Consider the following 57,671-nt stretch of genomic DNA (forward strand, 5'->3'; position numbering starts at 1 on the left):
TCGTCCAGCGGCTGGTGGACGAGCACATCGACGCCATGCTGGCCGGCCCCCGGCCCGCCGATCTCTACCGGGACTTCGCCCTGCCCATCCCGTCGCTGGTCATCTGCGAACTCCTCGGCGTACCTCCCGAGGACCGCGACCGCTTCCAGGAGCAGACCACCGTCCTCATCAGGGTGGGCAGCGCCCAGGAGGAGGTGGAGAGGGCGGCGGCCGAGATCGAGGAGTTCATCGGCCGGCTCATCACCGCCAAGCGGACCGCCCCGCGGGACGACCTGCTGAGCCGGCTCATCCAGCGCGGACAGGACTCCGGCAGGCCGTTCAGCCAGGAGGAACTCGTCACCCTCGGGGTCACCCTCCTGATCGCCGGTCACGAGACCACCGCCAACATGATCGCCCTCAGCGCCCTCGCCCTGTTCCGGCACCCCGGGCAACTCGCCGCCCTGCGCGCCGATCCCGCCCTCGTCACCCCCGCCATCGAGGAACTGCTCCGCTATCTGACGATTCTCCAGTTCGGGCTGCTCCGTTACGCCACCGAGGACATCCGGATCGCGGACGCGACCGTGCGCGCCGGGGACTGGCTGGTCGCCGCGCTGTCCTCGGGCAACCGCGACGACCGGGCCTTCCCCGGCGCCGACCGGCTCGACCTGACCAGGGAGGCGGGCGGGCATCTGGCGTTCGGCTACGGCGCGCACCAGTGCCTGGGCCAGCAACTCGCCCGCGTGGAGCTGGAGGTGGTCTTCACCACGCTCTTCCAGCGCATCCCCACACTGCGGCCGGCCGTCCCGCTGGAGGAGATCCGCTTCAAGGACGACGCTCTCGTCTACGGAGTACGGGCCCTGCCGGTCACCTGGGACCCGCGATGACCCACCCCGGACCGGACCGGCCACCGAGGGGCTGAACCCATCAGATGACGAGGGGCGCGGCGGGCATCTCCCCGCCGCGCCCTTCGTCGTCAACTCGGCAGGCGTGCGAGAACTGTTGACAAACCGATGACACGATTGCACCCTGTGACTCGCAAAAACATAGATAACTAGCTCAATTTTTTTGCGCTCCTCGTGCAACTTCGCAGCAGGGACCCGCCCCCGTCTGCTGCGACCGCACCACTCTGTTTCAGGACGACAGCTGTTCCGAAACCCGGCCCGGCGCACCGGCACCCGCGCCTCGCCTCCACGCACCCGCGCGACGCGTGACGCGGGTCCCGCGCGTCGTACGGCCGGCCCGGAACCGCGGGCTGTCCGGTACTCGTTCCGACAGGCTCTCTCGTTCCGACAGAACAGAGGACACCATGAAACGGAAACAGCCCCGCCGACGGCTGATCATCGGCGCGATCATCGCCGCCCTGATCACCGTCGGGCTCCTGCCCGTCTCCGCCTCCGGCTCAGGCGCCGCCTACGCGGCCGAACGACCCAACCTGGCCCAGGGCAGAGCGGCCACGGCCGGCGGTTCCGAGGGGAACCATCCCGCCGCCAACGCCACCGACGGCAACCAGCAGACGTACTGGGAAGGGCCGTCCAACGCGTTCCCGCAGTGGATCCGGGTCGACCTGGGCAGCGAGGTCAGGACCGACCGCGTGGTGGTCAAGCTGCCGGCCTCGTGGGAAGCCCGTACGCAGGCTCTCGCCGTGCAGGGCAGCACCGACGGGTCCACCTTCAGCACGCTCTCCGCCGCGCAGGGGCAGGCGTTCGCCCCGGGTTCCGGCAACACCGTCACCATCGACTTCACCGTCGCGACCGTCCGGTACGTACGGCTGAACATCACCGGCAACACGGGCTGGCCCGCCGCGCAGGTCTCCGAATTCGAGGTCTACGGCCCGGCGAACGACGGTGACGGAGGTGACGGAGGTGACGGTGACGGAGGTGACGGCGGCGGCGCCGACGACACCGATCTGGCCCGCGGAAAGCCGATCGAGGCGTCGTCGACGGTCTTCACGTATGTCGCGCGCAACGCCACCGACGGCAACATCGGCACCTACTGGGAGTCGGCGGGCCACCCGTCGACGCTGACGGTGAAGCTCGGCGCCAACGCCGACATCTCCTCTGTCGTGATCAAGCTCAACCCCGACGCGGCGTGGGCGACCCGTACCCAGAGCATCCAGATACTCGGCCGCGACCAGGCCGGGACCGCCTTCACGTCACTCGTGGCCCGCGCGAACCACACCTTCAACCCGGCGTCGAACCAGAACACGGTCACGATCCCGGTCAACGGACGCGCCGCCGACCTCCAGCTCCAGATCTTCAGCAACACCGGCGCGACCGGCGGGCAGGTCGCCGAGCTCCAGGTCATGGGAACACCGGCGCCCAATCCGGACCTGACCGTCAGCGCGCTGTCGTGGACCCCCGCCTCTCCCGTGGAGAGCGACACGACGAGGGTGAACGCGACGGTACGGAACGTCGGACCGGCCGCCGCCGCCGCGACCACGGTGAACGTCAGCCTGGGCGGCGTCGTCGCGGGCAGCGCCCCGGTGTCCGCGCTCGCGGCGGGAGCCTCCGCCACCGTCCCGGTCGACATCGGGAAGCGCGCGGCGGGCAGTTACCGTGTCACGGCGCTGGTGGACCCGACCGACACGATCGTCGAGCAGGACAACGCCAACAACAGCTTCACCGCGGCCACGGACCTGGTCGTCGGGCAGAGCCCCGGCCCCGACCTCCAGGTGCTCGGCATCGAATCCAGCCCGGCGAACCCGGCCGTCGGAGCACCGGTCAGCTTCACCGTGGCGGTGAAGAACCGCGGGACGACCGCCTCCGGCGCCACCACGGTCACCCGCGTCGTCGTGGGCGGCACCACGCTCAACACCAACACCCCGTCGATCGCCGCGGGCGCGACGGCCAACGTGAGCGTCAACGGCACCTGGACCGCCACCAACGGCGGAGCCACCATCGTCGCCACCGCCGACGCCACGAACGTCGTCACCGAGACCAACGAGACCAACAACGCGTTCTCGCGCTCGATCGTCGTCGGACGCGGGGCGGCCGTCCCGTACGTCGAGTACGAGGCCGAAGCCGCCCGCTACCAGGGCACCCTGCTGGAGGCCGACCCGCTGCGCACCTTCGGGCACACCAACTTCGCGTCCGAGTCCTCGGGCCGCAAGTCGGTACGGCTCAACTCCACGGGCCAGTTCGTCGAGTTCACCTCGACCAACCCCTCGAACTCGATCGTCGTACGCAACTCGATCCCCGACGCCCCGAACGGCGGCGGCGCCGAGGCCACCATCAGCCTCTACGCCAACGACACCTTCGTCCGGAAGCTGACCCTCTCGTCGAAGCACAGCTGGCTGTACGGCAACACCGACGGCCCCGAGGCACTGACCAACACGCCCCAGGCCGACGCCCGCCGGCTCTTCGACGAGTCCCACGCCCTGCTGCCGACGACCTACCCGGTCGGCACCAAGTTCCGGCTACAGCGCGACGCCGCCGACTCGGCCGCGTTCTACATCATCGACCTGATCGACCTGGAGCAGGTGGCGCCCCCGGCGAGCAAGCCGGCCGAGTGCACCTCGATCACGGAGTACGGCGCGGTGCCCGACGACGGCATCGACGACACGGATGCCATCCAGCGGGCGGTGACGGCCGACCAGGAGGGTGACATCGCGTGCGTATGGATCCCGGCGGGGCAGTGGCGCCAGGAGAAGAAGATCCTCACCGATGACCCGCTGGACCGCGGACAGTACAACCAGGTGGGCATCAGCGATGTCACGATCCGCGGCGCGGGGATGTGGCACTCCCAGCTCTACACCCTGACCGAGCCGCACCAGGCGGTCGGCAGCATCAACCATCCGCACGAGGGCAACTTCGGCTTCGACATCGACGACAACACCCAGATCTCCGACATCGCCATCTTCGGCTCCGGCACCATCCGCGGCGGACCGGGCGGCGCCGAGGGCGGGGTGGGCCTCAACGGCCGCTTCGGCAAGGACACCAAGATCTCCAACGTCTGGATCGAGCACGCCAACGTGGGTGTCTGGGTCGGCCGTGACTACGACAACATCCCGGACCTCTGGGGCCCGGCCGACGGCCTCCAGTTCAGCGGTATGCGGATCCGCAACACGTACGCCGACGGCATCAACTTCACCAACGGCACCAGCAATTCACGGGTGTACAACTCGTCGTTCCGCACCACGGGCGACGACTCCCTGGCCGTCTGGGCCAACCGCTACGTGAAGAACCCGTCGACGGACATCGCGCACGACAACCAGTTCCTCAACAACACGATCCAACTGCCCTGGCGGGCGACCGGCATCGCGGTCTACGGCGGCTACGGCAACAAGATCGAGAACAACCTGGTCTCGGACACCGCCAACTACCCGGGCATCATGCTGGCCACGGACCATGACCCGCTGCCCTTCTCCGGGCAGACCCTGATCGCCAACAACGCCCTCCACCGCACCGGCGGCGCCTTCTGGAACGAGGACCAGGAGTTCGGCGCCATCACGCTCTTCGCCCAGAGCAGAGACATCCCCGGGGTCACCATCCGTGACACCGACATCTACGACTCCACCTACGACGGCATCCAGTTCAAAACGGGCGGCGGCAACGTCCCGGACGTCGCCATCACCAACGTCAAGATCGACAAATCCAACAACGGCGCCGGCGTCCTCGCCATGAGCGGCGCCCGCGGCTCCGCCAAGCTGACCAACGTGACCATCACGAACTCGGCCGACGGCAACATCGTCACCCAGCCGGGCTCACAATTCGTGATCACGGGCGGCTGAGCACTCGTCATCCCCACACAAAAGGTGCTGGACCGCGTTCGCGGTCCAGCACCTTTCTGGTTCCGTCAGATAGTCCCCGACTGCGACATGAACTCCACGACCCTGACGACGTACGGCATACAGACCATCGTTAGCAAGAGCAACCCAAACGTACGGCGAGCTACGGAGCGGATACGGGTACCGGAACCAGTCGTTCCGTTACGTGACACTAAAGCAACCCCTTAATTTTTCTTGAGCCTTGAAGCACATGGGGAGATGAGGCGAATTTCCGCAGAGTCGCGATGCCGTCGCCATCGACTGACGATCACTCTATACCGGTCCGGCAGCCACTCGCGTCCGCCGCCCCTCCCCCGCCGCACCTGCGGGGACAGCCGGAAACCCGCTACCGGAGCGCATATGCCAAAGGCATAAATTACCCTTCGGGCGCCGGCCCGCTAGTTCCCGTAGCCCCTCAGCCGCCGCAGCCCGGCCAGCGCCCGCGCGGCCCGCTCCTCGTCGCTCCGGGCGCCGAGCCTGCGACTGATGGCGAGGCTCTCCTCCAGATGCGCCGCGGCCTGGTCCAGCCGCCCCGTGTCCTGCTCCGCCTGCGCCAGGTCGTACAACACCCCGGCTTCCTCACCTGCGGCTTGGATGCGCCGCATGACCGCGAGGGCGGCGATGTGCTTCGCCAGGGCCTGTTCGCCGCGACCGGCCGCACGATGGGCCCTGCCGGTCCCGTTGAGCGCGATCCCCTCGCCCCGCGCGTCCTCGACGGCACGCAGGGCCACCAGCGCACCCCCATAGAGAGTGAGGGCTTCGTCGATCTTCCCGAGCGCCGTCAGCACGCTCGCGAGATTCATCTGAAGGGTGGCCCGATCACCCTTTCCGCCCATATCGCTGGAGACGTCGATCGCTTCTCGATAAGCGCGCTCGGCGGATTCCAGATTACCGATCTTCTGGTACAGCTCCGCTATGTTGTTCAGCGTGCGATATCTTCCTCTGTCATCTCCGGCATCGGCGAATCCGGAAAGGGCGAGCAAAAAGCAATCAATCGCTTCCTGATGCCGCCCCAGCTGAAGATGGGTGATTCCGAGCAAGTTGTGGCTACGCGCTATCTGGAACCCGTCATTGAATTGCATACGCAAAGCAAGAGATCGCTCTTGAAGGGTCTGGGCCAGCACGTACTGGCCGGTGTGCCACAACGGAAGCGACAGCTGGTGAATCGACTCGCTCTCCAGCTCCGAATCATTCAGGGACCGTGCGATCCCCAGGGCTTCGTTCGCGGTCGAGTGCGCCTCCTCGTACTGACCGCTCTGCGAGCACAGCGCGCTCAGGTCGAGCAGGGCTCGCCCCCGCGCCGCGTCATCACCGACGGCACGCCAGTGGGCGACCGCTCGGCGCAACAGCGGTTCGGCCGTGACCAGATGCCCCTCCACGTTCCAATAGCCCGCCAACACATGGACGAACAGCGCCAGTTGACTTTCCGACCCATGTCGGCGCGTCCAGTCGAGCGCGGCCATCAGGTTGGCGCCTTCGGCGATCAGCCACCGCTCCGCCGCCCGCGCGTCGGCGATCTCGGGCCATGCGGTGGGGGGACGATCTCCGACGGGGATGCGTGAGCGGACGCGGTAGGCCAGCCGGTCGGCCCGGTCCGCGACACTCATGTAATGATCCACCAGACGGCGAAGTGCCTGATCGGAGTCGCTTTCGGTGTCCCGGTCGGCTTCTGTGCCCCGGTCGAATTCCGCCCCGCCCGAATCGGAACCTTCATCGATCAGCGTACGGGCGTACACGCGCAGAAGATCATGCATGGTAAATCGGTGCGGTGACCGCTCGAAAATAAGGTGGTGAGCCAGGAGCTCTTCCAAAGCGTCCTCGGTCGCCTCGAAGGACAGTCCCGCAAGTGCCGCCACCGCGTGGGGACCGAACTCCAATCCGAAATGGAGTCCGATACGGCGGAAGACGAGCCGCTGCAAGGGCGTCAGCCATCGATAGGAAGCCGCGAAGACATGTGAAACATTCCGCTCACCGTCGCGCAATTGGGAAAGCTTTCCGCCACCATCGGTCAGTTGCTTGAGCAGGTCGGACGGGGTCCACGAAGGCCGGGCCAGCAGACGGCTTGCCAGGACATCCACAGCGAGCGGGAGATATCCGCAGATGCGGACTATTTCCGCGGTGTCGGCCTCCCGGGCGGCGCGCCGCGCGCCGAGCCGCTGGTTGAAGAGCGCGATGGCGTCCTCGCGGGGCAGCACGTCGAGGGAGACGGGCCGCACACCGGGCAGACCGGGCAGCCGCTGCCGGCTCGTCACGATGACCGCGGTCGGGGACGCGCCGGGAAGCAAGGGGCGGACCTGCGCGGGGCCGGCGGCATCGTCCAGGATGACGAGCATGCGGCGGTCTCTCACCGTGGTGCGCCAGAGAGCGACCAACTCGGCCAGGCCCTGCGGGAGTTCCTTCGGAGGCGTACCGAGCAGGCGCAGCAGTTCGCCGAGCGCGTGGGCCGCGCTCAGCGGCGGGCGGTCGTCGGCGTGCCCGTGCAGATGCAGATAGATCCGGCCTGCCGGGAACAGGTCGCGCAGCTGATGCGCGAGGTGCACGGCCATCGACGTCTTGCCGACGCCGCCCATGCCGTCGATCGCCTCGATGGTGACGACCGGCGCGGAGCCGCCGGAGGAGGGTCCACTCGTCTCGGAGAGCGCCGCTGTCAGCCGCCGCAGCTCGTCACGCCGGCCGACCCACGGAATATCCCGCGGTACGTTGTCCGGAATCGTCCCCGTCGGTCGCGAGACCGTGCGCCGGCCGATGCCCGCCTGCTCCAGCAACGCCGCCACGGGCGTCTCCGAGATGATCCCCTGATGGACCTGGCGCAGCCGCCGGCTCGCGTCGAGGCCGACGTCACGGACCACGCGCTGGCGCGTCCTCTGCAACAGCTTGGTCGCCTCGGCCGCGCGCCTGCTGCCGTACAGGGCGAGAGCGAGTTGTTCGACGAGTGCTTCGTCGACGGGGTGCTCCTCTGCCAGGGGCAGCAGCACGGGTACGGCGTCGGCGAACTTCCCCGCCGCCATGAGGATTTCGGCGCGCACCATGGCGGCGATGAGGCTTCTCTCGCCGATGGTGAGGCGGAGTTGACCGGCCCAGTAGGCCGTGATCCCGGCCAGCGGTTCCCCGCGCCAGAGGCTCTCCGCGTGGTCGAGCAGACGGAGGGCCTCTCCCTCGTCGTCGCTGTCCTTCAAGGAGCGGGCCTGGTCGACACAGCTGGTATAGCGGCGCAGGTCCACTCGGTCCGGATCGACGTTCATCACATAGGAGTTCGTACGGCTGTCGACAGCCGGTGCGTCGCTCCCGGCGACACTCTCCAAGGCTTTACGGATACGCGATATGTGCACGTACAGCGCGTCCCTGGCCTTACCCGGCGGATCGTCGTCCCAGATCCGGTGAATCAGCGTATCCACGCTCACGGTGCGACTGGCGTCCCAGGCGAGCGCGGCGAACGCCAGCCGGGTTTTGATGGAACCGAGCTCTTTGCGTCGGCCGGCGGCCCGTACTTCGACCGATCCTGAAAGTCGAATCTCGAACTCCACCAGCGTCCTCCCGCCGGTCCGGCCCGCTACAGGCCGGGTATCCGAGCGTGCCACGGAGGCCCCCCACCTGGCTATATGGGCCTCTTTGAAGTCCGAAACTGACTTACGGCTGAACGAATCTGTTCATCCCCGGTGTCAGATGGGGAAGGACTCCCTAGCTGGCTGATGACGAGGCATTCCCGCTGCATATGCTGCTGGCATGATCGTTACCGTGCCGAAGGGGGGCTACAGAGGTGCCATTACCGGAATCCGACCGAAGCGGAGCGCTGTTGTCGGCCATGGTCGCGTGCGATACCGACCGGGAATCCGCCGCATGGCGGGAATTGGCCGCCGTCGCGGAAGCGGTGGCCGAGACAGATCTGACGGTGGCGCGTTTATGGCTCCGCGTCACACGGGAAAGAGATTCCCCCGCGGTCCCCACAGAACCGGAAGAAGCGGCAGACAATGCCGGAGCCGCTTCGTTGTGGAGACAACTCGCCCTGGCACTCATCACGTTGGCCGCGCGCGACCACGGCACCGACGCCGCCGTGAGTGACTGGTTACGACGTCACTCCCCGCCCACGGACCAACGGACGACGCACACGAACACGATCGCCGGCGCCGCCGTTCTCCATGGTCCGGTCGTACAGGCCCGCGACGTCCAGGGCGGCATCCACTTTCACCAGCCGGCCCGCGAGGACGTGCCCCGGCCGCCCGTTCCCCGCCAGCTTCCCCCGCTGCGGAGGGCGTTGGTGGACCGTGAAGAAGATGTGCGAGCCCTCGACGCCCTGCGCGCCCAGCGTCCGGCGCAGGCACCCCAGCTCCTGGTCGTCAGCGGGTTCCCCGGCATCGGAAAGACCACACTCGTCTCACGCTGGCTGCACGAGAACGCGAGCAGCTTTCCCGACGGACAGTTGTACGCCGACCTGGGCGGTCATGCCGACGAAGGAACCGGCGGTCCGGTCCCCGCCGCCACCGTCCTGGAAGGCTTCCTGTACGCGCTCGGAGCGCCCTCCGTACCCGCGGACACCGCGCAACGGATAGCGCTGTGGCGCTCGCTGACCTCGGGACTGCGACTGGCCGTTCTCCTGGACAACGCGTTCACCGCGGCGCAGGTGCGGCCCCTGCTGCTCGGCACGCCCACCGGGCTCACGGTGGTGACCAGCAGAAACCACCTCACCGGGCTGCTCGCCGACGGTGCGGCCATACACCGGCTCGGCGCCCTCACGCCGGAATCGGCCGTCGAACTGCTGGCCGTCGGCGGTGGCGGCGGGCGCGTCGCACAGGATCCGGCTGCGGCACGCGAGGTGGTCACCCTGTGCGCCTGTCTGCCCCTCGCGGTCTGCCTGGCCGCCGCCCAGCTCGTGCTCCGCCCCCACCGTTCCGTATCCGCCCTCGCCGAGAGCCTGTCCCAGGATCAGGGACCGCTCGACGCCCTGCGTGTCGATGGAGAAGCCGTGGTGCGCTCCGCACTGGACATGTCGTACGGTCTGCTGCCCCGTGAGAGCGCGACGCTCTACCGGCGGATGGGGCTCCTGCCCACGGAGCGCTACGACCTCTTCATGCTCACCGCGATCGGCGGTGACGAAGCGACCGACGGCACCACCCGTACGGCCGGGACGGACGCCGTGGACATGGCCGTCGGCGCCCTGCTGGAGGCCAACCTCCTGGAGGAGACGAGCCCGGGGGTCTACCGCTTCCACGATCTCGTTCGCCCCCACGCCCGCCGGCGCGGCGATGCGGAGGAGAGCGATTCCCAGCGTGAGCACGTACTGCACCGCTTCGTCGACTGGTGTCTGATCACCGCGACGAGGGCGGAGGAGATCCTCACCCCCAGCCACCGTATGCCGACGCGCGAACTCCCCCCTTCGCCCGTCCTGCCCACTCCGCTCGCGAACCCGGCCGAGGCGCTGGCCTGGTTGGATACACACCGCAACGGGCTCATGGCCGCGGTACGGCACTGTGCCGACGCGGGATGGCACAGCACCTGCTGGTGGCTGGTGGACGCCATGTGGCCCCTTTTCCTGCGATTGCGCCCCTCCGAGATGTGGGTCGAGGCGCACCACACGGGCCTCTTGGCGGCACGCGCGAGCGGCTCCAGGGACGGCGAGGGCCGCATGCTGACCTCGGGCGCCATCGGCCTGCGCAACGCCGGGCGGTACGAGGAGGCCGCCGACTGGTACGTCCAGGCGCTGGAGCACGCCACCTCCGACGGTGACCTCCGGCAACAGGCACAGGCCGTGCACGGACTGGGGCACATCGAACTGCTCACCTCGCGCTTCGACGAGGCGCGTGCGCACTTCGAACAGGCCCTGCGCCTCCGCGAGTCGATCGGCTACCGGCGCGGTGCCGCGCTCTCCAGAAGACGTCTCGGCGAGACCGCCTCGGCGACCGGTGATCACCGTACGGCCGCCCGGCATCTGACCCGGGCCCATGCCGAACTGGAGTCCCAGGGGGAAGCCTACGAAGCGGCCCGCGCCCTGGCCCTCCTCGGCCATGTCCTGGACCGCGACGGGGACCACGAAGCGGGAATCCGACGGCTGCGCGAGGCCCTGGAGATGTTCCGGGGACCCGACGCCCAGTCCGGGCACTGGCAGGGGCGTTCCCTGGAATGGCTCGGACAGGCCGCCGAGCGGCAGGGCGACGTGGCGGAGGCGCGCCGGTGCTACGAGGCCGCCCAGGACCTCTTCCAGCGGCTGGACCCGGCTGAAGCGCAGCGCCTCGACGACCGGCTGCGGCAGCTGTGAGCGCTGCCGCAGCCGGGTTCTCCGTGCCCCCCGCCGTCGTCGGTCAGAAACGACCGTCCCGCTCACACAGGCGGACGGACCGGAGCGATTCCAACGGCTCTCCGGCCACCAGCCAGGCGTGCACCACCGCGGCCACGGCATGCGGCGGAGCCGGACACCACGCCCCGTCCTCTGCCGGCCACGCCGGGATGACGACGCCCCCGCCGCGCCGTGTTCCGAGGACGCACCCGTTCTCGGAGTCGGGCACGGCGGCGACGAGGCAGCCCGGATGGCGCGCGATCAGTTCGTTCGCGCGATGGCGTGCCGCCCGCGGTGGCAACGGCGTCCGGGACACGAGCACATCGGCGTGCTCCACCCGGTCCGCTTCCCCCGGAGCGTCCGGGTTCACCCAGAGATGCAGGTCGCACGGACCATGACCCGACGGGTACGGACGGCTCCCCGCCGCTTCCGGCGCCGCGTCGAGCCGGACGGCGACCAGACCGTGCGCGGTCGCCGACCTCCAGCTGATGGACGCCGAGACGGTGACCAGGCCGGTACGGCGACGATCCGAACAGGCGTCGGTGGACGTATGCCGGACACCGAACCGCACCGCGCACCACGCGGCGTCCGGTACCGCACGCCGGCTCATCGCCGCACCGCCCACGGGTCGACGGCCTCCCACTGTTCCAGCGGCGGTGGCAGGGGCAAGGGCGGAACGAGCGGCGCCCAGGCCGGTTCCCCCAGCTTCAGCAGACGGTAGATGACCGTGCGCATCCGCCGGTGGAACTGGCCGGGCGCCGAGGACAGCAGGGAGGCCACCTGCTCGTACTGCCCCGGACGATGCCGCTCCGCGGCGTAGCGCACCTGCTCGTCCAGCGGATACGCGGGAGAGATCACCGGAGCCTGAGCGGCCAGGAGCGCCGCGGGCGAGGAGGCCGAGATCTCGCGCCTCGGTCCGGGCGTGAGCAGCATGGCGGCGTCCGTGAGGGTTCCGTACGCCGTGAGCGACCCGTGGTCACCGATGATGCAGTCGGCGGCGATCAGCGGCGCCAGCCAGTCCGCTTCCGGGGGCACGACCGCGATCCCCCGGCCGCGGCAGCCGGCCAGCCAGCTCTGCACCTGCCAGCCCCCGTGGCCGGCGAACACATTCGGATGGAGCAGCAGGGCGACCCGGTAGTCACGCCCGGGAAGCTGGCTCAGCAGCTGCGGCAGCAGGGTGTCGAGCCGTCCGAAGGTGGAGGTGGGCCCCCACGTCGAGGGGACGATCACAAGCCGCTGCCCCGCTTCCAGCCCCAGTGCCTCGCGGTACTGCTCGCGCCGGGACCTCCCGGCGAGGATGCGGTCGACACAGGGATCCCCCACCACATGGGCGACCGGAAGCGCCTCGGGGCAGGATCGCGCCAGTTCCTCCACATCGCGTTCGTGCGCGTAGACGATCGCTGCCGGGCCCACCCGTCCCTCGTGCAGAAGATGCTGACGGCTCAGCATCCCGGGCGACCGCGTCTCCCCCGGTTTCAGGGAGGAGGTGTCGGTGAGCAGTTTGATGTGACCGGCCCCGTGCGAGATGCGTACGACCGGAGCCCTCAACTCGTGCACCCCCCGGGACCCGGCGGCCAGCGCCAGGTCGAACTCGGCCCGCCGGGCCTCCTCCCAGGGCACGGTGGCGATGCCCAGGCTCTCCAGATACCGCGAGACACCCTCCCCGAAGGCGTGCGGCGGGGCGGTGAAGACCACCTGGATACGGAAGTCGGCCTCCAGCAGGCAGAAGACCTCGCGCAGACGCTGTGCGAACGTCACGGTGTGAGCGACGACCAGGAACCGCTTGCAGTCCTGTACGGTCAGCCACCGACCTTGTTCGATCAGCGCCGGTTTCGTGGTTTCGACAGACACAACACTCCCCCATGCTTGTCGCTGCGTTCAGCAGTCGACAGAGGGGTGCCCGGGGCACACGACGCTTTCCTTGCAGCCCCCTTGCAGCCACCTTGTCCGGCCGCGCCCCACCACGATCGAGGACCTTTTCACCCGGTTCATCCAACGTCGGCGGCCGGGGACAGGGGCGTCGCGCCGGGGGCCGGGGCATCGCGCCCGGGGGCCGGGGGGCCGGCGCCGGGGCATCGACCGTTCGGCCGATCCGGGGGGGTGAGTGGGCCCCCGCACTCTCCCTGGAGTGGTGCGTGCGCCGCGGGACGTGGTGGAACGCGGTCCCACCGCACCGGTGAGGCGCCGCCGGACACCCGCTTCATTCCGGAGCGGCAGGTGTCCCGAAACTGAGCGACCCCACATTGCCGGCCTGAACCACCGGACCGTGCTGCGTACCCCCGCTGACCACATTGTGGACATCCGCGACCCGCTGACCGCCCCCACCGGGCGCCAGTTCATCGAGGATGGCCCGCAACTCGGAAGCGGCACCCGGATCGGCCACCAGAGCGCGCCTCAATCGCGCCCGCCACTCCGCCTCGACATCCAAGGCCACCTGCTCATCGACGGCCCCCGCGACCAGCGTCAATTCCCCGCGCGAGGTCTCCAGTTCCCCCTCGATCACGTCTTCCTCACCGCCACGGTGCGAAAAGAACGAAACGATACGATCCCGAGCCTGCGCCCACGAATCCGTCGCCATCTGCTGAACGACCGCCGTAGCGCCCGCGGCGGCGAGCGCCATCAACTCCGCTTCCACCGAACCCCCTTCGCCTCGGCCGGGCCAGTAACCCTACCCCCTGACACCGAACAACCACAGCGCGCCAACACACCCCGCCACCTCGATCCGGAGCCCAACGAATCAGAAGGAGCAACCACCCGCGCCGCCGACCCGGCCCTCGCACCGAGCCATTCCCATTCGCTCACGCAGAAGGCCCCCGCGATCTTCGCAGGGGCCTTCTTTCACACCATTTTCCCTGGTCAGGGACTGAGCCGCCTTCGGGATTCGAACCCGAGACCTACGCATTACGAGTGCGTTGCTCTGGCCAACTGAGCTAAGGCGGCGTGCCTTCCGCACCATGGTGCGATCAGCAGCGCGGCCAAGTCTACACAGTTTTGGAGGGTGCTCCGCACACCCCTCCTGTGGGGCTCTTCCCGCAGGTCAGGAGCACTTCTTGCCGTCCGCCGGGGGCGTGCCCTCCAGGAGGTAGGTGTTGATCGCCGTGTCGATGCAGTCGCTGCCGCGGCCGTAGGCCGTGTGGCCGTCGCCGTTGTAGGTGAGGAGAGTGCCGGAGGAGAGCTGGGCGGCCAGGGACCGGGCCCACTTGTACGGGGTCGCCGGGTCGCGGGTGGTGCCGACCACGACGATCGGGGCCGCGCCCCGCGCCTCGATGCGGTGGGGGGTGCCGGTGGCCTTGGTGGGCCAGTAGGTGCAGTTCAGGGAGGCCCAGGCCAGGCCCCTGCCGAAGACCGGGGAGGCCTGTTCGAACGAGGGGAGCGCTTGCGTGACCGCTTCGGGGCCGTCGAAGGCCGGCGGGAGATCCAGGCAGTTCACCGCGGAGTTGGCGTACATCAGGTTGGCGTACGAGCCCCCGCTGTCGCGCTCGTAGTACGAGTCGGCGAGGGAGAGCAGGGCCGCGCCGTCACCCTTCATCGCGTCGCCGAGGGCCTGGCGGAGCTGGGGCCAGGCGGACTCGTCGTACATCGCGGCGATCACGCCGGTCGTGGCGAGGGACTCGCCCAGCGGGCGGCTCTCGCCGGTCGGGACGGGCTTGGCGTCCAGTGTGGTGAAGAAGGTCTTCATACGGTTCGAGACGTCGGCCGCGGACTTCATGCCGAGGGGACAGTCGGGCTGTTTGACGCAGTCCTCGGCGAAGGACCGGAAGGCCGTCTCGAAGCCCGCGGTCTGGTCACGGTTCAGCTCACGGGCCGGGAGGGACGGGTCCATCGCGCCGTCGAGGACGAGGCGGCCGGTGCGCTTCGGGAACAGTTCCGCGTACGTCGCGCCCAGGAACGTGCCGTACGACGCCCCGACGTACGAGAGCTTCTGGTCACCCAGCGCGGTACGGAAGATGTCCATGTCACGGGCCGCCTCGACCGTGGACACATGCGGGAGGATCGCGCCGGAGCGCTTCGCGCAGCCCTGGGCGAACTTCTTGAAGGACGCGGCCAGCTTCGCGGTCTCGGCCTGGTCGTCGGGCGTCGTGTCGACCTGCGTGTACGCGTCCATCTCCTTGCCCGTGAGGCACTCGACGGGCTCGCTGCGCGCCACGCCGCGCGGGTCGATGGCCACCACGTCGTACCGGGCGCGGACCGGGGCCGGGTAGCCGATGCCCGCGTACGCCTGGAGATAGCCGATGGCCGAGCCGCCGGGACCGCCCGGGTTGACCATGAGGGAACCGAGGCGTTTGCCCGGTCCCGTGGCCTTCTTGCGCGAGACGGCCAGATCGATCTGGGTGCCGTCCGGTTTCGTGTAGTCGAGCGGTGCCTTCATCGTGGCGCACTCGAAACCGGGGACTCCGCACGCGCGCCACTTGAGCTTCTGGTCGTAGTACTTCTTCAGCGTGGCGGGGTCGATGGACACCGCGCCCGAGCCCGAATTCGTATCCGTATCCGAAGTCGACGCCTCCGACGAGGAACTGCCGGAACTACAGCCGGAGATCAGCAGACCGGCCGCCACGAACGCGGTGGCGGTAATACGGAACAGGCGCCTGGTGTCCATTCAGGGAGCCTAGCCGCCGAATCGCGTACGCGGCCTGTCGGTGCTCGTACGGGTGATTTCCCGGATCTCCTGGAACTCCCGCATTCCCCGGATCCCGGAGATTCCCCCGGATCCCCGGGTTTCCTGTGCGATCGACCGCCCGTACGACATCGCCGCCCGTACGACATCGCCGCCGCCCGTACGACCAGGCTGTCCGCGGTCGCGTACCGTCAGCCCGCCCGCAGCGAGACCGCCATCGCCTCCACCGCCAGCAGCGGCGCCACATTGCGGTCCAGCGCCTGGCGGCAGGCGACGATGGCCTCTATCCGGCGCAGCGTCCGCTCGGGCGTCGAGGCGCGGGCGATCCGGTCCAGCGCGTCCCGTACGTCCCCATTGGCGAGCGCCACGCGCGAGCCCAGCTGGATGGCCAGCACATCGCGGTAGAAGCCGGTCAGATCGGTGAGGGCCAGATCCAGGCTGTCCCGCTGCGTACGGGTGGAACGGCGCTTCTGGCGGTCGGCCAGCTCCTTCATCACGCCCGCTGTGCCCCTCGGCATCCGCCCGCCCGCCGAGGCACCGAGCGCGGCCTTCATGTCCTCGGTCTCCTTGACGTCGACTTCCTCGGCGACCTGCTTGGCGTCCTCCGTGGCGGCGTCGATCAGCTCCTGCGCCGCCCTGAGGCAGCCTCCGATGTCGTCCACACGCAGCGGCATCTTGAGAACGGTGGCGCGACGGGCCCGAGCCCGTTCGTCGGTGGCGAGCCGGCGCGCCCGGCCGATATGTCCCTGGGTCGCGTGGGCGGCGGCATGCGCGGCCTCGGGTTCGATGCCGTCGCGCCGGATCAGCACATCGGCGACAGCCTCGACCGGCGGAGTACGCAGCACGAGATGGCGGCAGCGCGAACGGATCGTGGGCAGGACGTCCTCCAGGGAGGGCGCGCAGAGCAGCCAGACCGTACGGGGCGCCGGCTCCTCCACCCCCTTGAGGAGGACGTTCCCCGCGCCCTCGGTGAGGCGGTCGGCGTCCTCCAGCACATTGACCTGCCAGCGCCCGCCGGCCGGCGAGAGCTGGGCGCGGCGGACCAGCTCGCGGGTCTCCTTCACCCCGATGGACAGCAGATCGGTGCGGATGATGTCCACATCGGCGTGCGTACCGATCAGGCTCGTGTGGCAGCCGTCGCAGAACCCGCAGCCCGGCTCACCACCGAGCGCCCGGTCAGGGCTCGTGCACTGAAGGGCGGCGGCGAACGCACGCGCCGCGGTGGACCGGCCCGAACCGGGCGGCCCGGTGAACAGCCAGGCGTGCGTCATCTTCGACGCCTCCGGCGGCTCGGTGCCCGCCGCCTCGGCGGTCACGCGCGCGTCCGCGTCCCGGGCGGCGGCGGCGAGCGTCGCCCGAACGCGGTCCTGTCCGACCAGGTCGTCCCATACGGTCATGCGCCGTCACCACCTCCATGCCATGTGCGGTCCCACCCACGTGAGCCCCGGATCCCATTGTGGGGCCGGGGTCTGACAGCCCGGCCCCACTCCAGCGCCCCGCCCGAGTCCGACGCCTTGCCCGAGTCCGACAGCCCGCCGCCGGGCCCGAGCCGCCCACCCCGGGCCCGGCAGCCCGCCCCAGGTCCTGGACAGCCCAGGCCCGAACCAGCCTCGCGCCCGGACCCGACCTTCCCGCCCCGCCCTCCGGCAGTCGCGGGACAGTCCCTCTAGCGGCGGCGCCTGCCGTCCCCGTCGTCGCCGTCGTCATGCGGACCGAGCAGCTCGTCCGCCAGGGTCGGAAGGTCGTCCAGCGGAGTCTCCTCCGCCCAGTCGGAGCGGCGGCGCGGGCGCTCGGGCGTACGTTCCTGACCACCCTCCCGATGCGCCTCCGGGTTGACCTGCGGCAGCTCCCGCGTGCGCTCGTTGCCGCCCTCGGCGGGCGACGGCCGCGCGTCGTCCCGGAAGAAGCCCTGCGGCACCCGGTCGGCCGGATCAGAGTTCCGTACGGGCGGGAGCACGGCGGTCTCGTCGGCCGCGCGAGCGTCCCGGCCGCCCCCTGCCCCGTCCGCGCCCCGCTCGTCACCGTGTCCGCCGTCCCGTACCGGCGGGAGCACCGTCGTCTCGTCAGCCGCCCGGTCCGTACGCTCAGCCCGGTCACCCCGGTCCGTACGCTCGCCCCGGTCGCCCCGGTCACCACGCCCGTCCCGGTCGCCTCGGTCGCCCCGGTCGCCCGTGGTACCCCGGTCAGCGGACCGATCCGGGTCCGGCACCTGCGGAATGACGGTCGTCTCGTCCGGATCCGCCGGACGTACCGCCGGTACCTCCTGCGTCACCTCGTCCGGCGCGATCTCCGGCTTCTTCGTGATCTCCGGCTTCTTGAGGAACGGCGTGGGGACCGTGATCTCGTTCGGAGAGACCCCCGGGGCCCCGGCCGAAGCCGCCGCGGCAGCCGCGGCCGCCTCCTCCGCGAGCCGCCGCGCCTCCTCGGCCCGGAGCAGCGCCTCCTCCGCCTTGCGCTGCTTCTCACGGCGGCGCTCCTCGGCCTCCGCCCTGAGCCTGGCCTCTTCCTGGGCCTGCCGCCTGAGGCGCGCCTGCTCCGCCTCGTACGCGCGCTCCTCGGCCTCGCGCCGCTGCCGCTCCTCCTCGGCCTTCTTGCGCGCCTCCTCGGCGCGCTTCCTGGCCTCCTCCGCCTGCCGCTCGGCCTCGCGCTGCCGCGCCTCCTCCAGCTCGCGGCGCTTGCGCTCCTCCTCCTCGGCACGGAGCTTGGCGAGCTGCGCCTGCCGCTCGCGCTCCAGACGCTCCTCCTCCGCCCTGCGCGCGGCCTCTTCCTCCGCCCTGCGGCGGGCTTCCTCGATGGCCGCCTTCCGCGCCTCCTCCTGGGCCTTCACCTCGGCCTCGGAGAGCGGCAGCATCTGGTCGAGCCGGTGCCGTACGACCGTGGTGACCGACTCCGGCTCCTGGCCGGCGTCCACCACCAGATAGCGGGTGGGATCGGCGGCGGCGAGGGTGAGGAAGCCGGACCGTACCCGCTGGTGGAACTCCGCGGGCTCGGACTCCAGCCGGTCCGGCGCCTCCGTGAACCGCTCGCGCGCCGTCTCCGGTGAGACGTCGAGCAGCACCGTCAGATGCGGTACGAGTCCGTCCGTCGCCCAGCGCGAGATACGGGCGATCTCGGTCGGCGAAAGATCACGGCCCGCGCCCTGGTAGGCCACGGACGAGTCGATGTAGCGGTCGGAGATGACGATCGCGCCGCGCTCCAGCGCCGGACGGACGACCGAATCGACATGCTCGGCCCGGTCGGCGGCGTACAGCAGGGCCTCGGCGCGGTTCGACAGACCGGCACTCGACACATCCAGCAGGATCGAGCGCAGCCGCTTGCCCACCGGGGTGGCGCCCGGCTCGCGCGTGACCACCACTTCATGGCCCTTGGCCCTGATCCAGTCGGCGAGCGCCTCGACCTGGGTCGACTTTCCGGCGCCGTCGCCGCCTTCTATCGCGAGGAAGAAGCCGGTCGCCGCCGGAGCCGTCGCCGGGTCGGCGCCGCCGCGCAGCGCGTCACGCAGATCGCGGCGCAGCGGCACACCGGACCGGTCGTCCGTCTTGGCGAGGACGACGGCCGCCACGGGCAGCAGCAGTGCGCCGACCAGTATCAGCGTGAAGGCCGCTCCGTCATGCGCGAAGACGAAGTCGCCACCGGCGAGGCGATGCGGGCCGATGGCCGCCGCGACGAGGGGAGCGACGACCACACCGAGCCCGACAAAGACCCTGGCCACAGCCTGTAGGTGTTCGGTGACCCGGCTACGGCGGTACTCCTCCGTCTCCAGGTCGATCAGGGTGTGTCCGGTATTCGCCGCGACACCGGCCGTGAAGCCCGCGAACAGCGCCAGGAACAGCACGGTCGCCATGTCCGGCACAAGGCCCATGACGAGCAGCGCTATGCCGGTGACCGCGATCGCCAGCGCGAACAACCGACGGCGGGACAGCGCGGGCAGCACCTTCGCGGCGCCGCGGATGCCCAGCCCCGTACCGCCGGCCAGGGCGAGGACGAGGAGCGCGAAGGCGACGGGACCGCCGCCGAGGTCCTTGGCCTGGAGTACGGCGACGCCCACAGCGGCGGCGACGGCGCCGGCGATCGCGCCGCACGCGAGGACGAGCAGCGGCACCGCGCCCGTACGTCCCTTGTCCCGGCCGCCGGCGACACTGCTCCCGGCGCCGTCCTGGTCGCCGCTGTCGGCTGATGTCTTACCGCCGGACGCCTTGCCACCGGATGTCCTGCCGCTCGCACCGCCCACGGACCGGCGCAGCCCTTCGAGCGGGGAACGCGGGCGGGGCGTATGACCGTCGGGCAGTTCGAGGAAGTAGAGGGTCGACACCGACGCGGCGAACAGCCCGGCCGCGACATACGACCCGAGGGCCGCCTGATGCAGCGAGAACCACTCGATGCCCGTGCCCAGCAGATTGCCGATCAGCGTGGCGACGAGCAGGGCCGCGGCGGCGACGGGGACGGCGGCGAAGGAGGTACGGAGGGAGAGCCGGCGCAGCGCGTCGAGATGGTCGGGCAGCGGGCGTACCGCCGCGCCCTCCAGTGGCGGAGCCGGCAGCAGGGCGGGAGCCGCGCTCTCCTTGGCGACCGTCCAGAAGCGCTCGGCGACGCCGGCGACGAAGACCGTGCTGAGGAGGATCGGCAGGGCGCGGTCGGGGGTCCAGTCCAGCCACAGCGGCGCGACGATCAGAAGCGCGAGACGCAGTACGTCCGCGACGATCATCGTCCAGCGACGGTCCAATGGGCCACCGTCCCGCGCGGGCTTGGCCGCCTTGCCCTTGACCGCCGTGGCCCCGGACGCCTCAGGCGTCTCGGAGCGTCCAGCCGCATCCACCACGCCGGCCGCACCGGCGGCCCCAGTCGTCTTCTTCGTCTTGGTCCTGGCCCCGGCCCCGCCGCTGGGCGCGATCAGCGCCGTCAGCGGTCCCAGGAGCACCGCCCCGAACAGCAGCGTCGCCAGAACCCGGGCCCCGAACACGGCGGCGACGGCGAACGCCACACCCCGGTATCCAGCACCGAACGAGCCCTCGGCGATCGCCGCCTGCAACGACAGCAGCAGAAGCACGAGTACGGCGAGTACGTCGCCGATCCCGCCGACGAACTGGGCACCCCAAAGCCGCCGCAGCGGTGGAAGGCGCAACAGAGATCGTACGGCGCGCTCTCGTGAGTCTGCGGCAAGTGCGTCGGAGTCGGAGGTGGGGCTCACGACCGTTGGCTGCTCGGCTCGCGTCATCCGCCCAGCCTATCCGCAGCCGGTGACAACCCTGGAGCCCCGTCCGAACAGAGAGCGGCGACAGGGAGAAGTCCCCGCCCCGCTCCCCCGTCCCCGCGGCTCAGCCGACTCGGCCGGCCGAACCCGACTCCCGAATCCGGCTCCCGAACTAGGCTGCCTATTCGCCCGACTTGGCCGAAGTTGAAGCCGAGGCCGAGGCCGAGGACGCCGCCGACTTCGCGGCCGTCTTCTTCGCCGTCGTCTTCTTCGCCGCCGTCTTGGCGGTCGTCGTCTTCGCGGCGGCCTTCTTCGCCGTCGTCGCCTTCTTGGCGGGGGCCTTCTTCGCCGGAGCCTTCTTCGCCGCCTTCTTCGCGGTCTTCTTGGCCGGCCCCTTCGCGCGCTTCTCCGCGAGCAGCTCGTAACCCCGCTCCGGGGTGATCGTCTCGACGCTGTCGTCGGTCCGCAGCGTCGCGTTCGTCTCGCCGTCCGTGACGTACGGGCCGAACCGCCCGTCCTTCACCACGACCGGCCGCTCGCTCACCGGGTCCGTACCCAGCTCCTTCAGCGGCGGCTTGGCCGCGGCCCGGCCCCGCTGCTTGGGCTGGGCGTAGATCGCCAGCGCCTCGTCCAGCGTGATGTTGAAGAGCTGGTCCTCGGTCTCCAGCGACCGCGAGTCCGTGCCCTTCTTCAGGTACGGGCCGTACCGGCCGTTCTGCGCGGTGATCTCGACGCCCTCGGCGTCCGTGCCGACCACCCGCGGCAGCGACATCAGCTTGAGGGCGTCGGCGAGCGTGACCGTGTCCAGGGACATGGACTTGAAGAGCGAGGCGGTACGCGGCTTGACCGCGTTCTTGCCGGTCTTCGGGGTGCCGTCCGGCAGGATCTCGGTGACGTACGGCCCGTAACGGCCGTCCTTCGCCACGATCTGGTGACCGCTCTCCGGGTCCGCGCCCAGCTCGAAGTCACCGCTCGGCTTGGCCAGCAGTTCCTCGGCGTACTCGACCGTCAGCTCGTCGGGCGCCAGGTCCTCCGGCACATCGGCGCGCTGGTGGCCCTCCTCGTCCTTCTCGCCCCGCTCGACATACGGGCCGTACCGCCCGACGCGCAGCATGATCCCGTCGCCGACGGGGAACGAGGAGATCTCCCGGGCGTCGATCGCGCCGAGGTCCGTGACCAGTTCCTTGAGGCCGCCGAGGTGGTCGCCGTCGCCGTTCCCGGCGCCCGAGGCGACCCCCGCGTTGTGGTCGTCGCCCTCGCCGAAGTAGAAGCGCCGCAGCCACGGCACGGCCTGGGCCTCACCCTGCGCGATGCGGTCGAGATCGTCCTCCATCTTGGCCGTGAAGTCGTAGTCGACCAGTCGGCCGAAGTGCGTCTCCAGCAGGTTGACCACGGCGAAGGAGAGGAAGGACGGGACGAGCGCCGTGCCCTTCTTGAACACATAGCCGCGGTCGAGGATGGTGCCGATGATCGAGGCATAGGTCGACGGGCGGCCGATCTCGCGCTCTTCCAACTCCTTGACCAGCGAGGCCTCGGTGTACCTGGCCGGCGGCTTCGTCGCGTGGCCGTCCACCGAGAGCTCCTCGGCGGAGAGGGCGTCGCCCTCCGCGACCTGCGGCAGCCGGCGCTCGCGGTCGTCCAGCTCCGCGTTCGGGTCGTCCGCGCCCTCGACGTACGCCTTCATGAAGCCGTGGAACGTGATCGTCTTGCCGGAGGCGGAGAATTCCGCGTCCCGGCCGTCGCTCGACCTGCCACCGATCTTGACGGTGACGCTGTTGCCGACCGCGTCCTTCATCTGCGAGGCGACGGTCCGCTTCCAGATCAGCTCGTAGAGCTTGAACTGATCGCCGGTCAGTCCGGTCTCGGCGGGGGTACGGAACCGGTCGCCCGAGGGACGGATCGCCTCGTGCGCCTCCTGCGCGTTCTTGACCTTGCCCGCGTACGTCCGCGGCCTGTCCGGCAGGTAGCTCGCCCCGTACAACTGCGTGACCTGCGCGCGGGCCGCCGAGATGGCGGTGTCCGAGAGCGTCGTCGAGTCCGTACGCATATAGGTGATGAAGCCGTTCTCGTACAGCTTCTGCGCGACCTGCATCGTGGACTTCGCCCCGAAGCCCAGCTTGCGCGAGGCCTCCTGCTGGAGCGTCGTCGTACGGAAGGGGGCGTACGGCGAGCGGCGGTACGGCTTGGACTCGACCGAGCGTACGGAGAAGGAGGCGTTCTCCAGGGCGGCGGCGAGCGCCCGCGCGTTGGCCTCGTCCAGATGCAGCACCTGGTCGGACTTGAGCCGGCCGTCCGGACCGAAGTCACGGCCCTGGGCGACGCGCCGGCCGTCGACCGCGTTCAGCCGTGCGACCAGCGAGGACGGGTCGGAGGCGTCTCCGGCACGGCCGGTGGAGAACGTGCCGGTCAGGTCCCAGTACTCGGCGGAGCGGAAGGCGATGCGCTCGCGTTCGCGCTCGACGACGAGGCGGGTGGCGACGGACTGGACGCGGCCCGCCGAGAGGCCGCGCATGACCTTCTTCCACAGGACCGGCGAGACCTCGTAGCCGTAGAGCCGGTCGAGGATGCGGCGGGTCTCCTGGGCGTCGACCATGCGCTTGTTCAGCTCGCGCGGATTGGCGACGGCGGCCCGGATCGCGTCCTTGGTGATCTCGTGGAAGACCATCCGGTGGACCGGGACCTTGGGCCTCAGGACTTCCTGGAGGTGCCACGCGATGGCCTCGCCCTCGCGGTCCTCATCGGTGGCGAGGTAGAGCTCGTCGGATTCGGCCAGCAGCTCCTTGAGCTTTCTGACCTGGGCCTTCTTATCGGCGTTGACGACGTAGATCGGCTGGAAGTCGTGCTCGACGTCCACGCCGAGGCGGCGCACCTCGCCGGTGTACTTCTCGGGCACCTCGGCGGCGCCGTTCGGGAGGTCGCGGATGTGCCCGACGCTCGCCTCGACGACATAGCCAGGGCCGAGGTAGCCCTTGATCGTCTTCGCCTTGGCAGGCGACTCGACGATGACGAGTCGGCGGCCGCCGTGTGCGGTCTCGCTGGTCGGGGACAACTTCGCTCTTCTCTCCGGTCGACGCTCGGTGGGCTCGTACGGCAGTACGGCAGTATGTCGTGGCGGGGCCCGGTACGGCCCAGCGGTGACGCTGCTTCGCTGCGGAGTGTGACGGTACAACCCGCCCCCGTGTCAAACGGCGAAAGCCCGCAACGGCCACTCGAACGGTAACCCGACTCCAGTCATTCCTGCCGCCCGGACCCCCGGGCTCGTCGCGCCGGAACGCGGAGGCGGTGATTCCGCCGGGGCACGCGGTGATGGTGCCGGATCAAGGGCCCTCGGCGTGTCCGGTGCAGGTCCGGCGGCCTGCCGGAGCCGCGTACGGACGTGCCGATCATGCCGGAGGTCCCCCGCTCCGGCGTCCGGAAACCGGGTCCGGATACGTCGGAAATCCTCAGATACGACCGAAGCACCACACGCCGAGAGCGAGAAAGACCACGCCCGAGAGTGTCGCGAGCGTGATGGACGCCGCAGGCCGTACGCCGTGGGCCACCGGCGCGCGGTGCAGAACGCGCGCCCCCGTCCACAGCAGCAGCGCGGCGCCGAACAGCGTGAACGCCGTCCCCGCGAAGATCGCCGGCCCACTCTCCATGCCCGTACCCCGCTCGTTCCGTGGCACCCGCTGCGGGGCGCCGAGGTGTCAGTGGGCCGAGGCTGGCACCCCGGGGCGTCACCGGCGCGAATTCCGGGTGAACGCCGCGCGCGCGCTTTCACCCGCACGCCGAGGCCCGCCCTCACCGCGGCACCGTCAGCGGGGCGCGGGCGCCGGCGCCGGCGCCAGGAATCCCTCCTCCACCAGCAGCCGGATCGCCTGCGGGGTACGGTCCCTGAGCAGCACCGGGTCCTCCCCCATCAGCCGGCCGATCGCGTCCAGGATCCGTCCCGCGCTCAGGGTCCCGTCACAGACCCCCGCGAAACCGGCCCCGACCGCGTCGACCTTCGTGGCCCGGCGCATACCGCGGTGCTGACGGAGCACCACATGCTCGGGGTCCTCCGCGCCCGGCAGCCCCACCTGCTCCTGGACCACCTCCGGCGCCAGTACGAAATGGCCGGCGAGGAGCGCCGCGTCGTCATGCGTCCGCAGATAGTCCTGGCGCTCGAAGTGGGCCCGTACGGTCTCGCCGAGCGGCTGCTCCACCGGATGCGGCCACTCCTCCACGACGATCGACTGCTCTCCGGCTCCCGTCTTCCTGAGCGTGATCCAGCCGAAGCCGACGGCCTTGGTCTTACGGGCCTCGAACTCGTCCAGCCACGCCTCGTACCGCGCGGTGTACTCCTCCGGGTCGGTCCTGTGGTCACCGCTGTCGCGCAGCCACAGCTCGGCGTACTGCGTCACGTCCTGGACCTCGCGCTGCACGATCCAGGCGTCGCAGCCGCGCGGCACCCACGAGCGCAGCCGCTGCTGCCACTCCTCCCCCTCCACGTGCTGCCAGTTGGCAAGAAAGTGCGCGAATCCGCCGTCGTTCAGCCGCTCCCCCGCCTGCTGGACGAGCGTGCGGCACAGATCGTCCCCGCCCATCCCGCCGTCGCGGTAGGTGAGCCGGGCGCCGGGCGAGATGACGAAGGGCGGGTTCGAGACGATCAGGTCGTACGTCTCGTCCGCGACCGGCTCGAAGAGGGAGCCCTCGCGCAGCTCGGCGGCGGGGGCGCCGGAGAGGGCCAGCGTCAGCCGTGTGAAGCCGAGCGCCCGGGGGTTGAGGTCGGTGGCCGTGACGCGGGTGGCGTGCTGGGCGGCGTGCAGCGCCTGGATACCGGAGCCGGTGCCGAGATCGAGCGCGCTCCCGACCGGGGTACGCACGGTGATCCCGGCCAGGGTCGTCGAGGCGCCGCCGACGCCGAGCACCACCCCCTCGTCGTGGCCGCCCGCGCCCGAGGCGCCGCCGACCGCGCAGCCCAGGTCGGAGACGATGAACCAGTCCTGCCCCTCGGGCCCGCTGTACGGCCGTACGTCCACCGTCGCGTGGATGTCGTCCCCGTCCTGGGCGACCCAGCCGTCGGCGAGCGCCTCGTCCAGCGGCAGCGCGGCCGCCGCGCGCTCCCCCGGGACCGGCCGCTGGAGCAGGAAGAGCCGTACGAGCGTTTCGAGCGGGGTATCGCCGGGGGTGGCGCGGAGCGCGGGCACGGTCTCGCTGCGCGCCAGCGCGGCATAGGCGGGTGCGCCGAGCAGGTCGAGCAGGCCGTCGGCGGTGAAGTCGGCGGCGAGCAGGGCCGCACGGAGTCGGGGCGAGTGGTCGGGCGCGGGAAGGCTGGTCGTACTCACCCCCACATTGTGGCGGCTGCCACTGACAACGGCCCGCGGCCCGGTCCCTCCGTTCGGGGGACCGGGCCGCGGGCCGCGTGCGACCGCGTTCCGGAGCGGTCCGAAGCGCCTGCGGGCGCCCGGGAGCGGACCGCGTGCCCGCGGTGGGGTGCCGTGGCGTGCCGCGGGGTTACGCCGCCGGGGAAGCGGCCCCCCCGGCCGTCGACGGGGGCTTCTGGCAGCCGGCCTGCTTCGCCATCGCCTGGCCGACGTCGCCGGACTGGAGCTTCTGGAGCGCCTGGTCACCGCTCTTGCCGAGCTTGTCCAGCTCGTCCGCGACGCCCTTGAGGCCGTCGGCGAAGTCCGCCTGGTCCTTGGTGTCGAGCGCGTCGACCTTCGTCTTGAGGCCCGCGTACGCCGTCGCGGTGGCGTTGAGCTCCTTGACGGCCTCCTTCTGGGTCTTCTCGCCGTCCGCGACGGGCGGGGCGCCCGCGCCGTCCACGGCGGAGCCCAGCGCCTTGTAGGCGTCGGAGATGGCCTGGAAGGCAGCCGAGTCGGCCTTCTGGACATCAGCGGGCTTGCTGCTGTCGGAGGTCGCCTGCTGGATGGAGGTGTTGGCGTCCGCGATCTTCGTCAGTTGAGGCTGAACCTGGTCACAGACCTTCTTGGCCCAGTCGTTCACTTTTTGTTCGCTGTCATCACCACTGCAGCCGGACAGCGCCATGAGCAGCACCGCACCGCCGGACAGCGCGGCCACAAGCTTCTTGTTCACCGGATGGGTCCCTTCCAAGGCTCTCGGCCCCGGAACATACACGCCAAGTGGGCGACAACCGCGCGCCAAACGTCCGTTCAATACCCTATTGCAGCCATTTGCACCAAGAGAGAGACACCTCACGCCGGGCGTACGCCGCCCCTGGCCGGCGCGAGCGGGCGGGCGGCGCGTCACTCCGCGCCACCCGCCCGCTCCTGTGCGTTCGGCAGCCGTCAGGGGCGTCAGCTGTCAGCCGTCAGGGGGCCGTCAGCCGTCAGGGAGCCGTCACCGGGGCGGGCGACTTCTCGCTCCCGCCGCCGGAACCGCCCCCGCCGCCCTCACCCCCGCCGTCCACCGTGACCGAACGCCGTTTGGAGACGTAGACCGCGCCGATGATGACGACGAGGGCGAGCACCGCCACCAGCGCCCGGACCCCGGCGCTGGCGTCGGCTCCGTAACTGAACTGCACCACCGCCGGGGCGATGAGCAGCGCCACCAGGTTCATCACCTTCAGCAGCGGGTTGATGGCGGGACCCGCCGTGTCCTTGAACGGGTCTCCCACGGTGTCCCCGATGACCGTCGCGGCGTGGGCCTCACTGCCCTTGCCGCCGTGATGGCCGTCCTCGACGAGCTTCTTGGCGTTGTCCCAGGCACCGCCCGAATTGGCGAGGAAGACCGCCATCAGCGTGCCCGTACCGATCGCGCCGGCCAGGAACGAGCCGAGCGCGCCCACACCGAGCGAGAAGCCGACGGCGATGGGGGTCAGGACGGCGAGCAGTCCCGGGGTGGCCAGCTCGCGCAGCGCGTCCTTGGTGCAGATGTCGACGACCCGGCCGTACTCCGGTTTCTCGGTGTAATCCATGATCCCGGGGTGCTCGCGGAACTGCCTGCGCACCTCGTACACCACCGAGCCGGCCGACCGCGAGACCGCGTTGATCGCCAGCCCCGAGAAGAGGAAGACGACCGCGGCGCCCAGGATCAGCCCGACCAGGTTGTTGGGCTGCGAGATGTCCAGACTGAGCGTCAGCTCGCCCGCCTTGGCCCCCACCTCCGCGACGGCCGTGGCGATGGCGTCCCGGTACGAGCCGAAGAGCGCCGACGCGGCGAGCACGGCCGTGGCGATGGCGATGCCCTTCGTGATGGCCTTGGTGGTGTTCCCCACGGCGTCGAGGTCGGTGAGCACCTGCGCGCCCGCGCCCTCGACGTCGCCGGACATCTCGGCGATGCCCTGGGCGTTGTCGGAGACGGGCCCGAAGGTGTCCATGGCCACGATGACGCCGACGGTGGTGAGCAGCCCGGTGCCCGCCAGGGCCACCGCGAAGAGGGCGAGCATGATCGACGTACCGCCGAGCAGGAACGCCCCGTAGACCGCGAGACCGATCAGCAGCGCCGTGTAGACCGCGGACTCCAGACCGATGGCCACGCCCGCGAGCACGACGGTGGCGGGGCCGGTCAGGGCGGATTTTCCGATGTCCCTGACCGGGCGCCGGCCGGTCTCGGTGAAGTAGCCGGTGAGCTGCTGGATCAGGGCCGCCAGCACGATCCCGATGGCCACCGCGAGCAGGGCGAGCACCCTCGGGTCACCGCTGTGCGTCAGGATCGCCTGGTCCGTGACCCCGTCCAGCTCGGCGTACGTGGAGGGCAGGTAGACGAAGGACGCCACGGCCACCAGCGCGAGCGAGATCACCGCGGAGATGAAGAAGCCGCGGTTGATGGCGCTCATCCCGCTGCGGTCGGAGCGGCGCGGGGCGACCGCGAAAATGCCGATCATCGCGGTGATCACCCCGATCGCGGGGACGATCAGCGGGAAGGCCAGCCCGAAGTCCCCGAACGCCGCCTTGCCGAGGATCAGCGCGGCGACGAGCGTCACCGCGTACGACTCGAACAGGTCTGCGGCCATGCCCGCGCAGTCGCCGACGTTGTCGCCCACGTTGTCGGCGATCGTCGCCGCGTTGCGCGGATCGTCCTCGGGGATCCCCTGCTCGACCTTGCCGACCAGGTCGGCGCCGACGTCGGCCGCCTTGGTGAAGATGCCGCCGCCGACTCGCATGAACATGGCGATCAGTGCGGCGCCGAGGCCGAAGCCCTCCAGCACCTTGGGGGCGTCGGCGGCGTAGACGAGCACCACGCAGGAGGCACCGAGCAGACCGAGGCCCACCGTGAACATGCCGACCACGCCACCCGTACGGAATGCGATCTTCATGGCTTTGTGTGAAACGGCCGTGAGATCTTTCTCCGGCTCACCCTCCGCCGGTGTCGCCTCACGCGCGGCCGCCGCCACCCGCACATTACTGCGCACGGCGAGTCGCATGCCGATGTAACCGGTGGCCGCCGAGAAAAGCGCACCCACCAGGAAGAACAACGAACGTCCCGCGCGTTGTGACCAGTTGTCGGCCGGCAACAACATCAACAGGAAGAACACCACGGCGGCGAATACGCCGAGAGTGCGCAACTGCCGTGCCAGATAGGCATTCGCGCCTTCCTGCACCGCGGCCGCGATCTCCTTCATCGAGTCGGTGCCCTCGCCGGCCGCCAGCACTTGGCGCACCAGCAGCTGGGCAACGAACAGCGCCGCCAGCGCGACGACCGCGATGACGATCACGATGACGCGGTTGTCATCCGTGAGTATCGCCGCGGCGAGAGAAGTGGGGTGCTCGGACAGTTGTGGTTGGAAGTGCCCCGCCATTCGTCCTCCTTGACGCTCAGCGTTCAAGATGGACGGATTGTAGGGAGCGGAACCTGATCAAAACAGAGCACGCCACATGCAATTGACCTTGACTTATCGAATGGCCTTGGAAAGGGTAATGGGATAAGCGCGTTAATTAGTGATCGATAATCCGATGGAAAAGAGAAAGGCCCTGCTCAGCAGGGCCTTCCTGGAATGGATCACCGGCTCGCCGTTCGGCCGCCCGAAAGGGCCGGTGGCGGCGCCGTCAGGGCAGCGCGACGGCCGAGGCCGTCGGCCAGCTCATCCGGATGACGCCACCGTCGTCGCCCGAGGTGACTTCCACATCGTCGACGAGCCCGCTGATGACCGCGAGACCCATCTCGTCCTCGCCCTCGGCGTCGCTCTCGTGGGAATCGGCCGGCGCCGCGCCGTCGCGGGGTTCCCCGGCGGCACCACCCGCCGTGACGCCGTCGCCGACCTCGATGGAGAAGGATTTCTCCTCCTCGTTCAGCACGACTCTCACCGGAGCGGTGATGCCATGGCTGCGGTGCAGCCCGACCGCCCGGCTGCACGCTTCACCGACCGCGAGTCTGACCTCGTCCAACACAGCTTCATCGACGCCTGCCCGACGAGCCACGGCGGCCGCCACCAGACGGGCCGTTCTGACGTGTTCGGGCTGGGCGCTGAAGCGGAGTTCAACGGTGGCCATGCGATCCCCCTCGAACGTACGAGCGTGGAAACTCACGGGCGCGGGCGCCGGGCATCACGCCCGGTGCCTCTGCCCTCTCTCCTCCGGAAGACGCGGCCGACCTCAGTCGGTGGCCGCTACGGCCTCGTCGACCGTGGTGTGGATCGGGAACACCTTGGTCAGGCCGGTGATCCGGAAGATCTTGAGAATGCGCTCCTGGTTGCAGACCAGGCGCAGCGAGCCCTCATGGGCGCGCACACGCTTCAGGCCACCCACGAGCACGCCGAGACCGGTCGAGTCCAGGAAGTCCACGCCCTCCATGTCGACAACCAGGTGGTAGCTGCCGTCGTTCACCAACTCGACCAACTGCTCGCGCAGCTTGGGCGCGGTATACACATCAATCTCGCCACCGACCTCGACGACCGTACGGTCGCCACCAGGGCCGGACACATTGCGAGTCGACAGGGACAGGTCCACGGATCCTCCAGCACCTTGCTATCGAGCGGTCGCCCCTCGGGTCTCCCCGACGGAGCCAGGGGACGTATCGCCAGCCGCGATGGCATTCAATCACTTACCAGCAGTCATGCACGACGCCTTGAGACCATTGTCCGTCACGCCAGTGACACACTCGATGCCGATGGCCAGGAATCACCGCCCCAGTGGACCCCCCGAGAGCGGGGGCAACCGCCCCTCCCCCCGTACGGTCCTGGACCGGCTCGCCACGGGGGCGGGCCGTGCTGCGCGCATCACCCATACGGAGCACCTGCCCCCACGTGCGGGGCGTCATGCAGTCTGGCCCGACCGCATCCGCCCGGAAGTGATCAACGCCATTCAGCGGGCCGGTATCGACCATCCGTGGGCCCACCAGGCGGCCGCCGCCGAGCACGCCCTGGACGGCGAGTCCGTCGTGATCGCCACCGGCACCGCCTCCGGCAAGTCCCTCGCGTACCTCGCCCCCGTACTGACCACCCTCCTCGACGGTTCCGAGGCGCCCAACGGCCGGGGAACGACCGCGCTCTATCTCGCCCCGACGAAGGCGCTCGCCGCCGACCAGCGGCGCGCCGTCAAGGCACTCGCCGCCCCGCTCGGCAATCACGTGCGCCCCGCCGTCTACGACGGTGACACCCCCGTCGAGGAGCGGGAGTGGGTCAGGCAGTACGCCAACTACGTGCTGACCAATCCGGACATGCTGCACCGGGGGATACTCCCGTCCCACCCCCGCTGGGCCTCCTTCCTGCGCGCGCTGCGCTATGTCGTCATCGACGAGTGCCACACCTACCGCGGCGTCTTCGGCTCCCATGTGGCGCAGGTACTGCGGCGACTCCGCCGCGTATGCGCCCGTTACGGAGCGAATCCGGTCTTCCTGCTCGCCTCGGCGACGGCCGCGGAGCCGGCCCAGGCCGCCGGCCGGCTCACCGGTCTGCCCGTCCACGAGGTCGCCGACGACGCCTCACCGCGCGGCGAGCTGGTCTTCGCTCTCTGGGAGCCGCCGCTCACCGAGCTGCACGGCGAGAAGGGCGCCCCCGTCCGCCGTACCGCCACCGCCGAGACCGCCGACCTCCTCACCGACCTGACCGTCCAGGGCGTCCGCACGGTCGCCTTCGTACGCTCCCGGCGCGGCGCCGAACTCATCTCCGTCATCGCCCAGGAACGGCTGGCCGAGGTGGACCGCTCGCTGGCCCGCCGGGTCGCCGCCTACCGAGGCGGCTACCTCCCCGAGGAACGCCGCGCCCTGGAGAACGCCCTGCACTCCGGCGAACTGCTCGGCCTCGCCGCCACCACCGCCCTGGAGCTGGGCATCGACGTCTCGGGCCTGGACGCCGTCGTCATCGCCGGATATCCGGGCACGCGCGCCTCCTTGTGGCAGCAGGCGGGCCGGGCCGGACGCTCCGGGCAGGGAGCGCTGGCCATCCTGGTCGCGCGGGACGATCCGCTGGACACCTTCCTCGTCCACCACCCCGAGGCGCTGTTCCGGCAGCCCGTCGAGTCCACCGTCCTCGACCCCGACAACCCGTATGTCCTCGCCCCCCATCTGTGCGCGGCGGCTGCGGAACTCCCGCTCACCGAAGCCGATCTGACGCTCTTCGGCCCCGCCGTACCCGACCTGCTCCCGCAGCTGGAGACCGCGGGGCTGCTGCGGCGCCGCAACTCCGGCTGGTACTGGACTCGCCGCGAGCGGGCCGCCGACCTCGCCGACATCCGGGGCGAGGGCGGCAGTCCCGTCCAGATCGTCGAGGCGGGGACAGGACGGCTGCTGGGCACGGTCGACGAAGCCGCCTCCCACACCGCCGTCCACGACGGTGCCGTCCACCTCCACCAGGGCCGTACGTACCTGGTGAAGCGGCTCGATCTGGCGGACTCGGTCGCCCTGGTCGAGGAGGCGAACCCGCCGTACTCCACCACCGCCCGCGACACCACCGCCATCTCCGTGCTCGAAACCGACACGGAGATCCCGTGGGGCGAGGGACGCCTCTGCTACGGCTCCGTCGAAGTCACCAACCAGGTGGTCTCCTTTCTGCGCCGCCGGCTCATCACCGGCGAGGTACTGGGCGAGAGCAAACTCGACCTGCCACCACGGACGCTCCGCACCCGGGCCGTGTGGTGGACGGTCACCGAGGACCAGCTCGACCGGGCCCGGGTCAATCCGGAGCAGCTGGGCGGCGCGCTGCACGCCGCCGAGCACGCCTCGATCGGGATGCTGCCGCTCTTCGCGACCTGCGACCGCTGGGACATCGGCGGGGTGTCCGTGCCCCTCCACCCGGACACACTGCTGCCGACGGTCTTCGTGTACGACGGCCATCCCGGCGGCGCGGGCTTCGCGGAGCGGGCCTTCCGGACAGCCCGTGAGTGGCTCACGGCCACGCGCGAGGCGATCGCCTCCTGCGAGTGCGACGCCGGCTGTCCGTCCTGCATCCAGTCCCCGAAGTGCGGCAACGGCAACGACCCCCTGCACAAACGAGGTGCCGTACGACTGCTGACCGAGCTGCTCGGCAACGCCCCCGACGCGGACGTGGTCGCGGACGCGTCCACCGTGGCCTACTAGCCCGCGAGACCTGGCACAGTGCCCGGCGGAGGCACGGGGAGCGGTGGTCCCGCGCGCGCCCTGACCGTCGGGGTGTACGGCCCGAAGGCCGCCCGCGCCGTCACGTCCGCGATCTCACCACTCACCACGCACCGCACCACCTCCGATCCCTGTGCCGCCGCCACCTCGACCGCTCTGCGGCAGGCGTCCGCCGACCCGAGGAGCGCGTGGTCCGCCGCGGCGAGGGCCGCCAGATCGGCCGCCGCGCCCGCCCGGTGCCGGGTGACGACCGCCTGCCCCATGGCGAGCACCAGGGCGAAGACCGCGCACAGCGCCGTCGCCGCCACCGCCGCCCACACCGTCGCCGAACCACGGTCCCGGCTCGTTGCCCTGGCCCTGGCGGCCCCGCCCCTGGCCCGGTCTCCGGCCCGGTCCCCGGTCATGGCGCCGCTCCGGCCGTGTGCGGGCCCCCAGAGCCGTCTCTCGCGGCCTGTACGGGGTCCAGGGCGTCCACCGCGTCCTCCGCCGACGCGACGGCCTCAGCGGTGAGCGTGAGGGCCAGGGCGCCCGGTCCAGGCGTCCTGGCCTCCACCCGCACCCGCCACAGATCGCCTGTACGGCCCAGAGCGACCCTGGCGCCCGCCGGGGCGGCCGAACGGGCGGCGGCCACCGCCGCGGGCCGTGGCTCGGCTCTGGCGGCCGCTCTCGCCCCCGCCCTCGCCGCGTCCACGCACCGGATCTGCGCGGAGGCCGCCATCAGGGCCCAGACGAGGGCCAGGGCGAACACGGCCAGCGCAGGTACCGCCACCGCCGCCTCCGCCGTCACGAACCCCCGGTCGCCGTCACGGACCGGGCGGCGGCCCCGGGCCGGGTGCGTACGGGCCGTCTCAGAACTGCGCATTGAGCGCCCTCCCGATCAACGACTGCAAGGCGCCCACCACGGGCCCGCTCGTGACCACCTTGTAGAGCATCGCCGCGAGCGCGCAGGCGGCGATCGTCCCCACCGCGTACTCGGACGTGGTCATCCCGGCGTCGCCCCGGGCCCCGCGCGGCCGTACCCGCCGCATTCGTCGGATCCTCATCCACATGTCATCTCCCCGTAGAAGCCGTAGCGGCCGTAGAGGCCGTAGAAAGTTGGTCAGTTGCCGTTCAGCAGTCCGCTCGCCAGGCCGATGACCACCGGCGCCACCCCCACCGCCAGGAAGGCGGGGAGGAAGCACAACCCCACCGGGGCCGTGATCAGCACCTGGGCCCGCTGGGCTCTGGCCACCGCTGTCCGGGCTCGTTCCGCCCTGAAGCCCGCGGCCAGCCGCGACACCGGCTCGGCGGCCGGCGCTCCCGTCGATCCCGCCCGTTCGAGACAGCGGGCCAGTCCCGCCGCGCCCGGTATCTCTCCGAACCGCCCCCACGCCTCGGCCGGTTCGCCGCCGAGCCGCAACTCCGCGGCCGTCCGTGCCAGCCGGTCGCCGACGGGGCCGCCCAGCGACTCCCCGACCGCCTCCGCCGCCTCGCGCGGCCCCGCCCCGGCCGCGATGCAGGCGGCCAGCAGATCCGCGGTGAGCGGGAGCTGACGGGCCGCCTCATCGGTACCGGTACGGTCGTCCCGCTTTCTCGTACGCGACCACCTGCGGACCCCGTACGCCCCGGCGAGCCCGACCAGCCAGCCGGCCACCCCGCCGACCATGACCCAGCCGAAGATCACCGCGACGCCCGGCGGACCCCAGCGCCGCGCCCACACCGCAGCCGCCCGGGGCCGTGGCCGCCGCCGTCCGTACGCCACCGCCAACAGGGCCACGAACCGTGCCCGCGCCCGCCGTTCACGCCGCCCGGCCTCCACGGCAAAGGCGAGAGACATCGAGGCCAGACACACCAGGGCCACAGATCCGGTCGCGGTGAGCGCCGTGACGACCGCCCACAGCCTGTGGGTGAACTCCCCCGTCACGGCGCCTCCCCGGTCCGTACGATCCGGGCGGCCCACCACAGGCCCACGCCCTCCAGCAGCCCGCCCACCAGCAGACAGCCGAGCCCGGCCGGGGTGTGCAGCAGGACACGCAGCGGATCCGCGCCCAGGGCCCATCCCAGCGCCAGGCCCACCACGGGAAGCAGCGCCAGCACCACGACTGTCGCCCAGGCGCCCGCCAGCTGGGCTCGTAACCCTTCCCGTTGTTCCCTCTCCGCCCGCAGCGCCGCGTCCAGGCGATCCAGCCCGGCGGCGAGCCCCGCCCCGCCGTCCACAGCGACCCGCCAGCAGGCCGCGAGCCCCATGAGGCCGTCCGCTCCCGGCTCACGCGCCGCCTTCCGCAGGGCGTCGGGGACGTCACCGCCGAACCGCGCGGCCGCCAGCACGGCGCCCTCCGCGCTTCCCAGGCCACCGGTCGATCCCGCGGCGGCCAGCAAGGCCTGGGTGGGTTGCAGACCGGCTCGCAGTTCGCCCGCGGCCGTGCCGCACAGCGCGACGATCCTGTCGGCCCGCAGTTCGCGCGCCTTCCTCCGCTCCCTGCCGCGCAGCCACCGTCCCACCAGCGGCACCGCGAGCGCGCCGCCGAGCAGCGGCAGCACCGACTCGCCCACCAGCGCGAGCAGCACCGCGGGTGCCAGGCAGAGCCACTTCCCGCGCATCCGCCGCGCCCGCTCGCGGGCCCTCGGCAGCCATCGCTCCCACGGCGGCGCCCCCGGCACCGCGGCGACGGACGAGCCCGAGGCCGCGAGCAGCCGTCTGGCCCGGCGCAAGCCCCGCTCCTGGCCGACGGCCAGCCGGACCGCTCCCCCGGCGAACAGCACCGCCGCGAAAGCGGTGACATACATCGTCAGAGCCGTCACGGCGCGCCTCCGACCAGCGCCAGCAGCCGCGGCCAGCCACGGTCGTCCGCGAATCCTCCGGCGCCCCAGCGCAGCGCGGGCACCGGCACCACCAGCCCTGCCGGATCCCGTTCCAGCACATGCACCTCGGCGATCCTCCGGCGCCCGTCACGGTCCCGTACGAGATGGATCACGACCGACAGCGCGGCCGCCAGCTGGCTGTGCAGCGCCGCCCGGTCGAGGCCGGCCGCCGTTCCCAGCGCCTCCAGACGCGCGGGCACGTCCGCCGCCGTATTCGCGTGTACGGTGCCGCAGCCGCCTTCGTGTCCCGTGTTCAGGGCGGCGAGCAGTTCCGTGACCTCGTGCCCCCGGACCTCGCCGACGACCAGCCGGTCCGGCCGCATCCGCAGCGCCTGTCTGACCAGATCCCGCAGCGTTACCAGCCCCGCGCCCTCCTGGTTCGCCGGCCGGCCCTCCAGCCGCACCACATGCGGATGATCGGGCCTCAACTCGGCGGAGTCCTCGGCCAGTACGATCCGCTCGCGCTCGCCGACCAGACCGAGCAGCGTGGACAGGAGCGTGGTCTTTCCCGTGCCCGTACCGCCACTGATCAGGAACGACAGCCGGGACTCGATCAGCGCCCGCAACACCCGCTCCCCGCCCGGCGGTACCGTCCCCGCCGCGGTCAGCTCGGGCAGCGAGAATGCCTTGGGCCGCACCACCCGCAGCGAGAGGCAGGTCGAGCCGACCGCCACCGGCGGCAGCACCGCGTGCATCCGTGTCCCGTCGGGCAGTCGCGCGTCCACCCAGGGTCTGGCGTCATCCAGCCGCCGCCCGGCCACGGCCGCGAGCCGTTGTGCCAGTCGCCGTACGGAGGCGGCGTCGGTGAACGTCACGGCTGTCAGCTCAAGACCGCCGCCCCGGTCCACCCACACCCGGTCGGGCGCGGAGACAAGCACGTCCGTCACCGAGGGGTCGTCGAGAAGCGGCTCCAGAGGGCCCGTCCCCACCAGCTCGCACCGCAACTCCGCCGCGGCGCCGAGCACTTCCGTATCGCCCAGCAGCCGCCCCTGAGCCCGCAGTGCCGCCGCCACCCTGGCCGGTGTCGGGTCCGCCCCGCTCTCCGCGAGCCGCTGCCGTACGGCGTCCAGCAGCCCGTACGCCACCGCGCCGCCGGTCATTCCGGCCGTCGCGCCGCCGCTCATGTCGTCACGCTCCCGTCCCCGGCCCCGGCCAGCGCCCGCTCCCAGAAGGCCGTACAGAACGCGGCGAGCGGTCCTCGCGCCCGGGATCCCGGCGGCGCCCCGCCGTCCTGGGACTCCGACAGACCCGGCTCCAGGGGCAGTTCACCCACCAGGGGCAGCCGGAGCGCGTCGGCGATCCACCGCTCGTCCAGCCCGGCGGCGTACGGACCACGGACCACCACCCGCAGATCCCTGAGGACCATGCCCGCCAGCGAGGCCACCCGGCCGGCCGCGGCGACGGCCCGCAGTTCGGCGGGCACCACCAGCAGTCCCAGATCCAGCTGCGCCAGGGCCTCCGCCACGGCTTCGTCGACGCGCCGGGGAAGATCCACGACCACGACTCCGCCGCGCCTGCGGGCCGCCCCGAGCACCGACCGCATGGCCTCCGGCTGGAGCGTCACCGAATCGCCGCGGTCCCAGCTGAGCACCCGCAGTTGGTGGAGCCGGGGCAGCGACTCCTCCAGCGCGCCGCCCGCGACACGTCCCTTGGAAGCGGCGAAATCCGGCCACCTTCTGCCCTCCGCCTGCTCGCCGCCGAGCACCACATCAAGGCCACCGCCGAGCGGATCGGCGTCGATGAGCATCGTGCGCCGCCCTGCGCGCGCCGCGGTGACGGCCAGGGCGCACGCGAGCGTCGAAGCCCCCGCGCCACCCCGCCCGCCGATCACACCGACGGTGAGCGCGGGCCGACCCACCCCTTCGGCGGCGTCCGCGATCCGGTCGACAAGCCAGCTTTCGGCGTCGGGCAGCCTCAGCACGCAGTCCGCGCCGATCTCCACCGCTCGCCGCCACACACCCGGGTCGTCCTGGTCCCGCCCGACGAGCATCACGTCCCGTCTGCGGGTGGCGCCACGGCACCGCGCCGCCGCGTCATCGCCGACGAGAACCATCGGCGCGTCCTCCCAGCACCCCTTCCGCTCCGGCACCGAATGGTGGACTTGAGGCTCGGCGCCGGCCGCGGCACAGAGCCTCAGCAGATCGTCGAGCAACTCCAGATCCTCGGTCAGAATCAGCGGTCCCGCCCCGCCTCCGCCGCCGATCCGCGAACGATCGGATGTCATGGATCCAGCCACGATCTCCGCCCCCTATCTCTTCTTCGATCCGGCTATCCGCGAGCGCTTCTCTCCGCGATCTCGCAGTGATCCGGTATCCGTGATTCCGGCTTCCGCGAACTTCGCGGCAGGAATCACCGTGCAACGCAACAAGAAATCGTGTGGATCTTGCTTGAAAACTGTGGACAACTCACCAGTTGTGAATATCCCGGTAGCTCATACCAGTGACTTCCGGAGAGCAGTGCATTGGCTACACACGGTGACGGGCATGCTCGCGGAGGCGCCATCGCGCAGAGAGCTTCAGAAAGGGGGACGAGTGGCTTCGACGAGCCAAAAACGCGTCCGGACATGCGACGACCCCCGCCGGGGGGGAGAGCGGGGGTCGTCCCCACGGCCGACTCGGGGGGGGGAGGAGCCGGACCGGGTTAGCACGGTCGCGAACGATCCGTGACTTCCATGGTGTACCCGAGAGCCTTCTCAGGCAAACCCACGCGCCCCAGCTTACGCCGAATGGTGGGCGCATATGCTCGGCCTCGTGGAAAACCACTCCTTGCCGCGTACAGCAGCCTTCTTTGACCTGGACAAGACGGTCATTGCGAAGTCATCGACGTTGACCTTCAGCAAGTCCTTCTACCAAGGCGGCCTGATCAACCGCCGCGCCGTACTGCGCACCGCATACGCGCAGTTCGTCTTCCTCGCCGGAGGAGCAGATCACGATCAGATGGAGCGGATGCGCGAGTATCTCTCCGCGCTCTGCAAGGGCTGGAACGTCCAGCAGGTCAAAGAGATCGTCGCCGAGACACTGCACGATCTCATCGACCCGATCATCTACGACGAGGCGGCGTCCCTCATCGAGGACCATCACACCGCCGGCCGCGATGTGGTGATCGTGTCCACCTCCGGCGCGGAGGTCGTCGAGCCCATCGGCGATCTGCTCGGCGCCGACCGGGTGGTGGCCACCCGGATGGTCGTCGGCGCCGACGGCTGCTTCACGGGCGAGGTGGAGTACTACGCGTACGGGCCGACCAAGGCCGAGGCGATCAAGGCGCTCGCCGCGTCGGAGGGGTACGACCTCTCCCGCTGCTACGCGTACAGCGACTCCTTCACCGACGTACCGATGCTCCAGTCGGTGGGCCACCCGTACGCGGTCAACCCGGACCGCGCGCTGCGCCGGGAGGCGATGGCGCGCGACTGGCCGATTCTCGTCTTCAACCGGCCCGTCCGTCTCAAGCAGCGCCTGCCCGCGTTCTCCATGCCACCCCGGCCGGCCCTGGTCGCGGCGGCAGCGGTGGGCGCGGCCGCCGCGACGGCAGGTCTGGTCTGGTACGCCACCAGGCGACGGCAGTCGACTCTCGCCTGACGCCATCCGGCCCCACGGTCAGCCGGTCGGCCAGGGCACGCAACCCATGACCGTTTTGACATTATTTGAACCCAAAAGTAAAGAAGTCCAACCAGGGGTTTCGTATCCCCGCGGACAGGAGTAGAAAGGAGTCAACGGCCCGCGAGACCAAGGACATCCGAGAGGATCACCTGTTGTACGCACCAGGCCACACGGACCGAGCATGAAAACTGAGCACCCACGCGACGTCGACCCGTCGATTACGGGCCAGCCGCACCAGGTGACGGGCGAAGTACCCGACCTGATGGGCAACATAACGAGGACGCTTGGTAACTCGGTGGACGTGCCAGCGGCGGTGCCAATGAGGCGCCGCCGCAACCCTGTTCAGGCCACTTTCGCCGAGGCCACCGTGCTCTTCGGCGACCAGGCTCAGGCAGCTCCCCGCTGAAGCGCTTCGCACACGGCGGTGGACTCCCGGACTCCCAGCTCCATCGCCCGCCCGCAGTGGGTGATCCACGCGGCCATCCCCTCCTGGGTGCCTGACAGATAGCCATCGAAGGCGGCGGCGTACGCCGAGCGCCCCAGTTCCGCGTGCCCCACCTCCGCCGGACACACCGACTTGGGGTCAAGGCCGCTGCCGATCAGCACTACGCGCTCGGCCGCCCGCGCCACCAGGCCGTTGTACGAGCCGAAGGGGCGCAGCGCCAGCAGCTCGCCGTGCACCACCGCCGAAGTCACCAGGGCGGGCGCCCTGCTCGGCGCGATCACCAGCCGCGACAGCCCCTCCAGTCGTCCGGCCACCTCGTCCGCCGTCGGCAGCGGAGCCTTGTCCAACGGTTCCGGAACATCACACTCGGGCGCCTCCACGACCGGTTCGCCCGCCAGCCGGGGCCGCCCCACGGTCCCGTCCGTGACACCCGCGCCCCCCGCGGCCACCAGATGCAGCCTGGCGAGCACGCGCAGCGGTGACTGCCCCCAGATGGAGAGGAGTTGACCGGCCTCGGCGTTCAGCCGGAGTGCCGCGCCGACCGTACGGGCCTCGGCCTCCGAACCGAAGTCGCTGCGCCGGCGCACTTCTTCGAGCGCCCACTCGGCACCGGACAGTGCCGCGGAACCGCGCGCCGCGCGCAGGGCCGCCTCGGAGGTGACCTCGTTGCTGCGGCGCCGCATCACACGGTGGCCGTAGACGCGGTCGACCGCCTTGCGTACGGAATCCACCGCGTCGGGAACCCCGGGCAAAGAGGCCAGCGCGAGCAGGGGATCCTCCGGCCGGGGCGCGAAGGAGGCGTCAGAGGAAGTCGTACTCATAAGTAGCGAGGCTACGCGTCCGGGCCGCGCACCCCACCTTGGAGTGGTCTTCCTCACTCAACACGCTCACCTTGAGCGAGATTGCCACTACCCTAGGTGAACATGAAGATCGCTTTCGTGGGCAAGGGCGGCAGCGGCAAGACCACGCTGTCCTCGCTCTTCATCCGTCATCTGACCGCCAACGAAGCCACCGTCGTCGCGGTGGACGCCGACATCAATCAGCATCTCGGGGCCGCGCTCGGCCTCGACGAGTCGGAAGCCGCCGCGCTGCCCGCGATGGGTGCGCATCTTCCGCTGATCAAGGACTACCTGCGGGGCAACAACCCGCGGATCCCGTCGGCAGAAGCGATGATCAAGACGACCCCGCCGGGTGAGGGGTCGCGGCTGCTCCGGGTCGGCGAGAACAATCCGGTGTACGACGCGTGCGCCCGGACCGTCCAGTTGGACGACGGCGAGATCCGGCTGATGGCCACCGGTCCCTTCACCGAGTCCGATCTCGGGGTGAGCTGCTACCACTCCAAGGTCGGCGCGGTCGAGTTGTGCCTCAACCATCTGGTCGACGGCCCGGACGAGTATGTGGTGGTCGACATGACGGCGGGCTCGGACTCGTTCGCGTCCGGGATGTTCACCCGGTTCGACATGACGTTCCTGGTGGCGGAGCCGACGCGCAAGGGCGTGTCCGTATACCGCCAGTACAAGGAGTACGCGCGGGACTTCGGCGTCTCGCTGAAGGTCATCGGCAACAAGGTCCAGGGGCAGGACGATCTGGACTTCCTGCGCGAGGAGGTCGGCGACGACCTGCTCATCACGGTGGGCCACTCCGACTGGGTCCGGGCGATGGAGAAGGGCCGGCCGATCCGCTTCGAACTCCTGGAGGCGGACAACCGCTGCGCGCTCCAGACGCTCCAGGACGCGGCGGAGGATTCGTACGAGCACCGCGACTGGGAGCGGTACACGCGGCAGATGGTCCACTTCCACCTCAGGAACGCGGAGAGCTGGGGCAACGCGAAGACGGGCGTCGACCTCGCTACGCAGGTCGACCCCGCCTTCGTCCTCGGCGAAGCACTGGCCGTGCCCCAGCCCTCCTGAAGGGGAACACCGAGGCCGCCCGTCCCCCGTCCCACCGTCGGCGCCGTCAGTGCTCTTCGGAGTGGCCTGCCGGGCGGGCGCCCGGGGACGGGCTCTTGGACGCGGGGGCGGCCGCGAGTGCCGTCCAGCCTCCCTTGGGTGCCTTGCCGACGCCCAGGCCGCGGAATTTGTCCAGGGTCTGCGGGTCCTGTGCGTCCAGCCAGTCGGCGAGCTGGCGGAACGTCACACACCGCACCTCTTTCTTGACGCAGACCGTTTTGATCGTGTCCTCGACGGCGGTCATGTACGTGCCACCGTTCCAGGACTCGAAGTGGTTGCCGATGATCAGCGGCGCGCGGTTCCCGTCATAGGCGCGGTCGAAGGCCTCCAGCAGGCCGTCCCGCATCTGGTTACCCCAGTACGCGTGCTGGGAGGGGTCGCCGTTGACCGTTCCTGACTGGTTGAACATGAAGTTGTAGTCCATCGAGAGCGTCTCGAAATCACGCCCCGGCACCGGGACCAGCTGGAGCGGAATGTCCCAGAGACCGTCCGCCTTCTTCGGCCAGACCTGGTTGCCGATGCCGCTGGAGTCATAGCGGAACCCCATCGTCTTCGCCGCCCGCATCATGTTCTTCTGCCCTTCCAGGCAGGGCGTCCGAGCGCCGATCACTTCCTTGTCGTAGTCGAAGGGGAGCGGGGCCTCTTCCTTCAGGCCCGCGTTGGTCTTCCAGGTCTTCACAAAGGACTTGGCCTGGTTGATCTCGCTCTTCCACTCATCGACGGACCAGGTGCCCACGCCGCCCTCGTTGCCGCAGAAGTGGCCGTTGAAGTGGGTACCGATCTCATTGCCGTCGCGCCAGGCGCCGCGCAGCTCCCGCAAGGTGTCCTTGATGCCCTGTTCGTCATTGAAACCGATGTCCGAGGTGCCGCGACCGTGCTGCGGCGGGTCGTACAGGTCCGCCTTCTCCTCCGGGAGCAGATAGACGCCGCTCAGGAAGTACGTCATCTTCGCGTTGTACTTCTTGGCCACCCCGCGGAAGTGGGAGAAGAGCTTCTGGCTGTCCTCGCCCGCGCCGTCCCAGGAGAACACCACGAACTGGGGTGGCTTCTGGCCCGGCTTCAGCCGCTCCGGCTTCGGCAGATGCGGCTGGGCGCCGGTGAACGCGGTTGAGCCGTCGCCGATGAGATGTGGGGCGTTCTGGGCTCCGGGTGCGCCCTTGGCGCCGTGGGCGCCCTTCGGGGCCTCCTTGTCGCCTCCCGGCGATCCGGAACACCCCCCGAGCCCGACGGCAAGCGCCATGACGGCGGCGCCGAAGCCGATTCTCTTTGTGGCGGCCAGCATCCGCCCACCCTCTTCCCTCAGGTTTCAGTACCGAAGTGCCGAGCGGCGACTGCCGGCACGGCGCCGAGCGCCGACAACGTCGCACCCGGACCGATGAGAAGAAGAAACGACAAGCCGTACAAGATCACTAATCACTCCTCCGGGTGAAGCATTGCCCCATTTGCCCGGAAAGTAATGCCGGAGTCTTTACTCTCCATTACGATCTATTTACCGAGTGTTGAGGAAACACGTCCCGCCACTGCACGCCGTGACCCACGGCCGCGCCCCCACGTACCGCGACCGCGCCGCCCCGGAGGAGACGGGAAATATGACTGCCGCCATCCCCACCCGCACCGCCCCCACCGAGCCCGCGTCCCCGTTGGCGCGCATCTCACGCCTGCGCCGACCGCGCAGACCTCCGCACGACGACCGCGACGACCGTGGCGGCCAAGGAGGGCGCGGAGGACGCCGGTTCCGGATCGCCGGAGCCGACGTATCCGCGTCGATCTCCGTCTTCCTGATCGCGCTGCCGCTCTCCCTCGGCATCGCGCTCGCCACCGGCGCACCGCTCCAGGCGGGCCTGGTGGCCGCCGCGGTCGGCGGTCTGGTCGTCGGCCGGCTGGGCGGGGCCCCGCTTCAGGTCAGCGGCCCCGCCGCCGGGCTCACCGTCGTCACCGCCGATCTGATCCAGCAGTTCGGCTGGCGTGTCACCTGTTTCATCACCATCTGCGCCGGGCTCGCCCAACTCGGCCTCGCGGCGCTCCGGGTGGCCCGCTCGGCGCTCGCCGTCAGCCCGGCGATCGTGCACGGCATGCTCGCCGGCATCGGCGTCACGATCGCGCTCGCCCAGCTCCATATCGTGCTCGGCGGTACGCCGCAGAGCTCCGCCGTCGACAATGTGCGCGGTCTGCCCGCCCAGTTGGCCAATCTGCATCCGGGCGCGCTCTCCGTAAGCCTGCTGACCATCGCCGTACTGCTCGCCTGGCCTCGGATTCCGGGGCGTACGGGCCGGATCGTACGCAAGATCCCGGGCACGCTCGCCGCGGTGGCGATCGCCACGACGCTGGCCGCGCTCGCCGGGATCAGCCTGGAGCGCGTCGATCTGCCCTCCTGGAGCAGTCATGCCCTGCCCGCGCTGCCCGAGGGACCGGTGCTCGGACTGCTCGCGGCCGTTCTCACCGTCACCCTGGTCGGCAGCGTCGAATCACTGCTGTCCGCTGTCGCCGTGGACAAGCTGGCGGCGGCGCGCAAGAAGCCGGGCGTCCATATCCCGCGCGCCCGGCTGGACCGGGAGCTGGCAGGACAGGGGGCGGGGAATGTCGTCTCGGGCGCGCTCGGCGGCCTGCCCATCACGGGCGTCGCCGTCCGCAGCGCCGCCAATGTGGCGTCCGGCGCGGTGAGCCGGCACTCCACCATGCTGCACGGGCTGTGGGTCGCGATCGCGGCCCTGCTGCTGGTGCCCGTGCTGGATCTGATCCCGCTGGCGGCCCTGGCCGCGCTGGTGATGGTCGTCGGGGTCCAGATGGTGAACCTCGTCCATCTGCGCAGTGTGCAGCGGAACCGCGAAATGCTGGTGTACGCGGTGACGCTGGCCGCCGTGGTGTTCACCGGCGTACTGGAAGGCGTGGTGATCGGGATCGCGGTGGCGGTCGCGGTGGCGCTGCACCGGCTCACCAGGACCCGGATCACCGTCGAGGTGCAGGACGGGATCCACCGCGTACGCGCGCGGGGCCAGTTGACGTTCCTCGCCGTGCCGCGGCTCAGCCGGGTGTTGCACCAGGTGCCCTGGGACACGGACTGCGTGGTCGAGCTGGACGGCTCCTTCATGGACCACGCGGCGTTCGAGGCCCTGCACGACTGGCAGATGGCTCATATCGCCCACGGCCGGATGGCCGAGTTCACCGGACGGGCGGGCGGCCGGATCGCCGCGCCGGCCACGGAGTCGCCCACCTGCTGCCCGCCCTGGACACCCTGGCGCAACCACCAATGCGGGGAACACTCCCCCGCGCAGCTCAACGCCTCACAGCGTGGAGAGCAGACGCGCGTCACCCCATCCACAGACGCCGCGTCTTCAGGTGCCCCGCCCACACTCGCCCCGGCCTCAGGTGCCCCGTCCTCAGGTGCCCCGCCCACACACACCTCGTCCCCACACACCTCGTCCACAGCCGACCCGTCCGTACCCGGCCAGCCCGCGTCCGATCCGTCCGCCTCCGACCTCTCCGCGTCCGACCCGTCCGCCTCCGGCCTCTCCGGAACCGCGTGGCCAGGAGCGAAGAAGACCCCTATGTGCCACACACTGTCCACGGGCGCGGCGCGTTCGCCCGGTGTCCGTCAACTGGCCAGCGGGATCAGCTCCTTCCAGCGCAATACGGCCCCACTGGTACGCGGTGAGCTGGCCCGGCTGGCGCGCGAGGGACAGCGGCCCTCGCAGCTCTTCCTCACCTGCGCCGACTCCCGGCTGATCACGAGCATGATCACGTCCAGTGGTCCGGGCGACCTGTTCACCGTGCGGAACGTGGGGAATCTGGTCCCGCTGCCCGGGGCGGACGGCGCGGACGACTCGGTGGCCGCGGCCATCGAGTACGCGGTGGACGTGCTGCGCGTCGAATCCATCACGGTGTGCGGGCATTCGGGATGCGGGGCGATGCAGGCCCTGCTGAACACCCCCGCCGAGGCGGACGGGGAAGGGCCCGGGGCCGGTACCCCGCTTCGGCGCTGGCTGCGCCACGGGCTGCCCAGCCTGGAGCGGATGCAAAGCAGTCAGCACTCCTGGGCCAGGCTCTCCGGGAGGCTGCCCGCCGACGCGGTCGAGCAGCTCTGTCTGACCAATGTCGTCCAGCAGTTGGAGCATCTGCGGGCCCATGAGTCGGTGGCCCGCCGACTGGCCGAGGGCACGCTGGAGTTGCACGGCATGTACTTCCATGTCGGCGAGGCCCAGGCGTATCTGCTGGCGGACGGGGTCGGGACCCGCGATGACTTCAGCGGCGAAGAGGTGTTCAACCGGGTGGCCCCGACCACACTGGAGGAGTCGCGCGCCTGAACCGACCTCGTACCGCATCCGTGAGAGTGTGTGGCCCCCTTCCCCACCACCCCGGGGAGGAGGGCCACTTCTCAGTCGGACGCGGGATGGCGGATCCGGGACCGTGTCCCGGCGGATCCGATCCCCATCACACAGGTCTAAACCAATTTCCGGAAGCCCCTTGTCACCCGGGCATTCGCCTGATGAGCTAGGCCCGGGACACATAGGACGCCCTGGGAAAGGGAGATGTCGTGAGCAACGAAAGCCTGGCCAACCTGCTGAAGGAGGAGACGGGAGTATGAGCGAGCAGTCTTCCCTCTCCAACCTGCTCAAGGAGGACCGGCGGTTCGCACCCCCGGCCGAGCTGGCCGCGCACGCCAATGTGACGGCGACGGCGTACGAGCAGGCCGAGGCGGACAGGCTTGGCTTCTGGGCCGAGCAGGCGAGGCGGCTCACCTGGGTCACCGAGCCGACCGAGACGCTGGACTGGTCGAACCCGCCGTTCGCGAAGTGGTTCGCGGACGGCGAGCTGAATGTCGCCTACAACTGCGTCGATCGCCATGTGGCAGCCGGTAACGGCGACCGCGTGGCCATCCACTTCGAGGGCGAGCCGGGCGACAGCCGCGCGATCACCTACGCGGAGCTGAAGGACGAGGTGTCGCGGGCCGCCAACGCGCTCACCGAGCTGGGGGTGCGCGCGGGCGACCGGGTCGCCGTATACCTGCCGATGATCCCCGAGGCCGCGGTCGCCATGCTGGCCTGCGCCCGGATCGGGGCCGCGCACTCCGTGGTCTTCGGCGGCTTCTCGGCCGACGCCGTCGCCTCCCGTATCCAGGACGCCGACGCCAAGCTGGTGATCACCTCCGACGGTGGCTACCGCCGCGGCAAGCCGAGCGCCCTCAAGCCGGCCATCGACGAGGCCGTGGCCAAGTGCCCGCAGGTCGAGCATGTGCTGGTGGTCCGTCGTACCGGCCAGGACACCGCCTTCGACGACTCCCGTGATGTGTGGTGGCACGACATCGTCGGGCGCCAGTCCCCCGAGCACACCCCCGAGGCGTTCGCCGCGGAGCACCCGCTCTTCATCCTCTACACCTCGGGGACGACGGGTAAGCCCAAGGGCATCCTGCACACCTCGGGCGGCTATCTCACCCAGGCGGCCTACACCCACCACGCCGTCTTCGACCTCAAGCCCGAGACGGACGTGTACTGGTGCACGGCCGACATCGGGTGGGTGACCGGCCACTCGTACATCGTGTACGGGCCGCTCGCCAACGGCGCGACGCAGGTGATGTACGAGGGCACCCCCGACACCCCGCACCAGGGGCGGTTCTGGGAGATCGTGCAGAAGTACGGGGTGACGATCCTCTACACCGCGCCGACCGCGATCCGTACGTTCATGAAGTGGGGCGACGACATCCCCGCGAAGTTCGATCTGACCTCTCTCAGGGTGCTGGGCTCGGTCGGCGAGCCGATCAACCCCGAGGCGTGGATGTGGTACCGCGAGCACATCGGCGCGGGCAAGACCCCGATCGTGGACACCTGGTGGCAGACCGAGACCGGCGCCATGATGATCTCCCCGCTTCCCGGCGTGACGGAGACCAAGCCGGGCTCCGCGCAGCGCGCCCTGCCCGGCATCTCGGCGACCGTCGTGGACGACGAGGCCCGCGAGGTGCCCAACGGGGGCGGCGGCTATCTCGTCCTCACCGAGCCCTGGCCGTCGATGCTGCGGACCATCTGGGGCGACGACCAGCGGTTCATCGACACCTACTGGTCCCGTTTCGAGGGCAAGTACTTCGCCGGGGACGGCGCGAAGAAGGATGACGACGGCGATATCTGGCTGCTGGGGCGGGTGGACGACGTCATGCTCGTCTCCGGCCACAACATCTCGACGACGGAGGTGGAGTCGGCGCTCGTCTCCCACCCCAAGGTCGCCGAGGCCGCCGTGGTCGGTGCCGCGGACGAGACGACCGGCCAGGCCATCGTCGCCTTCGTGATCCTGCGGGGCACGGCCGTCGTCGACGACGGGCTCGTGGCCGAGCTGCGCAACCATGTCGGCACCACGCTCGGGCCGATCGCGAAGCCCAAGCGGATCCTGCCCGTCGCGGAACTGCCCAAGACCCGCTCCGGCAAGATCATGCGGCGCCTGCTGCGGGATATCGCGGAGAACCGCCAGCTCGGTGATGTCACGACGCTCACCGACTCGTCGGTCATGGACCTCATCCAGAGCCAGCTGCCCAGCGCGACCAGCGAGGACTGAGCGCGCGGGCCGGTACGGCGTACAGAACGCGAGCGGGCGGGGCGCCCGGCATCCGATGCCGGGCGCCCCGCTTTGCGCTGCCGTCGCCGCTCGCCCTTGCCCGCTCCTCCTTGCCCACTCCTCCTTGCCCGCTGTCCCTGGCCTCGCTGTCCCTCGCCGCTGTCCCTGGCCCGCCGTCCCTCGCCCGCCGTCTCGCGCCCGCCGTCTCCCGCCCGGCTCCGCTGCGCCCCGGTCGTCGCGTCCAGGTAAAGTAGGCCGCACGTAAATAACACAACAAGATTTTCAAGGTGCGCCGGGAAGTCTGGTCGGCATGTGATGTGTCATACCCGCAGATCGACCGGAGGCCCTTCCCGTGCCTGTGTCCGCGCCCACCCCCACCGGCCGTAAGTTCCTCGGACGCCTCCCGCTGCCCGAACGGAACTATCTCGCGGAGGCGCTGCGCACGGAGACCGTCGGCGGTGTCCTTCTGCTCGTCGCCGCCATCGCCGCCCTCCTCTGGGCGAACACCCCGCTGAGCCACGGCTACGAGGCCGTGCGCGACTTCCACATCGGGCCCTCGGCGCTCGGCCTCGATCTCTCCCTACAGCACTGGGCGGCCGACGGTCTGCTCGCCCTCTTCTTCTTCGTCGCCGGAATCGAGCTGAAGCGCGAACTGGTGGCCGGGGAACTGCGCGATCCCAGGACAGCCGCGCTCCCCGTGATCGCCGCGCTCTGCGGGATGATCGCGCCCGCCCTGGTCTATGTGCTGGTCAACAAGGCCGGCGGCGGGTCTCTGGGCGGCTGGGCCGTGCCCGTCGCCACCGATATCGCCTTCGCGCTCGCCGTGCTCGCGGTGATCGGCACCTCGCTGCCCTCGGCGCTGCGCGCCTTCCTCCTCACCCTCGCGGTCGTCGACGATCTCTTCGCCATCCTGATCATCGCCGTCTTCTTCACCAGCGATCTGAACTTCGCGGCGCTCGGCGGCGCGGTCGCCGGACTCGTCGTCTTCTGGCTGCTGCTGCGCAAGGGCGTACACGGCTGGTACGTGTATGTCCCGCTGGCGCTGGTCGTCTGGGGCCTGATGTACAACAGCGGCGTCCACGCCACCATCGCCGGTGTCGCGATGGGGCTGATGCTGCGCTGCACCAGGCGCGAGGGCGAGGAGCGCTCCCCCGGCGAGCACATCGAGCATCTGGTGCGCCCCCTCTCGGCCGGTCTGGCCGTACCGCTGTTCGCGCTCTTCTCCGCGGGCGTCTCCATATCCGGCGGTGCGCTCGGCAAGGTCTTCACCCAGCCGGAGACCCTCGGCGTCGTGCTGGGTCTGGTCGTCGGCAAGGCGATCGGCATCTTCGGCGGCACCTGGCTGGCAGCGCGCTTCACCAGGGCCGAGCTGAACGAGGACCTGGCCTGGCCCGATGTCTTCGCGCTCGCGTCGCTCGCCGGCATCGGCTTCACCGTCTCGCTGCTCATCGGCGAGCTGGCCTTCTCGACGGACCCCGCGCTCACCGACGAGGTGAAGGCCGCGGTGCTGACCGGCTCGGTCATAGCCGCCATCCTCTCCGGGGTACTGCTGAAGCTGCGGGTCCGCACGTACCGTGCGCTGTACGAGGAAGAGGAGCGGGACGAGGACCGGGACGGCATCCCCGATATTTACGAACAGGACGATCCGGCGTACCACTTGCGCATGGCCGAGCTGTACGAGTCGAAGGCCGCCGAGCACCGTCGGCTGGCGGAACACGCGGGGGCAGCGCGCGGCGACGGCGACAGTCCGGCATGATCGGACAACGGATTCGTAGCCCAGCGGTCCGTAGCCGAGAAGAGCGAGAAGAGGGAGTCACCGATGAGCGACCCCGGCAAGCACGTCGCCGACGCCGTCCGGACCGGCACCGTGATCGAAGCCGCCGCGGGCGACCGCAGTATTGGCCAGCTGGTCGCCTCGGCGACCGCCGAGGTCTCCGCGCTGGTGCACGATGAGATCGCCCTGGCCAAGGCCGAGATCCGACAGGACGTCAAGCGCGGTGTGACGGGCGGAGCCGCCATCACGATCGCGACGGTGTTCGCTCTGTTCTCCCTGCCGGTGCTGAGCTTCGCCGCCGCGTACGGGATCCACAATCTGGGGCTCGGGCTCGCCTGGTCGTTCCTGATCGTGGGCGGAGCGTTTCTGATCCTCGCGGGGCTGCTCGCCGGACTCGCCGTACTGAAATTCAAGAAGGTCAAGCCGCCGGAGAAGTCCATCGCCTCGGCCAAGGAGACGGCGGCGGTACTGCAGAACGTGAAGCCGCATCCCCGCCCGGTCCGGGTGGGCACCAAGTCTGTGGCACGCTCGTCTGCATGACCGCCCCTGAATCCGGCCCCGGCAAGACCTCCGGCACCGCGCCTGACACGGCGCCCGGCACGCCCTCCGGCGGGACCTCAGGAGCGACGCCGGCCTCCGCCGTCCGTCTCGATGGTCCCTGGACCCATCGCGATGTGGCTGCCAATGGTGCGCGCTTCCATATCGCCGAGATGGGCGAGGGGCCGCTGGTATTGCTGCTCCATGGCTTCCCGCAGTTCTGGTGGACCTGGCGCCATCAGCTGTCCGCGCTGGCGGACGCCGGGTACCGCGCGGTGGCCATGGATCTGCGGGGGGTGGGCGGCAGTGACCGTACGCCGCGGGGTTACGACCCCGCCAATCTGGCGCTCGACATCACCGGCGTGGTGCGCTCCCTCGGTGAGCCCGACGCGGCGCTCGTCGGCCATGATCTGGGCGGCTATCTCGCCTGGACGGCGGCCGTGATGCGCCCCAAGCTGGTGCGACGGCTCGCGGTGTCCTCGATGCCGCACCCGCGCCGCTGGCGCTCGGCGATGCTCTCCGACTTCTCACAGAGCCGCGCCGGATCGTATATCTGGGGTTTCCAGCGACCGTGGCTGCCGGAACGTCAGCTCGTGGCCGAGGACGCGGCGCTGGTGGGGCAGCTGATCCGGGACTGGTCCGGTCCCCGGCCGCCCGAGGACGAGTCGATCGAGATCTACCGGCGTGCGATGACCATCCCGTCGACGGCGCACTGCTCGATCGAGCCGTACCGCTGGATGGTGCGGTCGATGGCACGGCCCGACGGCATCCAGTTCAACCGGCGGATGAAGCGCCCGGTGCGGGTGCCCACGCTCCAGTTGCACGGGTCGCTCGACCCGGCGATGCGGACGCGCAGCACCGCGGGGTCGGCGGAGTATGTGGAAGCGCCCTATCGCTGGCGGCTGTTCGATGGTCTGGGACACTTCCCGCACGAGGAGGACCCCGCCGCGTTCTCCGCGGAACTCATCAACTGGCTCAAGGACCCCGAGCCGGACCGCTGAGCCGGACTGAGCCGGACCGCTGAGCCGGACCGCTGAACCGGACCGCGGCCGGCCTGCGGGCGGACTGCGGCGGGCTGCGGGCGGACCGCAGGGCGGCGGCTCACACGGGACGGTGAAGAGCGCCGCGCCGCTCGTCCCGGTTGTCGCCCTTTGAACGCTTGTCCTACGAACAGCCAAATGCCCCGCGCATAGGCCAATTGGCCCACTCCCGCGCGGTTACCGACCATGGGCCAGGGGCACAGGTCGAAGTATGGGCTGGACGCACGACTACGGTGACGCAGCACGCAACCGCCGCTCGGCCTCTGCGCCGATCACCCACAGAAGGGGCGGCCCCGACGAACAGGGCCATGATCCCCGGCTCGGTATTTCCCTGATCCTCCGCCGCAGAGCGCGCTGGGTCTCGGCCCGGCTGCGTCATCAACGTTCCTGAGGCCGAGGGCGCGTCGCGGAGTCCCGCACGGCAGATCCTGCTCCGCCCGGCCCGGCACGCGTGGGCACGGGACGCCTTGGCCCGGCACACGTTCGCCCGGCGCGCATGGGTGGTCCGGCACACGTTGGCCCGTCTCACCGGCCGGACAGGGGTCTGGGCTCCTGTCCGGCCGGACAGGAGCTAGAGGGCGCATCCCTGGGTGTCGACCTGCTGGTTGGCGTTCCGGCCGAGGGCGATGTCGTCGCGGATCTCGTCCGCCGTCAGCGCGTAGCCGGTCTGGGGGTCGTCGAGCGACCTGGCGAAGATCACTCCGTACACCTTGCCCTCGGTGGTGAGGAGCGGGCCTCCGGAGTTGCCCTGGCGCACGGTCGCGAAGAGCGAGTAGACATCGCGCCGGACCTCGCCGCGGCGGTAGATGTCGGGGCCGTTGGCGTCGATGCGGCCACGGACGCGCGCGGAGCGTACGTCGTACGAGCCGTTCTCCGGGAAGCCCGCGACGATCGCGCCGTCGCCGCTGTCCGCGTCCTTGTCGGTGAACTGGAGCGGTTCGGCGGGGAGGTTCGGCACGTCGAGTACGGCGATGTCGCGCTGCCAGTCGTAGAGGACGACCTTGGCGTCGTACAGCCGTCCCTCACCGCCTATCTGGACAGTGGGCTCCTCCACGCCGCCGACCACATGCGCGTTGGTCATCACACGGCGCTCGGCGAAGACGAAGCCGGAGCCTTCGAGGACCTTGCCGCAGCTGGGCGCCGTACCGACGACCTTCACGATCGACTGCCGGGCGCGCGCCGCCACCGGGCTGCCCGCGAGCGCCGGGTCCGGGGCCTGGACCTCGGTGATGGGCTCATTGGCGAACGGGCTGAAGACCTGCGGGAAGCCGTTCTGGGCGAGGACCGACGAGAAGTCCGTGAACCAGCTGGACGCCTGGGGGGGCATCACACGGGAGACCCCGAGCAGCACCTTCGAACCGCGGACCTCCTTGCCGAGCGTCGGCAGCGAGGTCCCGGCGAGGGCGGAGCCGATCAGCCAGGCCACCAGCAGCATGGCGACGACATTGACCAGCGCGCCGCCCGTGGCGTCCAGGGCGCGGGCGGGCGACCACGTGATGTAGCGGCGCAGCTTGTTACCGAGGTGGGTGGTGAAGGCCTGGCCGACAGAGGCACAGACGATCACTATGACGATCGCGACGACGGCGGCCGTGGTGGAGACCTCGGAGTCCGCGGTCATCTCGGCCCAGACCACGGGCAGCAGATAGACCGCCACAAGACCGCCGCCGAGGAAGCCGATCACGGACAGGATGCCCACCACGAAACCCTGGCGGTAGCCGACGACCGCGAACCATACGGCGGCGAGCAGCAGCAGGATGTCCAGCACGTTCACCGTCAATAGCCTCGCTTGCCTCGCGGATACGTCTCCGGTCGCCCCGCCCGGTCGGCGGGTGACCCCGCCCGACGGTCGCCACGAGGGCTCCGGCGGCCCTCGCGGCCGGTGGCGGAGCCGCCGCGGTCAGGGACCTCCAAAGGGCGGAGCATGGGGGTCAGCCTGTCATGCACGCCAGTCCAGCGGGACCTGCTTCGAGCGGTCCCAGGGCTGCTCCCAGCCCGCGAAATACAGGATCCGGTCGATCACTCCGGCCGTAAAGCCCCAGACCAGGGCAGATGCGACCAGAAAGGCGGGCCCCCGGTAACCGCTGGGGTGGCGGGCGGTCGCGCGGTTGGCAGGGTCCGTGAGATCCGCCACGGGGACGGTGAAGACCCGGGCGGTCTCGCCGGGGTCGACGACACCGACGGGGGTGGGGGTGCGCCACCAGCCGAGCACGGGGGTCACGACGAACTCGCTCACCGGGATGTACAGCTTGGGCAGCACGCCGAAGAGCTGGACCCCGGACGGATCGAGACCGGTCTCCTCCTCGGCCTCGCGCAGCGCCGCCCGCAGCGGTCCCGTGGTGGCCGGGTCGCCGTCCTCGGGGTCGAGGGAACCTCCGGGGAAGGCGGGCTGTCCGGGATGCGAGCGCAGGCTGCTGGCGCGTTCCATGAGCAGCAGCTCGGGGCCCCGGGGACCTTCGCCGAAGAGGATCAGGACGGCGGACTGCCGGCCGCCGCCGCTCTCGGGCGGCAGAAAGCGGCTGAGCTCCTCCGGCGCGACGGTCCGTGAGGCGCGCATGACGGGCGTCAGCCAGTCGGGCAGCCCTTCGGTGGTGACGGCGACCCCGGTCGTGGCCGGGTCGCCGTAGGTCTCTCCGGCTCGGTGCGCCTCTCCTGCTTGATACGACTCTTTGCCTTGGTACGTCTCTGTGCCTCGGTACGTCTCCTTGCCTCGGTACGTCTCTTTGCCTCGGTAGGTCTCTTCAGACCGGCAGGTCTCGTCAGACCGGTAGGTCTCTTCAGCTCGCGTCATAGGCACCCCTGTCGGACAACGCCTGCCGTCGGCCGGATCGTTCCGCCCTCATCCGGCTCCACTCGTTCGTGCCTGCTGGTCCGGCACTTCATACGGCGCGGGCCGCTCGGCTATTCAACGCGCGCCGGGGCCGCTTTCCCCGGGTAGTCGGCGGGCGGGCTCAGACGCTGGCCCGGGTAGCCGCCCATCTCGTACTTCAGCAGCTTGCGCGCCTTCTCCGGGTCGGTCTCGCCCTCTCCGTACGAGGGGCAGAGATGCGCGATCGGACAGGCGCCGCAGGCCGGCTTCCGGGAGTGGCAGATTCGGCGGCCGTGGAAGATCACCCGGTGCGAGAGCATCGTCCACTCGCTCTTGGGGAAGATCGCGGCGATCTCCGCCTCGACCTTCTCCGGGTCCTCCTGCTCCGTCCACTTCCAGCGGCGGACCAGCCGGCCGAAGTGGGTGTCGACCGTGAGGCCGGGGACGCCGAAGGCATTGCCGAGGACGACGTTCGCCGTCTTGCGGCCCACGCCGGGCAGCGATACCAGGTCCTCCAGCCGGCCCGGGACCTCGCCGCCGAACTGGTCACGCAGGGCGGTGGACAGGCCGATGAGCGATTTCGCCTTGGCACGGAAGAAGCCCGTCGGACGGATGGCCTCTTCCAGCTCCTCCGGCACGGCCGCGGCCATGTCCTCGGGGGTCGGGTACTTCGCGAAGACCGCGGGCGTCGTCTGGTTGACCCGCAGGTCGGTCGTCTGGGCGGACAGGACCGTCGCCACCAGCAGCTCGAACGGGTTCCGGAAATCCAGCTCGGGATGGGCGTACGGATAGACCTCGGCCAGCTCGCGGTTTATCCGGCGGGCCCGGCGGACCATCGCCAGATGCGATTCCGGCTTGGCGGCGGGCTTGCCGACGGACTCGGTCGTCGGCTTGGCGGCGGACTTGGCCGTGGGCTTGGCTGCGGACTTGGCAGGCTTGGCCGTCCGCTTGGTGGCGGACTTGGCCGTCGGCTTGGCGGCGGACTTGGCTGTCCGCTTGGCGGGCTTGGCGGTCGGCTCGGCGGACGTACCGGTCGGCTCGGCGACCACCGCATCGTCCGCCGGGGCCTTGACCGGCTTGACCGTTGACCCTTTTGCGGCTTTTTTCCGTTTCACTGAAGGCTGTTCGCCCACAGCGGAATTCTGTTCCGCGGACACTCTTACAGCCCCCTTGGCCTGCGCTGTCACCGGCGAGTTGGACACCCGGCCAGCGTAAAGCCCCGCACCGACATCCGCCCCGGCGACGGCCGATCGCCACCCGAATCGGCACCCGGGGCACAGTTGGGCACGCACGTACGTCAAACTTGTGACTGATCGCACGGTTTCGAACAACCGGAATTCGGTAGCGGGCCAATCAGCCCGGGGATGCCAAGCCACCCGAGAACAAGCGGTACGTACGGCATCATGGGGACCACGGTCCCTGAGCAGGTGGGGACCACAGTTCCCTGAGCAGGTCCGACAAGGAGAGAACACGTGGACGACGTTCTGCGGCGTGCCCCGCTCTTCGCGGCGCTCGATGACGAGCAGGCGGCGGAGCTCCGCGCCTCGATGAGTGAAGCGACGCTCGCGCGCGGTGACGCGCTCTTCCACGAGGGCGACCCGGGCGACCGCCTCTATGTGGTCACCGAGGGCAAGGTCAAACTCCACCGCACCTCCCCCGACGGCCGGGAGAACATGCTGGCCGTACTCGGCCCCGGCGAACTGATCGGCGAGCTGTCCCTCTTCGACCCCGGCCCGCGCACCGCCACCGCGAGCGCGCTCACCGAGGTCAAGCTCCTCGGGCTCGGCCACGGCGACCTCCAGCCCTGGCTGAACGCCCGCCCGGAAGTGGCCACGGCCCTGCTGCGCGCGGTCGCGCGCCGACTGCGCAAGACGAACGACCAGATGTCCGACCTGGTCTTCTCCGATGTCCCGGGCCGCGTGGCCCGTGCGCTCCTCGACCTGTCGCGCCGTTTCGGCGTCCAGTCGGAGGAAGGCATCCATGTCGTCCACGACCTGACGCAGGAAGAGCTGGCCCAGTTGGTCGGCGCCTCCCGTGAGACGGTCAACAAGGCGCTCGCCGACTTCGCGCAGCGCGGCTGGCTGCGCCTCGAGGCGCGCGCGGTGATCCTGCTGGACGTGGAGCGTCTCGCGAAGCGCTCGCGCTGAGACCCCGCGCACACCGCACTCTCCGAAGGGCTCCGCCTCCTCCTGGCGGGGCCCTTCGCCGCTCCTGCCCGCAGATCAGGCCCCTCGGATCAGGTCCTGCGGATCAGGTCCCTCAGGCCAGGTCCCTCGGATCAGCCCCCTCAGATCAGACCGTGCTCGCGCAGATACTCCAGCTGCGCCCTCACGGACAGTTCGGCCGCCGGCCACAGGGACCTGTCCACCCCCGCGTACACATGCGCCACCACCTCGGCGGGCGTACGGTGCCCGTTCTCCACGGCCGTCTCGACCTGGGCGAGCCGGTTGGCGCGATGGGCGAGATAGAACTCCACCGCGCCCTGGGCGTCGTCCAGGACAGGCCCATGGCCCGGCAGGACCGTATGGACCCCGTCGTCGACCGTGAGCGAGCGCAGCCGGCGGAGCGAGTCGAGGTAGTCGCCGAGCCTGCCGTCCGGGTGGGCGACGAGTGTCGTACCCCGGCCGAGGACGGTGTCGCCGGTGAGCACCGCGCGATCGGCGGGCAGATGGAAGGAGAGCGAGTCGGCGGTGTGACCCGGGGTGGGCACCACGCGCAGCTCAAGACCGCCGGTGGTGATGACGTCCCCGGCCGCGAGCCCCTCGTCCCCCAGCCGCAGCGCCGGGTCCAGGGCACAGACAGCGGTACGGGTGAGCGCGGCGAAGCGTGCCGCGCCGGCCGCGTGGTCCGGGTGGCCATGGGTGAGCAGGGT

Annotated in this window: 40 protein-coding genes and 1 tRNA gene (2 of these 41 cut by a window edge); 13 read left to right on the top strand and 28 right to left on the bottom strand. The window is 70.4% G+C overall.

Annotation, left to right across the window (positions count from 1 at the left end):
- Both ACIOGX_RS11355 and ACIOGX_RS11360 read left to right on the top strand, forming a co-directional pair.
- Positions 1 to 863 carry the 3' portion of a cytochrome P450 gene (locus ACIOGX_RS11355; RefSeq protein WP_401912208.1) on the top strand. It extends 490 nt beyond the left edge of the window, so only the last 863 of its 1,353 coding nucleotides appear in the window; its start codon lies beyond the left edge, outside the window; its stop codon occupies positions 861 to 863.
- A gap of 422 nt (positions 864 to 1,285) precedes the next feature.
- Positions 1,286 to 4,708, top strand: coding sequence for a CARDB domain-containing protein (locus tag ACIOGX_RS11360; protein ID WP_401912210.1), 3,423 nt, complete (start codon positions 1,286 to 1,288; stop codon positions 4,706 to 4,708).
- A 434-nt stretch (positions 4,709 to 5,142) separates the two neighbouring features.
- Here the strand turns inward: ACIOGX_RS11360 and ACIOGX_RS11365 are convergent, their stop codons facing one another.
- Positions 5,143 to 8,268 (bottom strand): AfsR/SARP family transcriptional regulator, encoded by a 3,126-nt coding sequence (locus ACIOGX_RS11365; RefSeq protein ID WP_401912213.1) that lies wholly within the window; start codon positions 8,266 to 8,268, stop codon positions 5,143 to 5,145.
- 731 nt (positions 8,269 to 8,999) lie between these two features.
- On the opposite strand from ACIOGX_RS11365, the gene ACIOGX_RS11370 reads away from it, so the two are divergent.
- On the top strand, positions 9,000 to 10,994 hold the full coding sequence (locus tag ACIOGX_RS11370; RefSeq protein ID WP_401912216.1) for a tetratricopeptide repeat protein: 1,995 nt from the start codon (positions 9,000 to 9,002) through the stop codon (positions 10,992 to 10,994).
- Between the two features lie 43 nt (positions 10,995 to 11,037).
- Here ACIOGX_RS11370 and ACIOGX_RS11375 read toward each other — a convergent pair whose 3' ends face one another.
- From ACIOGX_RS11375 to ACIOGX_RS11440, 14 genes are all read right to left on the bottom strand, one after another.
- Complete coding sequence (locus tag ACIOGX_RS11375; RefSeq protein ID WP_401912219.1) at positions 11,038 to 11,622, bottom strand: hypothetical protein; 585 nt, start codon at positions 11,620 to 11,622, stop codon at positions 11,038 to 11,040.
- Entirely contained in the window at positions 11,619 to 12,863 is a 1,245-nt protein-coding gene (locus ACIOGX_RS11380; protein ID WP_401912222.1) for a hypothetical protein, read from the bottom strand. The genes ACIOGX_RS11375 and ACIOGX_RS11380 overlap by 4 nt, the downstream gene beginning before the upstream one ends.
- 349 nt (positions 12,864 to 13,212) lie before the next feature.
- On the bottom strand, positions 13,213 to 13,647 hold the full coding sequence (locus tag ACIOGX_RS11385; protein WP_401912225.1) for a hypothetical protein: 435 nt from the start codon (positions 13,645 to 13,647) through the stop codon (positions 13,213 to 13,215).
- Between the two features lie 231 nt (positions 13,648 to 13,878).
- A tRNA-Thr gene (locus tag ACIOGX_RS11390) sits at positions 13,879 to 13,952 on the bottom strand.
- A gap of 97 nt (positions 13,953 to 14,049) precedes the next feature.
- Positions 14,050 to 15,609 (bottom strand): alpha/beta hydrolase, encoded by a 1,560-nt coding sequence (locus ACIOGX_RS11395; protein WP_401763766.1) that lies wholly within the window; start codon positions 15,607 to 15,609, stop codon positions 14,050 to 14,052.
- 209 nt (positions 15,610 to 15,818) lie between these two features.
- The gene (locus ACIOGX_RS11400) at positions 15,819 to 17,024 is read right to left on the bottom strand and encodes a DNA polymerase III subunit delta' (protein ID WP_401763769.1); all 1,206 of its coding nucleotides are present in this window, start codon (positions 17,022 to 17,024) and stop codon (positions 15,819 to 15,821) included.
- Positions 17,025 to 17,293: 269 nt separating this feature from the next.
- Entirely contained in the window at positions 17,294 to 20,842 is a 3,549-nt protein-coding gene (gene tmk / locus ACIOGX_RS11405; RefSeq protein ID WP_401912228.1) for a dTMP kinase, read from the bottom strand.
- A gap of 157 nt (positions 20,843 to 20,999) precedes the next feature.
- Complete coding sequence (topA, locus tag ACIOGX_RS11410; RefSeq protein WP_401912231.1) at positions 21,000 to 23,867, bottom strand: type I DNA topoisomerase; 2,868 nt, start codon at positions 23,865 to 23,867, stop codon at positions 21,000 to 21,002.
- A gap of 394 nt (positions 23,868 to 24,261) precedes the next feature.
- Positions 24,262 to 24,459 (bottom strand): hypothetical protein, encoded by a 198-nt coding sequence (locus tag ACIOGX_RS11415; RefSeq protein ID WP_129766714.1) that lies wholly within the window; start codon positions 24,457 to 24,459, stop codon positions 24,262 to 24,264.
- A gap of 156 nt (positions 24,460 to 24,615) precedes the next feature.
- On the bottom strand, positions 24,616 to 26,127 hold the full coding sequence (locus ACIOGX_RS11420; RefSeq protein WP_401912234.1) for a methyltransferase: 1,512 nt from the start codon (positions 26,125 to 26,127) through the stop codon (positions 24,616 to 24,618).
- Between the two features lie 169 nt (positions 26,128 to 26,296).
- A complete protein-coding gene (locus ACIOGX_RS11425; RefSeq protein WP_356515381.1) occupies positions 26,297 to 26,878 on the bottom strand; it encodes a small secreted protein in 582 nt (193 codons plus the stop codon).
- Between the two features lie 253 nt (positions 26,879 to 27,131).
- Positions 27,132 to 29,543 (bottom strand): sodium-translocating pyrophosphatase, encoded by a 2,412-nt coding sequence (locus ACIOGX_RS11430; RefSeq protein WP_401912236.1) that lies wholly within the window; start codon positions 29,541 to 29,543, stop codon positions 27,132 to 27,134.
- A 247-nt stretch (positions 29,544 to 29,790) separates the two neighbouring features.
- Positions 29,791 to 30,234 (bottom strand): ATP-binding protein, encoded by a 444-nt coding sequence (locus ACIOGX_RS11435; protein ID WP_356515377.1) that lies wholly within the window; start codon positions 30,232 to 30,234, stop codon positions 29,791 to 29,793.
- A 102-nt stretch (positions 30,235 to 30,336) separates the two neighbouring features.
- Positions 30,337 to 30,690 (bottom strand): STAS domain-containing protein, encoded by a 354-nt coding sequence (locus ACIOGX_RS11440; protein ID WP_003967428.1) that lies wholly within the window; start codon positions 30,688 to 30,690, stop codon positions 30,337 to 30,339.
- Between the two features lie 79 nt (positions 30,691 to 30,769).
- On the opposite strand from ACIOGX_RS11440, the gene ACIOGX_RS11445 reads away from it, so the two are divergent.
- Complete coding sequence (locus tag ACIOGX_RS11445; RefSeq protein ID WP_356515374.1) at positions 30,770 to 33,256, top strand: DEAD/DEAH box helicase; 2,487 nt, start codon at positions 30,770 to 30,772, stop codon at positions 33,254 to 33,256.
- Here ACIOGX_RS11445 and ACIOGX_RS11450 read toward each other — a convergent pair.
- From ACIOGX_RS11450 to ssd, 7 genes are read right to left on the bottom strand one after another with little or no spacing between them, the layout of a single operon-like run.
- Positions 33,253 to 33,678 carry an Rv3654c family TadE-like protein gene (locus ACIOGX_RS11450; RefSeq protein ID WP_356515372.1) on the bottom strand — a complete coding sequence of 142 codons (426 nt, stop codon included), beginning with the start codon at positions 33,676 to 33,678 and terminating at the stop codon, positions 33,253 to 33,255. The two genes, ACIOGX_RS11445 and ACIOGX_RS11450, sit on opposite strands and share 4 nt — an antisense overlap.
- Positions 33,675 to 34,136 carry a TadE family type IV pilus minor pilin gene (locus ACIOGX_RS11455; protein WP_401912239.1) on the bottom strand — a complete coding sequence of 154 codons (462 nt, stop codon included), beginning with the start codon at positions 34,134 to 34,136 and terminating at the stop codon, positions 33,675 to 33,677. The genes ACIOGX_RS11450 and ACIOGX_RS11455 overlap by 4 nt, the downstream gene beginning before the upstream one ends.
- On the bottom strand, positions 34,123 to 34,323 hold the full coding sequence (locus tag ACIOGX_RS11460) for a DUF4244 domain-containing protein (RefSeq protein WP_401763787.1): 201 nt from the start codon (positions 34,321 to 34,323) through the stop codon (positions 34,123 to 34,125). Before ACIOGX_RS11460 ends, ACIOGX_RS11455 begins: the two co-directional genes overlap by 14 nt.
- A 50-nt stretch (positions 34,324 to 34,373) precedes the next feature.
- Entirely contained in the window at positions 34,374 to 35,177 is an 804-nt protein-coding gene (locus ACIOGX_RS11465; RefSeq protein WP_401912242.1) for a type II secretion system F family protein, read from the bottom strand.
- Positions 35,174 to 36,040, bottom strand: coding sequence for a type II secretion system F family protein (locus ACIOGX_RS11470; protein WP_401913359.1), 867 nt, complete (start codon positions 36,038 to 36,040; stop codon positions 35,174 to 35,176). Before ACIOGX_RS11470 ends, ACIOGX_RS11465 begins: the two co-directional genes overlap by 4 nt.
- Before the next feature lie 11 nt (positions 36,041 to 36,051).
- Positions 36,052 to 37,239: a TadA family conjugal transfer-associated ATPase gene (locus ACIOGX_RS11475; RefSeq protein WP_356515366.1), complete on the bottom strand. Its 1,188-nt coding sequence runs from the start codon at positions 37,237 to 37,239 to the stop codon at positions 36,052 to 36,054.
- Positions 37,236 to 38,339 carry a septum site-determining protein Ssd gene (ssd, locus tag ACIOGX_RS11480; protein ID WP_356515364.1) on the bottom strand — a complete coding sequence of 368 codons (1,104 nt, stop codon included), beginning with the start codon at positions 38,337 to 38,339 and terminating at the stop codon, positions 37,236 to 37,238. The genes ACIOGX_RS11475 and ssd overlap by 4 nt, the downstream gene beginning before the upstream one ends.
- A gap of 514 nt (positions 38,340 to 38,853) precedes the next feature.
- On the opposite strand from ssd, the gene ACIOGX_RS11485 reads away from it, so the two are divergent.
- Positions 38,854 to 39,690 (top strand): HAD-IB family hydrolase, encoded by an 837-nt coding sequence (locus tag ACIOGX_RS11485; RefSeq protein WP_356515362.1) that lies wholly within the window; start codon positions 38,854 to 38,856, stop codon positions 39,688 to 39,690.
- Positions 39,691 to 40,098: 408 nt separating this feature from the next.
- On the opposite strand, the gene ACIOGX_RS11490 is transcribed toward ACIOGX_RS11485, so the two are convergent.
- A complete protein-coding gene (locus ACIOGX_RS11490; protein ID WP_401912246.1) occupies positions 40,099 to 40,977 on the bottom strand; it encodes an oxidoreductase in 879 nt (292 codons plus the stop codon).
- 102 nt (positions 40,978 to 41,079) lie between these two features.
- On the opposite strand from ACIOGX_RS11490, the gene ACIOGX_RS11495 reads away from it, so the two are divergent.
- Positions 41,080 to 42,066 (top strand): ATP-binding protein, encoded by a 987-nt coding sequence (locus ACIOGX_RS11495; protein ID WP_383961663.1) that lies wholly within the window; start codon positions 41,080 to 41,082, stop codon positions 42,064 to 42,066.
- A 46-nt stretch (positions 42,067 to 42,112) separates the two neighbouring features.
- Here the strand turns inward: ACIOGX_RS11495 and ACIOGX_RS11500 are convergent, their stop codons facing one another.
- Positions 42,113 to 43,387 (bottom strand): hypothetical protein, encoded by a 1,275-nt coding sequence (locus ACIOGX_RS11500; protein WP_356515356.1) that lies wholly within the window; start codon positions 43,385 to 43,387, stop codon positions 42,113 to 42,115.
- Positions 43,388 to 43,694: 307 nt separating this feature from the next.
- On the opposite strand from ACIOGX_RS11500, the gene ACIOGX_RS11505 reads away from it, so the two are divergent.
- The 6 genes from ACIOGX_RS11505 (at position 43,695) to ACIOGX_RS11530 (ending at position 52,384) form a co-directional block, all read left to right on the top strand.
- Positions 43,695 to 46,406: a SulP family inorganic anion transporter gene (locus ACIOGX_RS11505; protein WP_401912249.1), complete on the top strand. Its 2,712-nt coding sequence runs from the start codon at positions 43,695 to 43,697 to the stop codon at positions 46,404 to 46,406.
- Positions 46,407 to 46,683: 277 nt separating this feature from the next.
- Positions 46,684 to 48,642 (top strand): acetate--CoA ligase, encoded by a 1,959-nt coding sequence (acs, locus tag ACIOGX_RS11510; RefSeq protein ID WP_356515352.1) that lies wholly within the window; start codon positions 46,684 to 46,686, stop codon positions 48,640 to 48,642.
- 358 nt (positions 48,643 to 49,000) lie between these two features.
- The gene (nhaA, locus tag ACIOGX_RS11515) at positions 49,001 to 50,398 is read left to right on the top strand and encodes a Na+/H+ antiporter NhaA (protein WP_356515590.1); all 1,398 of its coding nucleotides are present in this window, start codon (positions 49,001 to 49,003) and stop codon (positions 50,396 to 50,398) included.
- Between the two features lie 63 nt (positions 50,399 to 50,461).
- Positions 50,462 to 50,956, top strand: a complete 495-nt coding sequence (locus ACIOGX_RS11520; protein ID WP_356515350.1) for a phage holin family protein — start codon at positions 50,462 to 50,464, stop codon at positions 50,954 to 50,956.
- Positions 50,953 to 51,954, top strand: a complete 1,002-nt coding sequence (locus ACIOGX_RS11525; RefSeq protein WP_356515348.1) for an alpha/beta hydrolase — start codon at positions 50,953 to 50,955, stop codon at positions 51,952 to 51,954. The genes ACIOGX_RS11520 and ACIOGX_RS11525 overlap by 4 nt, the downstream gene beginning before the upstream one ends.
- A 250-nt stretch (positions 51,955 to 52,204) precedes the next feature.
- A complete protein-coding gene (locus ACIOGX_RS11530; RefSeq protein ID WP_129766731.1) occupies positions 52,205 to 52,384 on the top strand; it encodes a hypothetical protein in 180 nt (59 codons plus the stop codon).
- 180 nt (positions 52,385 to 52,564) lie between these two features.
- On the opposite strand, the gene ACIOGX_RS11535 is transcribed toward ACIOGX_RS11530, so the two are convergent.
- The 3 genes from ACIOGX_RS11535 to nth all read right to left on the bottom strand — a co-directional run bounded on the left by ACIOGX_RS11535 (position 52,565) and on the right by nth (position 55,848).
- A complete protein-coding gene (locus ACIOGX_RS11535; protein ID WP_356515346.1) occupies positions 52,565 to 53,764 on the bottom strand; it encodes a MarP family serine protease in 1,200 nt (399 codons plus the stop codon).
- Positions 53,765 to 53,929: 165 nt separating this feature from the next.
- Positions 53,930 to 54,781, bottom strand: a complete 852-nt coding sequence (locus ACIOGX_RS11540) for an NUDIX hydrolase (RefSeq protein ID WP_401912255.1) — start codon at positions 54,779 to 54,781, stop codon at positions 53,930 to 53,932.
- A gap of 110 nt (positions 54,782 to 54,891) precedes the next feature.
- Positions 54,892 to 55,848 carry an endonuclease III gene (gene nth / locus ACIOGX_RS11545; protein WP_401912258.1) on the bottom strand — a complete coding sequence of 319 codons (957 nt, stop codon included), beginning with the start codon at positions 55,846 to 55,848 and terminating at the stop codon, positions 54,892 to 54,894.
- A 423-nt stretch (positions 55,849 to 56,271) separates the two neighbouring features.
- Between nth and ACIOGX_RS11550 the strand changes: the two genes are divergently transcribed.
- Positions 56,272 to 56,946 (top strand): Crp/Fnr family transcriptional regulator, encoded by a 675-nt coding sequence (locus tag ACIOGX_RS11550; RefSeq protein ID WP_030353254.1) that lies wholly within the window; start codon positions 56,272 to 56,274, stop codon positions 56,944 to 56,946.
- A gap of 140 nt (positions 56,947 to 57,086) precedes the next feature.
- On the opposite strand, the gene ACIOGX_RS11555 is transcribed toward ACIOGX_RS11550, so the two are convergent.
- Positions 57,087 to 57,671: the 3' portion of an MBL fold metallo-hydrolase gene (locus ACIOGX_RS11555; RefSeq protein ID WP_401912261.1), read on the bottom strand. The gene runs 246 nt beyond the window's last position; the window shows 585 of its 831 coding nt (coding positions 247-831); its start codon lies off the right edge, out of view — the gene reads right to left on this strand; its stop codon occupies positions 57,087 to 57,089.

The organism is Streptomyces sp. NPDC088147, assembly GCF_044741565.1.
Lineage (GTDB): Bacteria > Actinomycetota > Actinomycetes > Streptomycetales > Streptomycetaceae > Streptomyces.

What these genes read in the sequence shown, in the direction of transcription:
- ACIOGX_RS11360 (WP_401912210.1), top strand. Translation starts at nt 1,286, where the DNA reads ATGAAACGGAAACAGCCCCGCCGACGGCTGATCATCGGCGCGATCATC.
- ACIOGX_RS11375 (WP_401912219.1), bottom strand. Translation starts at nt 11,622, where the DNA reads ATGAGCCGGCGTGCGGTACCGGACGCCGCGTGGTGCGCGGTGCGGTTC.
- ACIOGX_RS11395 (WP_401763766.1), bottom strand. Translation starts at nt 15,609, where the DNA reads ATGGACACCAGGCGCCTGTTCCGTATTACCGCCACCGCGTTCGTGGCG.
- ACIOGX_RS11400 (WP_401763769.1), bottom strand. Translation starts at nt 17,024, where the DNA reads ATGACCGTATGGGACGACCTGGTCGGACAGGACCGCGTTCGGGCGACG.
- tmk (WP_401912228.1), bottom strand. Translation starts at nt 20,842, where the DNA reads ATGACGCGAGCCGAGCAGCCAACGGTCGTGAGCCCCACCTCCGACTCC.
- ACIOGX_RS11415 (WP_129766714.1), bottom strand. Translation starts at nt 24,459, where the DNA reads ATGGAGAGTGGGCCGGCGATCTTCGCGGGGACGGCGTTCACGCTGTTC.
- ACIOGX_RS11430 (WP_401912236.1), bottom strand. Translation starts at nt 29,543, where the DNA reads ATGGCGGGGCACTTCCAACCACAACTGTCCGAGCACCCCACTTCTCTC.
- ACIOGX_RS11435 (WP_356515377.1), bottom strand. Translation starts at nt 30,234, where the DNA reads ATGGCCACCGTTGAACTCCGCTTCAGCGCCCAGCCCGAACACGTCAGA.
- ACIOGX_RS11445 (WP_356515374.1), top strand. Translation starts at nt 30,770, where the DNA reads ATGGCATTCAATCACTTACCAGCAGTCATGCACGACGCCTTGAGACCA.
- ACIOGX_RS11450 (WP_356515372.1), bottom strand. Translation starts at nt 33,678, where the DNA reads ATGACCGGGGACCGGGCCGGAGACCGGGCCAGGGGCGGGGCCGCCAGG.
- ACIOGX_RS11455 (WP_401912239.1), bottom strand. Translation starts at nt 34,136, where the DNA reads ATGCGCAGTTCTGAGACGGCCCGTACGCACCCGGCCCGGGGCCGCCGC.
- ACIOGX_RS11460 (WP_401763787.1), bottom strand. Translation starts at nt 34,323, where the DNA reads ATGTGGATGAGGATCCGACGAATGCGGCGGGTACGGCCGCGCGGGGCC.
- ACIOGX_RS11470 (WP_401913359.1), bottom strand. Translation starts at nt 36,040, where the DNA reads ATGTATGTCACCGCTTTCGCGGCGGTGCTGTTCGCCGGGGGAGCGGTC.
- ACIOGX_RS11475 (WP_356515366.1), bottom strand. Translation starts at nt 37,239, where the DNA reads ATGAGCGGCGGCGCGACGGCCGGAATGACCGGCGGCGCGGTGGCGTAC.
- ssd (WP_356515364.1), bottom strand. Translation starts at nt 38,339, where the DNA reads ATGACATCCGATCGTTCGCGGATCGGCGGCGGAGGCGGGGCGGGACCG.
- ACIOGX_RS11485 (WP_356515362.1), top strand. Translation starts at nt 38,854, where the DNA reads ATGCTCGGCCTCGTGGAAAACCACTCCTTGCCGCGTACAGCAGCCTTC.
- ACIOGX_RS11490 (WP_401912246.1), bottom strand. Translation starts at nt 40,977, where the DNA reads ATGAGTACGACTTCCTCTGACGCCTCCTTCGCGCCCCGGCCGGAGGAT.
- ACIOGX_RS11495 (WP_383961663.1), top strand. Translation starts at nt 41,080, where the DNA reads ATGAAGATCGCTTTCGTGGGCAAGGGCGGCAGCGGCAAGACCACGCTG.
- ACIOGX_RS11500 (WP_356515356.1), bottom strand. Translation starts at nt 43,387, where the DNA reads ATGCTGGCCGCCACAAAGAGAATCGGCTTCGGCGCCGCCGTCATGGCG.
- ACIOGX_RS11505 (WP_401912249.1), top strand. Translation starts at nt 43,695, where the DNA reads ATGACTGCCGCCATCCCCACCCGCACCGCCCCCACCGAGCCCGCGTCC.
- acs (WP_356515352.1), top strand. Translation starts at nt 46,684, where the DNA reads ATGAGCGAGCAGTCTTCCCTCTCCAACCTGCTCAAGGAGGACCGGCGG.
- ACIOGX_RS11520 (WP_356515350.1), top strand. Translation starts at nt 50,462, where the DNA reads ATGAGCGACCCCGGCAAGCACGTCGCCGACGCCGTCCGGACCGGCACC.
- ACIOGX_RS11525 (WP_356515348.1), top strand. Translation starts at nt 50,953, where the DNA reads ATGACCGCCCCTGAATCCGGCCCCGGCAAGACCTCCGGCACCGCGCCT.
- ACIOGX_RS11530 (WP_129766731.1), top strand. Translation starts at nt 52,205, where the DNA reads ATGGGCTGGACGCACGACTACGGTGACGCAGCACGCAACCGCCGCTCG.
- ACIOGX_RS11540 (WP_401912255.1), bottom strand. Translation starts at nt 54,781, where the DNA reads ATGACGCGAGCTGAAGAGACCTACCGGTCTGACGAGACCTGCCGGTCT.